This is a genomic window from Streptomyces sp. NPDC005181, from assembly GCF_040608395.1.
Classification (GTDB): Bacteria; Actinomycetota; Actinomycetes; order Streptomycetales; family Streptomycetaceae; genus Streptomyces.
In genome coordinates, this window is sequence record NZ_JBEXID010000026.1 from 1 (window position 1) to 55,683 (window position 55,683).

General features: G+C 69.9%; 53 protein-coding genes and 2 pseudogenes (1 of these 55 only partly in view). 31 read left to right on the forward strand and 24 right to left on the reverse strand.

The window, feature by feature from the left end:
- Window positions 1-636: 636 nt before the first annotated feature.
- Window positions 637-1,059 carry a secondary thiamine-phosphate synthase enzyme YjbQ gene (locus tag ABZV38_RS18525; protein ID WP_356328236.1) on the reverse strand — a complete coding sequence of 141 codons (423 nt, stop codon included), beginning with the start codon at window positions 1,057-1,059 and terminating at the stop codon, window positions 637-639.
- 92 nt (window positions 1,060-1,151) lie between these two features.
- Here ABZV38_RS18525 and ABZV38_RS18530 point away from each other — a divergent pair, with 92 nt between their 5' ends.
- From ABZV38_RS18530 to ABZV38_RS18555, 6 genes and pseudogenes are all read left to right on the forward strand, one after another.
- Window positions 1,152-1,235, forward strand: coding sequence for a putative leader peptide (locus tag ABZV38_RS18530; protein ID WP_311307964.1), 84 nt, complete (start codon window positions 1,152-1,154; stop codon window positions 1,233-1,235).
- Between the two features lie 375 nt (window positions 1,236-1,610).
- Complete coding sequence (locus tag ABZV38_RS18535; protein WP_356328237.1) at window positions 1,611-2,336, forward strand: ABC transporter permease subunit; 726 nt, start codon at window positions 1,611-1,613, stop codon at window positions 2,334-2,336.
- Complete coding sequence (locus ABZV38_RS18540; RefSeq protein WP_356328239.1) at window positions 2,333-3,064, forward strand: ABC transporter ATP-binding protein; 732 nt, start codon at window positions 2,333-2,335, stop codon at window positions 3,062-3,064. The genes ABZV38_RS18535 and ABZV38_RS18540 overlap by 4 nt, the downstream gene beginning before the upstream one ends.
- A gap of 83 nt (window positions 3,065-3,147) precedes the next feature.
- Window positions 3,148-4,179 (forward strand): ABC transporter substrate-binding protein, encoded by a 1,032-nt coding sequence (locus tag ABZV38_RS18545; protein WP_356328241.1) that lies wholly within the window; start codon window positions 3,148-3,150, stop codon window positions 4,177-4,179.
- Window positions 4,176-5,383, forward strand: a pseudogene (locus tag ABZV38_RS18550) (LLM class flavin-dependent oxidoreductase). Before ABZV38_RS18545 ends, ABZV38_RS18550 begins: the two are co-directional and overlap by 4 nt.
- Before the next feature lie 37 nt (window positions 5,384-5,420).
- Window positions 5,421-6,578 (forward strand): NAD(P)-binding domain-containing protein, encoded by a 1,158-nt coding sequence (locus tag ABZV38_RS18555; RefSeq protein WP_356328243.1) that lies wholly within the window; start codon window positions 5,421-5,423, stop codon window positions 6,576-6,578.
- 38 nt (window positions 6,579-6,616) lie between these two features.
- On the opposite strand, the gene mltG is transcribed toward ABZV38_RS18555, so the two are convergent.
- The 3 genes from mltG to ABZV38_RS18570 form a co-directional block, all read right to left on the reverse strand.
- The gene (gene mltG, locus ABZV38_RS18560) at window positions 6,617-7,462 is read right to left on the reverse strand and encodes an endolytic transglycosylase MltG (RefSeq protein ID WP_356328245.1); all 846 of its coding nucleotides are present in this window, start codon (window positions 7,460-7,462) and stop codon (window positions 6,617-6,619) included.
- A 369-nt stretch (window positions 7,463-7,831) separates the two neighbouring features.
- The gene (locus ABZV38_RS18565; RefSeq protein WP_356328247.1) at window positions 7,832-8,440 is read right to left on the reverse strand and encodes a hypothetical protein; all 609 of its coding nucleotides are present in this window, start codon (window positions 8,438-8,440) and stop codon (window positions 7,832-7,834) included.
- 66 nt (window positions 8,441-8,506) lie between these two features.
- A complete protein-coding gene (locus ABZV38_RS18570) occupies window positions 8,507-10,312 on the reverse strand; it encodes an ABC transporter ATP-binding protein (RefSeq protein ID WP_356328248.1) in 1,806 nt (601 codons plus the stop codon).
- Between the two features lie 115 nt (window positions 10,313-10,427).
- Between ABZV38_RS18570 and ABZV38_RS18575 the strand changes: the two genes are divergently transcribed.
- Together ABZV38_RS18575 and ABZV38_RS18580 are read left to right on the forward strand one after the other, a co-directional pair.
- Window positions 10,428-10,871: a MarR family transcriptional regulator gene (locus ABZV38_RS18575; protein ID WP_356328250.1), complete on the forward strand. Its 444-nt coding sequence runs from the start codon at window positions 10,428-10,430 to the stop codon at window positions 10,869-10,871.
- A 130-nt stretch (window positions 10,872-11,001) separates the two neighbouring features.
- On the forward strand, window positions 11,002-13,926 hold the full coding sequence (locus ABZV38_RS18580; RefSeq protein WP_356328251.1) for an FAD-binding and (Fe-S)-binding domain-containing protein: 2,925 nt from the start codon (window positions 11,002-11,004) through the stop codon (window positions 13,924-13,926).
- Between the two features lie 86 nt (window positions 13,927-14,012).
- On the opposite strand, the gene ABZV38_RS18585 is transcribed toward ABZV38_RS18580, so the two are convergent.
- Complete coding sequence (locus ABZV38_RS18585) at window positions 14,013-14,726, reverse strand: hypothetical protein (protein ID WP_356328375.1); 714 nt, start codon at window positions 14,724-14,726, stop codon at window positions 14,013-14,015.
- A gap of 223 nt (window positions 14,727-14,949) precedes the next feature.
- Between ABZV38_RS18585 and ABZV38_RS18590 the strand changes: the two genes are divergently transcribed.
- The 3 genes from ABZV38_RS18590 (at window position 14,950) to ABZV38_RS18600 (ending at window position 19,656) form a co-directional block, all read left to right on the forward strand.
- Window positions 14,950-16,809: an ABC transporter ATP-binding protein gene (locus tag ABZV38_RS18590; protein WP_356328253.1), complete on the forward strand. Its 1,860-nt coding sequence runs from the start codon at window positions 14,950-14,952 to the stop codon at window positions 16,807-16,809.
- The gene (locus tag ABZV38_RS18595) at window positions 16,806-18,587 is read left to right on the forward strand and encodes an ABC transporter ATP-binding protein (RefSeq protein WP_356328255.1); all 1,782 of its coding nucleotides are present in this window, start codon (window positions 16,806-16,808) and stop codon (window positions 18,585-18,587) included. The genes ABZV38_RS18590 and ABZV38_RS18595 overlap by 4 nt, the downstream gene beginning before the upstream one ends.
- Before the next feature lie 661 nt (window positions 18,588-19,248).
- A complete protein-coding gene (locus ABZV38_RS18600; protein WP_356328256.1) occupies window positions 19,249-19,656 on the forward strand; it encodes a peptidoglycan-binding domain-containing protein in 408 nt (135 codons plus the stop codon).
- A gap of 210 nt (window positions 19,657-19,866) precedes the next feature.
- Here the strand turns inward: ABZV38_RS18600 and ABZV38_RS18605 are convergent, their stop codons facing one another.
- Together ABZV38_RS18605 and ABZV38_RS18610 are read right to left on the reverse strand one after the other, a co-directional pair.
- Window positions 19,867-20,751 (reverse strand): nucleoside hydrolase, encoded by an 885-nt coding sequence (locus tag ABZV38_RS18605; RefSeq protein WP_356328258.1) that lies wholly within the window; start codon window positions 20,749-20,751, stop codon window positions 19,867-19,869.
- A gap of 35 nt (window positions 20,752-20,786) precedes the next feature.
- Window positions 20,787-21,263, reverse strand: a complete 477-nt coding sequence (locus tag ABZV38_RS18610; RefSeq protein ID WP_356328377.1) for a carbohydrate ABC transporter permease — start codon at window positions 21,261-21,263, stop codon at window positions 20,787-20,789.
- Here ABZV38_RS18610 and ABZV38_RS18615 point away from each other — a divergent pair.
- A complete protein-coding gene (locus ABZV38_RS18615) occupies window positions 21,226-21,669 on the forward strand; it encodes a substrate-binding domain-containing protein (protein ID WP_356328260.1) in 444 nt (147 codons plus the stop codon). The genes ABZV38_RS18610 and ABZV38_RS18615 overlap by 38 nt on opposite strands.
- Window positions 21,670-21,699: 30 nt before the next feature.
- On the opposite strand, the gene ABZV38_RS18620 is transcribed toward ABZV38_RS18615, so the two are convergent.
- Window positions 21,700-22,491 (reverse strand): metal-dependent hydrolase, encoded by a 792-nt coding sequence (locus ABZV38_RS18620; RefSeq protein WP_356328262.1) that lies wholly within the window; start codon window positions 22,489-22,491, stop codon window positions 21,700-21,702.
- Between the two features lie 138 nt (window positions 22,492-22,629).
- On the opposite strand from ABZV38_RS18620, the gene ABZV38_RS18625 reads away from it, so the two are divergent.
- Window positions 22,630-25,143, forward strand: coding sequence for a DUF3516 domain-containing protein (locus tag ABZV38_RS18625; RefSeq protein WP_356328264.1), 2,514 nt, complete (start codon window positions 22,630-22,632; stop codon window positions 25,141-25,143).
- Window positions 25,144-25,192: 49 nt separating this feature from the next.
- Window positions 25,193-26,065 carry an acyl-CoA thioesterase II gene (locus tag ABZV38_RS18630; protein WP_356328266.1) on the forward strand — a complete coding sequence of 291 codons (873 nt, stop codon included), beginning with the start codon at window positions 25,193-25,195 and terminating at the stop codon, window positions 26,063-26,065.
- A gap of 14 nt (window positions 26,066-26,079) precedes the next feature.
- Here ABZV38_RS18630 and ABZV38_RS18635 read toward each other — a convergent pair whose 3' ends face one another.
- A complete protein-coding gene (locus tag ABZV38_RS18635) occupies window positions 26,080-26,310 on the reverse strand; it encodes a DUF6011 domain-containing protein (RefSeq protein ID WP_356328268.1) in 231 nt (76 codons plus the stop codon).
- Window positions 26,311-26,389: 79 nt separating this feature from the next.
- Between ABZV38_RS18635 and ABZV38_RS18640 the strand changes: the two genes are divergently transcribed.
- The 3 genes from ABZV38_RS18640 (at window position 26,390) to ABZV38_RS18650 (ending at window position 29,847) form a co-directional block, all read left to right on the forward strand.
- Window positions 26,390-26,794, forward strand: coding sequence for a hypothetical protein (locus ABZV38_RS18640; RefSeq protein WP_356328270.1), 405 nt, complete (start codon window positions 26,390-26,392; stop codon window positions 26,792-26,794).
- 117 nt (window positions 26,795-26,911) lie between these two features.
- A complete protein-coding gene (locus ABZV38_RS18645) occupies window positions 26,912-28,348 on the forward strand; it encodes a DUF2252 domain-containing protein (protein WP_356328272.1) in 1,437 nt (478 codons plus the stop codon).
- 158 nt (window positions 28,349-28,506) lie between these two features.
- Window positions 28,507-29,847, forward strand: a complete 1,341-nt coding sequence (locus tag ABZV38_RS18650) for a chloride channel protein (RefSeq protein ID WP_356328274.1) — start codon at window positions 28,507-28,509, stop codon at window positions 29,845-29,847.
- A gap of 37 nt (window positions 29,848-29,884) precedes the next feature.
- Here the strand turns inward: ABZV38_RS18650 and ABZV38_RS18655 are convergent, their stop codons facing one another.
- From ABZV38_RS18655 to ABZV38_RS18665, 3 genes are all read right to left on the reverse strand, one after another.
- Entirely contained in the window at window positions 29,885-30,874 is a 990-nt protein-coding gene (locus tag ABZV38_RS18655; RefSeq protein ID WP_356328275.1) for a glutathione S-transferase C-terminal domain-containing protein, read from the reverse strand.
- A complete protein-coding gene (locus ABZV38_RS18660) occupies window positions 30,852-32,381 on the reverse strand; it encodes an MFS transporter (protein WP_356328277.1) in 1,530 nt (509 codons plus the stop codon). The genes ABZV38_RS18655 and ABZV38_RS18660 overlap by 23 nt, the downstream gene beginning before the upstream one ends.
- 102 nt (window positions 32,382-32,483) lie before the next feature.
- Window positions 32,484-32,834: a hypothetical protein gene (locus ABZV38_RS18665; RefSeq protein WP_356328378.1), complete on the reverse strand. Its 351-nt coding sequence runs from the start codon at window positions 32,832-32,834 to the stop codon at window positions 32,484-32,486.
- 242 nt (window positions 32,835-33,076) lie between these two features.
- On the opposite strand from ABZV38_RS18665, the gene ABZV38_RS18670 reads away from it, so the two are divergent.
- From ABZV38_RS18670 to ABZV38_RS18680, 3 genes are all read left to right on the forward strand, one after another.
- Window positions 33,077-33,658, forward strand: coding sequence for an XRE family transcriptional regulator (locus ABZV38_RS18670; RefSeq protein ID WP_356328279.1), 582 nt, complete (start codon window positions 33,077-33,079; stop codon window positions 33,656-33,658).
- 14 nt (window positions 33,659-33,672) lie between these two features.
- Window positions 33,673-34,254, forward strand: a complete 582-nt coding sequence (locus tag ABZV38_RS18675; protein WP_356328281.1) for a GNAT family N-acetyltransferase — start codon at window positions 33,673-33,675, stop codon at window positions 34,252-34,254.
- 67 nt (window positions 34,255-34,321) lie between these two features.
- Entirely contained in the window at window positions 34,322-34,810 is a 489-nt protein-coding gene (locus tag ABZV38_RS18680; RefSeq protein ID WP_356328282.1) for a glutathione peroxidase, read from the forward strand.
- 62 nt (window positions 34,811-34,872) lie between these two features.
- Here the strand turns inward: ABZV38_RS18680 and ABZV38_RS18685 are convergent, their stop codons facing one another.
- Window positions 34,873-36,099 (reverse strand): acyl-CoA dehydrogenase family protein, encoded by a 1,227-nt coding sequence (locus ABZV38_RS18685; protein WP_356328284.1) that lies wholly within the window; start codon window positions 36,097-36,099, stop codon window positions 34,873-34,875.
- A gap of 182 nt (window positions 36,100-36,281) precedes the next feature.
- On the opposite strand from ABZV38_RS18685, the gene ABZV38_RS18690 reads away from it, so the two are divergent.
- A complete protein-coding gene (locus ABZV38_RS18690) occupies window positions 36,282-36,932 on the forward strand; it encodes a TetR family transcriptional regulator (RefSeq protein ID WP_356328285.1) in 651 nt (216 codons plus the stop codon).
- A 38-nt stretch (window positions 36,933-36,970) separates the two neighbouring features.
- Here ABZV38_RS18690 and def read toward each other — a convergent pair whose 3' ends face one another.
- Window positions 36,971-37,516 carry a peptide deformylase gene (gene def, locus ABZV38_RS18695; RefSeq protein WP_356328287.1) on the reverse strand — a complete coding sequence of 182 codons (546 nt, stop codon included), beginning with the start codon at window positions 37,514-37,516 and terminating at the stop codon, window positions 36,971-36,973.
- A gap of 114 nt (window positions 37,517-37,630) precedes the next feature.
- Between def and ABZV38_RS18700 the strand changes: the two genes are divergently transcribed.
- From ABZV38_RS18700 to ABZV38_RS18720, 5 genes are all read left to right on the forward strand, one after another.
- Window positions 37,631-38,869 (forward strand): MurT ligase domain-containing protein, encoded by a 1,239-nt coding sequence (locus ABZV38_RS18700; protein WP_267006401.1) that lies wholly within the window; start codon window positions 37,631-37,633, stop codon window positions 38,867-38,869.
- A gap of 34 nt (window positions 38,870-38,903) precedes the next feature.
- Window positions 38,904-39,632, forward strand: coding sequence for a glutamine amidotransferase (locus ABZV38_RS18705; RefSeq protein WP_356328289.1), 729 nt, complete (start codon window positions 38,904-38,906; stop codon window positions 39,630-39,632).
- A gap of 140 nt (window positions 39,633-39,772) precedes the next feature.
- Window positions 39,773-40,798: a 6-phosphofructokinase gene (locus ABZV38_RS18710; protein ID WP_356328291.1), complete on the forward strand. Its 1,026-nt coding sequence runs from the start codon at window positions 39,773-39,775 to the stop codon at window positions 40,796-40,798.
- Between the two features lie 111 nt (window positions 40,799-40,909).
- Window positions 40,910-41,860: a cytochrome c oxidase assembly protein gene (locus tag ABZV38_RS18715; RefSeq protein ID WP_356328293.1), complete on the forward strand. Its 951-nt coding sequence runs from the start codon at window positions 40,910-40,912 to the stop codon at window positions 41,858-41,860.
- Window positions 41,861-41,926: 66 nt separating this feature from the next.
- The gene (locus ABZV38_RS18720) at window positions 41,927-42,085 is read left to right on the forward strand and encodes a hypothetical protein (protein ID WP_356328294.1); all 159 of its coding nucleotides are present in this window, start codon (window positions 41,927-41,929) and stop codon (window positions 42,083-42,085) included.
- Window positions 42,086-42,200: 115 nt separating this feature from the next.
- Here ABZV38_RS18720 and fusA read toward each other — a convergent pair whose 3' ends face one another.
- Window positions 42,201-44,300: an elongation factor G gene (gene fusA, locus ABZV38_RS18725; protein WP_356328295.1), complete on the reverse strand. Its 2,100-nt coding sequence runs from the start codon at window positions 44,298-44,300 to the stop codon at window positions 42,201-42,203.
- Between the two features lie 707 nt (window positions 44,301-45,007).
- Here fusA and ABZV38_RS18730 point away from each other — a divergent pair.
- A complete protein-coding gene (locus ABZV38_RS18730; protein ID WP_356328297.1) occupies window positions 45,008-45,718 on the forward strand; it encodes a lysophospholipid acyltransferase family protein in 711 nt (236 codons plus the stop codon).
- A 65-nt stretch (window positions 45,719-45,783) separates the two neighbouring features.
- Window positions 45,784-46,842 carry an NAD-dependent epimerase/dehydratase family protein gene (locus ABZV38_RS18735; RefSeq protein WP_356328298.1) on the forward strand — a complete coding sequence of 353 codons (1,059 nt, stop codon included), beginning with the start codon at window positions 45,784-45,786 and terminating at the stop codon, window positions 46,840-46,842.
- Window positions 46,843-46,912: 70 nt separating this feature from the next.
- Here ABZV38_RS18735 and ABZV38_RS18740 read toward each other — a convergent pair whose 3' ends face one another.
- The 8 genes from ABZV38_RS18740 to ABZV38_RS18775 all read right to left on the reverse strand — a co-directional run bounded on the left by ABZV38_RS18740 (window position 46,913) and on the right by ABZV38_RS18775 (window position 53,634).
- Window positions 46,913-48,490 (reverse strand): alpha/beta hydrolase, encoded by a 1,578-nt coding sequence (locus tag ABZV38_RS18740; RefSeq protein ID WP_356328300.1) that lies wholly within the window; start codon window positions 48,488-48,490, stop codon window positions 46,913-46,915.
- A 168-nt stretch (window positions 48,491-48,658) separates the two neighbouring features.
- The gene (locus ABZV38_RS18745; RefSeq protein WP_356328302.1) at window positions 48,659-49,423 is read right to left on the reverse strand and encodes an urease accessory protein UreD; all 765 of its coding nucleotides are present in this window, start codon (window positions 49,421-49,423) and stop codon (window positions 48,659-48,661) included.
- A complete protein-coding gene (ureG, locus tag ABZV38_RS18750; protein WP_356328304.1) occupies window positions 49,420-50,097 on the reverse strand; it encodes an urease accessory protein UreG in 678 nt (225 codons plus the stop codon). The genes ABZV38_RS18745 and ureG overlap by 4 nt, the downstream gene beginning before the upstream one ends.
- A gap of 36 nt (window positions 50,098-50,133) precedes the next feature.
- Window positions 50,134-50,796: an urease accessory UreF family protein gene (locus ABZV38_RS18755; RefSeq protein WP_356328306.1), complete on the reverse strand. Its 663-nt coding sequence runs from the start codon at window positions 50,794-50,796 to the stop codon at window positions 50,134-50,136.
- Window positions 50,797-50,809: 13 nt separating this feature from the next.
- Window positions 50,810-52,531 (reverse strand): urease subunit alpha, encoded by a 1,722-nt coding sequence (locus tag ABZV38_RS18760; protein ID WP_356328308.1) that lies wholly within the window; start codon window positions 52,529-52,531, stop codon window positions 50,810-50,812.
- On the reverse strand, window positions 52,524-52,835 hold the full coding sequence (locus ABZV38_RS18765) for an urease subunit beta (protein ID WP_356328309.1): 312 nt from the start codon (window positions 52,833-52,835) through the stop codon (window positions 52,524-52,526). The genes ABZV38_RS18760 and ABZV38_RS18765 overlap by 8 nt, the downstream gene beginning before the upstream one ends.
- 12 nt (window positions 52,836-52,847) lie before the next feature.
- Complete coding sequence (locus ABZV38_RS18770; RefSeq protein WP_176902329.1) at window positions 52,848-53,150, reverse strand: urease subunit gamma; 303 nt, start codon at window positions 53,148-53,150, stop codon at window positions 52,848-52,850.
- A 151-nt stretch (window positions 53,151-53,301) separates the two neighbouring features.
- Window positions 53,302-53,634 carry a hypothetical protein gene (locus ABZV38_RS18775; protein ID WP_356328381.1) on the reverse strand — a complete coding sequence of 111 codons (333 nt, stop codon included), beginning with the start codon at window positions 53,632-53,634 and terminating at the stop codon, window positions 53,302-53,304.
- 7 nt (window positions 53,635-53,641) lie between these two features.
- On the opposite strand from ABZV38_RS18775, the pseudogene ABZV38_RS18780 reads away from it, so the two are divergent.
- A pseudogene (locus tag ABZV38_RS18780) lies at window positions 53,642-54,297 on the forward strand (hypothetical protein).
- A 105-nt stretch (window positions 54,298-54,402) separates the two neighbouring features.
- On the opposite strand, the gene ABZV38_RS18785 reads toward ABZV38_RS18780, so the two are convergent.
- Window positions 54,403-54,687 (reverse strand): type II toxin-antitoxin system Phd/YefM family antitoxin, encoded by a 285-nt coding sequence (locus ABZV38_RS18785; RefSeq protein ID WP_356328311.1) that lies wholly within the window; start codon window positions 54,685-54,687, stop codon window positions 54,403-54,405.
- A 95-nt stretch (window positions 54,688-54,782) separates the two neighbouring features.
- On the opposite strand from ABZV38_RS18785, the gene ABZV38_RS18790 reads away from it, so the two are divergent.
- On the forward strand, window positions 54,783-55,418 hold the full coding sequence (locus tag ABZV38_RS18790; RefSeq protein WP_356328313.1) for an ATP-dependent Clp protease proteolytic subunit: 636 nt from the start codon (window positions 54,783-54,785) through the stop codon (window positions 55,416-55,418).
- 7 nt (window positions 55,419-55,425) lie between these two features.
- Window positions 55,426-55,683: the 5' portion of a hypothetical protein gene (locus tag ABZV38_RS18795; protein ID WP_356328314.1), read on the forward strand. Its footprint extends 51 nt past the window's final position; 258 of the gene's 309 nt are visible here — the first part of the coding sequence; its start codon is at window positions 55,426-55,428; its stop codon lies off the right edge, out of view.

Genomic DNA, 55,683 nt, shown 5'->3' on the forward strand with positions numbered 1-55,683 from the left:
GACGACCCGGGCGATCCGCGACGAGCCCCAACGAGCACTCCCCATCCTGGGCATCACCAACGATCCGGACACCTACGGAACTTGATCAAGCCCTGGGTGTGCGGGGAAGTCAATGTAGGCCGATTCCGGCTTGCTCCAGAACCCGGTGGCGAACACGAGACCCCAGGCAACGTGGGTGGAGACGCCCGCGGGGTGACCACCGGGTAGAGAAGTGCCGTACGCGACTCCGGCGTGTGCGTCGGAAGGGCAGAGCCTCAAAGCAAGCGTCATCTGAGCGTCAAGAAACTTCGAAGGAGGTCTGAAACCGAAGCGGATGCAAGCGTTGCCGCGATGAAACCGCAGGTCAATCGCCCTCAGGGTCAGTCGGTCCGCTCGACCCGTTACACGGAGTAAAACCGGTCGAGCGACCCACCCGAGCCACAAACCCGCAGGTCAGGCACCCTTCTCGGCGGGCTCCAAAATCGCCACGCACTCCACGTGCGAGGTCATCGGGAACAGGTGGACGACGCGGAAGGGAGCTTCCCCTGCGCACGAGGTGGAGCGAAGCTCAGTAACCTGCGGACCGACGGGCAACCGTGCGCACCACTCAGTTGGCGCGGCCGGACTTCCCCTCTACAGTGCCACCGAAGCGACTCGCTAGCCGAAGAAGCTCAACCGGACGTTACGGTTGGTGTTGCTCCTGTTTGTATCGACGAGGCACACCGACTGCCACGTACCCAGTTCCAGCCGTCCGCCGATCACCGGCAATGTGGCGTGCGGTGCGATGAGGGCCGGCAGTACGTGGTCGCGGCCGTGGCCAGGGCTGCCGTGGCGGTGTTGATAGCGGTCGTCCGCGGGGAGCAGTGCGTGGAGGGAGGCGAGTAGGTCGTCGTCACTGCCTGCGCCGGTTTCCAGAATGGCGATTCCGGCGGTTGCGTGGGGCACGAAAATGTTGAGCAGGCCGTCCCGGCCGACGGCGGCGCGGGTGAGGAACTGTGCGCAGTCGTCCGTCAGATCGGTGACCGTCTCGGTACCACCGGTCGTGATGTGAAGAACGCTGGTGCTGAAGGCATCGGGCATGCCCCCATCTTCTCGCTCGTGGCACGAGATGGCGCGTCCACGTGCCGAGACAGCATTGACCGGTTCCGGGGTGCGTCGCTACGTTCGGCGACATGTTCCGTTCAGCTCTGCTCACTTCGCGCGGTCACATCGACCTGCTGCGGGTGGCTTCTGCCGCGTGTTGTCGCGGCTGCTGACGTTCCTTCAGCACGAATTCCGCAGGTGAACAAGGGGTCTTTCGGCCCGCACCTGGCTCGCGGACCGCTCTGTTGCCGTAGGCGCCTCGTCGTACGCCACCCTGCCCTTCCCCTGTCGTAGCCCGCCGTGCCGTAACGGGTCCGCCGTCGGGGTGGCGGGCTGTCGAGCCGTGCCCATTCCCCGTCCGTGGACTGCTCGTGGAGCCTTCATGACCCTTGGCCATGCTCTCGCCCCGCCGGATATATCAGAGAAAAGCGATACACCCGATTCCTGTCGGACGGTCCAGCTCGAGCCCGTCGTGCCGACATCCGCCCGCGGCTCGCGGCTCGCGGCTGCGGTCCGTACCCCGCCCGCTGCGACGCGCCGTCGGCCCGGTGCTGCTTCTCGTGCTGTGGCAGGTGCTCAGTGCGACCGGTGTCCTGCATCCCGATGTGCTCGCGTCGCCCGGAACCATCGCCCGGGCCGGATCGGATCTGATCGCCGACGGGACGCTGCCCTCGGCGATGGCGATCTCGCTCCAGCGGGTTGCCGTGGGCCTGGTTCTCGGTGGTGTCGTCGGGACCGCGCTGGCGCTGGTGTCCGGGCTGTCCCGGCTCGGTGAGGATCTGGTGGACGCGACCGTGCAGATGCTGCGGACCGTCCCCTGGGTGGGGCTGATCCCGCTGTTCATCATCTGGCTGGGGATCGGTGAGGCCCCGAAGGTGGCGCTGATCGCGCTCGGCGTGGCCTTTCATCTGTATCTCAATGTGTACGCCGGTATCCGCGGCGTCGACGAGCAACTCATAGAAGCGGGGCAGTCGTTGGGGCTCGGGCGTTGGGGGCTCATCCGGCACGTTGTGCTGCCGGGTGCGCTGCCCGGGGCCATGACGGGGCTGCGCTATTCGCTCGCCACCGCCTGGCTGGCGCTGGTCTTCGGTGAGTCCGTCAACGCCGACGCCGGGATCGGCTTCCTGATGAACCAGGCCCGGGAGTTCTTCCGTACCGACGTCATCGTCGTCTGCCTCGTCGTCTACGCCTTCCTCGGTCTCACCGCCGATGTCATCGTCCGGGTACTCGAAAGGCTGCTGCTGCAATGGCGACCGACCTTCACGGGCCAGTGAGCGCCCGGTTTTCCGACACCGCCGTGCAGGTGGAGGGGCTGACCCGCTCCTTCGACGGACGGGCCGTCGTCAACGGGCTCGATCTCACCCTGCGCGCCGGGGAGTTCACCGCGCTCCTGGGGCGCAGCGGCTGCGGGAAGTCGACTCTGCTGCGGGTGCTGGCCGGACTCGACCGCGACATCACGGGCACGGTGCTGGTGCCCAGGCGGCGGGCTGTTGCCTTCCAGGCTCCTCGGCTGATGCCGTGGGCGGGTCTGGCGCAATGTGCTGCTCGGGTTGCCGGGCAAGCCCGAACGGGCGGTGGCCGAGCAGGCGTTGGAGGAGGTCGGGCTCGCGCGCGGTCCGGGGCGTGGCCCAAGACGCTCTCCGGTGGTGAGGCGCAGCGGGCTTCGCTGGCGCGGGCCCTGGTACGCGAACCCGATCTGCTGCTGCTCGACGAGCCGTTCGGCGCGCTCGACGCGCTGACCCGGATCAAGGCCCAGCAGCTGGTCGCCGAGCTCTGGCAGCGGCGCGGCTGCGCGGTACTGCTCGTCACGCATGACGTGGACGAGGCGATGCTGCTCGCCGACCGTGCGCTGGTGATGCGGGACGGCGCCATCGCGTACGAGACACCCGTTGATCTGGACCGGCCGCGCACCGTGGCCGGTCCGGGGTTCGCCGCGCTGCGCTCCCGGCTGCTGACCGAGCTGGGTGTCGCGGAGGACACCGCTCCGGCCAGGGCCGCCTGACAGCCGACCGGCCGGCCCTGACCAGTTACTCAGCTACCAGCACACATTCCCCATGCGTTCGATCTTGAGGAAAGAGGCATGTCATGAGACGACGCCGCACCCTGCCCGCTCTGCTTCTGCCGCTCGCCCTGCTGCTCACCGCCTGCGGTGGTGCCTCGTCCGCGTCCACCGCGGACAGCATCGACGGAAAGGGCGGCGTCACGCTCGACGTCGGTGACCAGAAGGGGGGTTACGAGGCCATCCTGCGGGCCTCGGGAGAGCTCGACGATCTCGACTACCGCATCAAGTGGTCGACCTTCACCTCCGGACCGCCGCTTCTGGAGGCGGTGAACGCCGAGGCCGTGGACATCGGCGGTGTCGGCAACACACCGCCGGTCTTCGCCGCGGGTTCCGATTCGAAGATCGTGGTGGTGGGCGCCTCCCACGGCTCGTCGGCGGGAGAGGCGATCGTGGTCCCGAAGGACTCCCCGTTGAAGTCGCCCGCGCAGCTCAAGGGCAAGTCCATTGCGGTGGCGCAGGGCAGCTCCGCCCACTTCCAGCTGATCGCCTCGCTGAAGGCGGCAGGGCTCGGCGTCTCCGACGTCCGGCTGAAGTACCTTCAGCCGGCCGATGCACTGGCTGCGTTCAGCCGGGGCAAGGTCGATGCCTGGGCGATCTGGGATCCGTACACCTCGCAGGTCCTGCGCAGTGCGCAGGCGCGGGTACTGACCACGGGTGAGGGGATCGTCAACGGCCTCAGCTTCCAGGTCGCCTCTCCCGCGGCCCTGAAGGACACCGCGAAGTCCAAGGCGATCGGTGATCTGCTGGTCCGTCTGCAGCGGGCGCAGAGCTGGGTGTTCAAGCACCCGGAGGCGTCGGCGAAGGTCTGGGCGAAGGAGACCGGACTGCCGTATGCCGTGGCCCTGGGCGCCGTGAAACGCAGCCATGGGACGCGGGTGCCCGTTGCCGTCGACCCGGCGGCGATTGCGTCCGAGCAGGTGATTGCCGACACCTTCGCCGATCTGAAGCTCATTCCGCGCCGGTTCGCCTTCAAGGACTACGTCGACACCCGGTTCAACCGCGATCTGCCCGCGTCCTCGGCAGCCCCCCGCTCGTACGGAAAGGCTTCGTCATGAATGTTCATCTGCACTGGTTCCTGCCCACGGGCGGTGACGGCCGCACGCTCGTCGACCGGCACGCGTACACCGACGGCGGGATCAAGCGGGACCGGATCACTCCGGTGAGCGGGGTCCGGGCGCCCGAGATCGAGTATCTGGCGCAGATCGCCAAGGCGGCCGAGCAGCTGGGCTTCGAGGCGGTGCTGACGCCGACCGGCACCTGGTGCGAGGACGCCTGGCTGACGACGGTGGCGCTGGCGCAGCACACCGAGCGGCTGAAGTTCCTGGTGGCATTCCGGCCGGGGGTGATCTCGCCGGTGCTGGCGGCGCAGATGGCCGCGACGTATCAGCGGATCACCCGGGGCCGGCTGCTGCTCAATGTGGTGACGGGCTGCGACTCGACCGAGCAGCGGCGGTTCGGCGACCATCTGGACCACGACCGGCGTTATGCGCGGACCGCGGAGTTCCTTTCGGTGGTACGGGGTGTGTGGAGCGGCCGGCCGTACGACTTCGACGGTGCGCACTATCAGGTGGAGGGCGGGCTGACGGCGCTGCCTCCGGACCCGCTGCCGGAGATCTTCTTCGGCGGCTCGTCGGCGGCGGCCGGGCCGGTGGCCGCAGCGCACGCCGATGTCTATCTGACCTGGGGCGAGCCGCCGGCGGCCGTGAAGCAGAAGATCGACTGGATCCGCGGGCTCGCGGCGGAGCAGGGTCGCCATGTCCGGTTCGGAATCCGGCTGCACACCATCTCACGCGATTCGGCGAAGGAGGCCTGGGCGACGGCGGACCGGCTGCTCGGCGATCTCCACCCGGAGACGATCGCCACCGCGCAGCAGGCGCTGGGGCGGAGCGAGTCGCTGGGACAGCAGCGGATGCTGGCGCTGCACGGCGGCTCGCGCGACAAGCTGGAGATATCGCCCAACCTGTGGGCGGGTGTCGGCCTGGTGCGGGGCGGTGCGGGCACCGTGCTGGTCGGCAGTCATGCGGAGGTCGCGGACCGGATCGAGGAGTATCACGCGCTGAGTGTGGAGCACTTCGTGCTCTCCGATACCCGCATCTGGAGGAGGCGTACTGGTTCGGTGAGGGCGTCACGCCGGAGCTGGCGGCGCGCGGACTGCTGTCCACCGTTCCGGCTTCGCCTCTGCTCGGGGTGCCTGCCGCGAACGGGCGCCCGGCTTCCGCGCCGGGCGGGACTCCGCTGCTGATCGCCGGGGGCCGCTGACCGGGAACATCCCGGACCCCCGCGCAGTTGTAGAAGCGTGAACAACTCAGGGGTCGGCGAAGCACGCGACGTGGACGTGGTCGTGATCGGCGCCGGACAGGCAGGTCTGTCCGGCGCCTATCATCTGCGGCGCGTCGGCCTGGAGCCGGACCGCGACTTCGTCGTGCTCGACCACGCATCCCGTCCGGGCGGCGCGTGGCAGTTCCGGTGGCCGTCACTGACATACGGCAAGGTCCACGGGATGCACGCGCTGCCCGGGATGGAACTGACCGGCGCCGATGACAGCCGGGCGTCGTCCGAGGTGATCGGCGAGTACTTCGACACCTACGAGCGCACCTTCGGCCTTCGGGTTCACCGGCCGGTCGAGGTGAGCGCCGTGCGTGAGGGCGATGGCGGGCGGCTGTCGGTCGAGACCTCCGAGGGCATGTACGCCACCCGCGCCCTGATCAATGCCACGGGCACCTGGGACCGGCCGTTCTGGCCGCGCTACCCGGGCCAGGAGACCTTCCGGGGCCGCCAGCTGCACACCGCGAACTATCCGGGCCCTCAGGAGTTCGCCGGGCAGCGGGTGATCGTGGTCGGCGGCGGGGCCTCCGGCACGCAGCATCTGATGGAAATCGCCGAGGTGGCGGCAGAGACCTTCTGGGTGACGCGCCGGCCGCCGGTCTTCCGGGAAGGGCCGTTCGGCGAGGAACTGGGGCGGGCCGCCGTGGCCATGGTGGAGGAGCGCGTACGGCGGGGGCTGCCGCCCCTGAGCGTGGTGAGCGTGACCGGACTGCCGCTGACCGACGCCATCCGGCAGGCCCGCGCGGAGGGGGTGCTCGACCGGCTGCCGATGTTCGACCGGATCACTCCGACCGGGGTCGCCTGGGACGACGGCCGGACGGTGGACGCCGATGTCATCCTCTGGGCGACCGGATTCCGGGCCGCCATCGACCATCTCGCGCCGTTGAGGTTGCGCGAGCCCGGCGGCGGTATCCGGGTCGAGGGCACGCAGGCCGTACGGGACGCGCGCATCCATCTCGTCGGGTACGGGCCCTCCGCAAGTACCATCGGGGCCAACCGGGCGGGGCGGACGGCGGTGCGGGCGATCACGCGCCTGCTCAAGTCCCCCGAGGACAGGACCACTGCAGACAGGGCAGGTGGAGACAGGACCGTAGAACGTGGAGGCGGGCCCACCGCCGCGCTGGTGTGACACCGGCCTGCGTGACACCGCGCGCATGTCCGTCGCCTTCAACTGCCGCTCGCGCTACGCCGGATACGGTTGAACTCCTGGACGTTCCGCTGCTGCTCGGCATAGCTGTCGGTGAACCGGGTGTCCCCGGGTGCAACCGTCACGAAGTACAGCCAGGGGCCCGGCATCGGCGCGATCGCCGCTTCCATCGCCTGCTCCCCCGGGTTGCCGATGGGGGTGGGCGGCAGGCCCTTGCGCTCGTAGCTGTTGTACGGGCTGTCGATCCTGGTGTCGCCGGTAGTGGTGTCCAGAGTGCTGCGGTTCAGCGCGTAGTTGAGCGTGGAGTCCATCTGGAGCGGCATGCCCTTGGCCAGCCGGTTGTAGATGACACGGGACACCTTGCCCATGTCGGCCGTGGTGTCCGCCTCGGCCTGCACGACGCTGGCGATCGTCACGGTCTGATGGACGGATACGTGGTTGCGCCTGGCCCCTGCGGCGATGTGGTCCGCGCCGAACCGTTGCCGCGCCGTGTCCACCATGTACGTCAGCAGGCTCGTCGGGGTGGCGCCGGCGGCGAGGGGGTACGTCGCCGGGAACAGGTAGCCCTCGGGGTTGCCCTTCGCCTCGGGCGGCAGCGCGAGGTCCGCCGTACCGGCGGCCTTCTCGGTGGTGCCGGGCGGCACGTCGAGGGACTTGTCCACGGCCGCGTACACCTGGGAGGCCCGCCGGCCCTCGGGGATGACCAGGGTGCGTGGCGGCCGGCCGACCTTGGCCTCCCTGGTCAGCAGCGGTACGAGGACGGCTGCCGCGATACCGAGGACGACGCCCGTGAGCAACGCCAGACGCCCGCGCCGGGTCGGCCGGATCCTGTGGCGGGGCCGGGTGTCCGGGGACTCGTTCACCATGCGGGCACGGTATCCCCGTGTCGCCCCGGCCCGTGTCGCCCTGGCCCGGGCGACACGGGCCCCGTACCGGACGAACAGAACACAGGAACAGGGGATCGGGTGTTCGCTTGAACGCGTGATCGTATGGCTATTCGTTGCTCAACTCCTCTACGCCATCGGATGATTACAGGGCGCAGCCGACGGGCTGCAGACCGCAACTGCGCAGTCCCACATATGCACCATGTACGAGGAGAAACACCGAATGAACCTCATCACCAACCTGCTCGCCGGCATCGTCCACTTCGTGGGTTGGCTCGTCTGACCATTGCTCCACCCGGCCGCCGCCGCTCCCCGTCCCACGGGAGCGGCGGCGCCGTCGCGTGTGCGGTCTCAGCCTCGGCTCCCCGGCCCGGTGAACTCGGGCAGGGCGGCGAACTCGGGTACCACGGTGACCGCCCCCGCGAGCGCGCCAAGGGTGCGGCGGACTCGGGTGAGGGGGTGGTCGGGAAACTCGGCATCCCACCGCTCGTGATCCGCCGCGTGGAACGGCAGCCCGCCCTGGACGTCAGGAGCGTAGGGGTGGGACCGGAAGTACTGTTCCGGCCCCACCTTCGCCAGCACCACCGCTTCCCGCATCCCTGTCATACCGTGCTCGGCCGCCTGGACCTTCACCACCGTGCTGCACCCGGCGCGCGGCACCGTGAAGCTTCCGATGAACGCCTGTCCGTGCTGCTGTCCCGGCAGAGGCAGCTTGAGTATCTGACGCAGTGCGGGCAGCTCCCCCAGGCGCTTCACCGACGCTTCGATCAGGCCGCCGCCCGCCTGTGCCGTGTAGCGGGTCAGCGACTCCCGCAGCGTCGGGCCGTCGTCGAGCCCGGCCGGCAGGTCCGGCGGCAGTCCGAAAAAATGCACCGACAGCACGTCGCCCTCGTCGTTCGCCCATATGTCGTGGTCCACGGGCCGGTATCCGGGGAGTTCCACCCCGAGCAGAGCTCTCATGGACGGCGATCATGCCGCACGGAGAACCGGCCCCGCCCCCCTCGCGCCCCCTTCTCAGCCTCCCGATCAGCTTGCCACGGGGTCGAGTTGGGTGTCCCGGCGGACAAGGGCGGCATAGCGGCCGTCCTGCTGGAGCAACTCCTCATGGGTGCCGCGCTCGGCGGTCCGGCCGCCGTCCAGGACGACGATCTGGTCCGCGTCGCGAACGGTGGAGAGGCGGTGCGCGATCGTGATCGTGGTGCGTCCGGCGGACAGTGCGTCGATCGCTTCCTGCACGGCGAACTCGGTGCGGGTATCGAGGGCGCTGGTCGCCTCGTCGAGGATGAGGACGGGCGGGTCCCGCAGAATCGTGCGGGCGATGGCCAGACGCTGTTTCTCACCGCCCGAGAAGCGGTAGCCGCGCTCGCCGACAAGGGTGTCGTAGCCGTCGGGCAGCGAGGCGATGTGGTCATGGATCTGCGCCGCGCGGGCGGCTGCCTCGATCTCGGTGTCGGTGGCGTCAGGTTTGGCGAAGCGCAGGTTCTCGGCAACCGAGGCGTGGAACAGGTACGTCTCCTGGGAGACCACGCCGACGGCCCGGGCGAGCGTGTCGAAGTCCAGATCGCGCACATCGACGCCGTCGAGCGTGACCCGGCCGCCGGTGACGTCGTACAGCCGTGGCACCAGGTAGCTGAGCGTGGACTTGCCGGAGCCGGTGGGTCCGACGACGGCGAGGCTGCCGCCGGCCGGCACGGTGACATCGACACCAGTGAGGGTCGGGCCGCTCATCTCGTCGTAGCTGAAGTCGACGTCCTCGAAGCGGACCTCGCCGCGGATCTTCTCCAGCCGGACGGGATTCCCGGGCTCGGTGATGTCCACCCTGAGGTCGAGGTACTCGAAGATCCGCTGGAAGAGCGCGAGGGATGTCTGCATCTGCACTCCGGTGGAGAGCAGGCTCACGGCGGGCCGGAAGAGGCCCTGCTGGAGCGAGACAAAGGCGACGAGTGTGCCGATGGAGACCGCGGGTCCGCCGGACTGCAGGGTGAGGCCCGCGGCCCAGTAGATGACAGCGGGCATGGCGGCCATGACGATCCCGATCGTCGACATCCGCCACCGGCCGGCCATGCTGGAGCGCACTTCGAGGTCGACCAGGCGCTCGGACTCCTCGGCGAAGCCCTTGGTGAGGGAGTCCGCCCGGCCCATGGTCCGGCCGAGCAGGATGCCGCTGACGGAGAGGGACTCGGTGACCGTCGCCGCCATGGCAGCCATCTGCTTCTGGCGCTGGGTGGTGATCTTCTTTCGCTCCCGGCCGACGCGGCGACTGATCCAGACGAAGACCGGCAGCAGTGCGAGCGAGACCAGGGTGAGCCGCCAGTCGAGCGCCAGCATCGCGACGACGGTGGCGATGACCGCCGTGAGGTTGGAGACCAGCGAGGTGGCGGTGGAGGTGACGGTCGCCTGCATCCCGCCGATGTCGTTGGCGATCCGGGACTGCACCTCGCCCGTGCGGGTCCTGGTGAAGAAGGCGAGGGGCATCCGCTGCAGCTGGGCGTAGACCGCCGTGCGCAGGTCGTGCATGACGCGCTGGCCGACCGTGGTCGAGATCAGCGTCTGCAGGACGCCGAAGACGCTGTTCATCACAGCGGTGAGGATCATGCCGAGGGCGAGCAGCGACAGCAGTCCCGTACGCCCCTGGGGGATGGCGGTGTCGAGGATTTCGCGCAGCAGGAACGGCGAAGCCACCGAGACCAGTGACGAGGCGCCGACAAGCAGTCCGACCAGCGTGAGCCGGCCGCGGTACGGGTGGAAGAGGCGGAAGATCCGGCGCAGCTCGGCGGGCGGCTGCGTGCCGTCCCTGGGCGGGGGCGTCCACGTGGGTTCGTCGGGTTTCATGGGCTCCTTCGGCAGGCGTGACAGAGAGACGGCCGCGGGCAGCAGTCAAACTTTTGAGAGCATAGCTCATTGTTACCTATACTCACAATGAGCGGTCTCCTGATATTGTTCCCGTATGGACTCCCCCGACTCCGACGGCCTGCTGGCCGAGCAGTTGCTGCGGCTGACCCGCCGACTGCACCGCATCCAGAGCCGCCAGCTGGAGCCGATAGGCATCACCCCGGCCCAGTTCCGGCTGTTGCGCACGGTCGCCCACTACGACGGACCGCCCCGGATGGCGGATCTCGCGCAGCGCCTGGATGTCGTCCCGCGCGCCGTGACGAGCCTGGTCGACGCACTGGAGGCGAGCGGCCGGGTGCGCCGCGCCCCTGATCCGGACAGCCGCCGGGTGGTCCGGATCGAGCTCACTGACGAGGGCCGTGTCACGCTCCGGTCGCTGCGCGACGCGCGCCGGGCGGCCGCGGAGGAGATCCTGGCTCCACTGACCGCCGATCAGCGCGACGTACTGGGCGGGCTGCTCTCCGCTCTGGTCGCCGGAATGCCGGAGCGCCGCTGTTAGCCGTACCGGTAGCTGCGGACCTACCGTTGTCTGCGAACCGTCCCGATCGTCGCACCGGTCATGAACGGTGCGGATCCTCGCTGGTAGAAAGGTGGGCGTACCGCACCGATCCGCCGAGGGGACCATCGTCATGCCGCTGCTGGAGCCGAAGCCGGAAGTCCTTCGTCCTGGTGCGGCGCGTTCCGCATCCCCCGACCGGGTCCTCGACGGCCGGGCGGCGGGCACGCCCGAACCGCTTCGCGGCGAGCTGACCGCCCTGCTGGGGCCGGAGAAGGTGCTGTCGAAGGTCTCGGACCTGGTGAAGTACGCCTCCGATGCCAGCCCCTACCGGTTCGTCCCGCAGGTCGTCGTGGTCCCCGAGGACATCGACGACATCTCGGCGATCCTGTCGTACGCGCACGGCAAGGGCCGCGAAGTCGTCTTCCGAGCCGCCGGCACCAGTCTGAACGGCCAGGCGCAGGGCGAGGACATCCTCGTCGACGTCCGCCACCACTGGACAGGCATCGAGGTTCTGCACGACGGCGCGCAGGCCCGTATCCGTCCCGGGACCACGGTCATGCGCGCCAATGCCACCCTCGCCCGGTACGGCAGGCTGCTGGGCCCCGACCCGGCCAGCGCCATCGCCTGCACGATCGGCGGGGTCGTCGCCAACAACGCCTCCGGAATGACTGCGGGCACCACCCGTAATTCGTACCGCACCGTCTCCTCACTCACCTTCGTGCTGCCGAGCGGCACGGTTGTCGACACGGCCGATCCGGCGGCGGACGAACTGCTGGCGCATGCCGAGCCGCGGCTGTGCGAGGGACTGCTGGCCCTCAAGGCGGAGATCGAGGCGGATGCGGAGCTCATCGCCCGGATCCGCGCCAAGTACGAGATCAAGAACACCAACGGGTACCGGCTCGACGCCTTCCTGGACGGCTCGACGCCCGTACAGATCCTGCGCGGGCTGATGGTCGGCTCGGAAGGCACCTTCGGGTTCATCTCCGAGGTCGTCTTCGACACCCTGCCGCTGGACCGGAAGGTCTCCAGCGCGCTGCTTTTCTTCCCCTCGCTGACCGCCGCGGCGGCTGCCGTGCCCCGCTTCAACGAGGCGGGGGCGATCGCCGTCGAGCTGATGGACGGCAATACGCTGCGCGCTTCGGTGAGCGTCCAGGGCGTGCCTGCGGACTGGGCCGAGCTGCCCAAGGAGACCGCGGCCCTGCTGGTGGAGTTCCGGGCTCCGGACGAACCGGGGCAGGAGGCGTACGAGCGGGCGGCCGCCGCGGCCGTCAAGGGGCTGGATCTTGTCGCTCCGGTCGCCTCGGTGACCAATGAGTTCACCCGTGAGGCCAAGGTCATCTCCGGTTACTGGAAGGCCCGCAAAGCCTTCGTCACCGCGGTCGGCGGCTCCCGCCCGTCGGGTACGACGCTGATCACGGAGGACTTCGCGGTCCCGCCGTCGTTGCTCGCCGACGCCTGCGAAGCCCTCCTCCGGCTTCAGGCGGAGCACGGCTTCGACGCCGCCGTCGCGGGCCACGCCGCACACGGCAATCTGCACTTCCTGCTCGCCTTCGACGCGGCGAAGCCGTCCGACGTCGACCGGTACGCCGCGTTCATGGACGACTTCTGCCGGCTGACCGTGGAACGCTTCGACGGCTCACTCAAGGCGGAGCACGCCACCGGCCGCAACATCGCTCCGTTCCTGGAACTGGAGTGGGGCCCCAAGGCGACCGAGCTGATGTGGCGCACGAAGCAGGTCATCGACCCCGACGGGGTGCTGGCACCCCGGATCGTCCTGGACCGCGACCCGAAGGCTCATCTGCGCGGGCTGAAGACCATCCCCAAGGTCGAGCTGATCGCCGACCCGTGCATCGAGTGCGGCTTCTGCGAACCGACCTGTCCCAGCGAGGACCTGACCACCACCCCGCGCCAGCGGATCGTGCTGCGACGGGAGATGATGCGGCAGCCGAACGGCTCGCCGGTGGAGACCGGACTGCTCGACGCGTACGGCTACGACGCCGTCGACACCTGTGCGGGCGACTCCACCTGCAAGCTCGCCTGCCCGGTCGGCATCGACACCGGCGCCATGATGAAGGACTTCCGCCACCAGCGGCACTCGCCGCGCGAGGAGCGGATCGCGGCGCTCACGGCGAAGAACTTCAAGGCGGTGGAGGTCTCGGCGCGACTGGCGGTCGCCGCGGCGGAAAGGATCGGCGACGGGCTGCTGGAGACCGTCACCGGGCTCGCCCGCAAGGCCGTACGCCCCGATCTGGTGCCCGAGTGGCTCCCGGAGATCCCCGGCGCCGCCGCTCGCAGACTGCCCCGCACCTCGCGGGTCGGAGCGAGCGCCGTCTACTACCCGGCCTGCGTGAACCGGATCTTCGCCGGCCCCGGAGGCCATCGCGGCCATTCGCTGCCGCAGGCCGTCGTCGCCGTCTCGGCCCGCGCCGGAAAGCCGGTGTGGATCCCGGAGGATGTCGCGGGAACCTGCTGCGCGACGATCTGGCACTCCAAGGGGTACGACGAGGGCAATGCGGTGATGGCCAACCGCATCGTCGAAGCCGCCTGGGGCTGGACGGCGGGCGGCAGGCTTCCGCTGGTCGTCGACGCCTCGTCGTGCACGCTGGGTATCGCCCATGAGGTGGTGCCGTATCTCACCGGGGACAACCGGGAGTTGCACCGGGAGCTGACCGTCGTCGACTCTCTCGTCTGGGCGGCCGACGAGCTGCTGCCGGAGCTGACGATCCTGCGGAAGACCGGTTCGGCGGTCCTGCACCCGACGTGTTCGATGCAGCATCTGGGTGACGTGGAGCAGTTGCGTACGGTCGCCGAGGCGTGTGCGGAGGAGGTCGTCGTCCCGGACGACGCCGGGTGCTGCGCGTTCGCGGGCGACCGCGGGATGCTGCACAAGGAGCTGACGGCGTCGGCGACGGCCAAGGAGGCCGCCGAGGTGAACTCGCGCGAGTACGACGCGTATCTCTCCGCCAACCGGATGTGCGAGATCGGCATGGACCGGGCCACAGGGCGCGAGTACTACTCGGTCCTGATGGAGCTGGAGCGGGCGACGCGGCCCTGACGCCTCCCCGGAACGACCGCATCCCTTCCCACGCCCGCAGCGATCCGCTCCCCCTCGCAGGAGTGGGCGCGACGAGAGGGGAGCGGTCAGGCCGCGCGGAGCGTGGTCTTGTCGCCCATCACCACGACCGGGTGCTGCTTCGGGTCGAGGGTGCGCAGCAGCAGCTGCATGGCGGATTTGGGCAGGCTCACACAGGCCGACGTACCGCTGCCGTGGTCCATGTGCAGCCAGATGCTGCCGCCCTTCGACTGTCCCAGCGGGCGCGTGGGGTCGTTGGGCGCAGTGCCCTTGACGCGGTTGTAGTCGATGGCGATGACGTAATCGAAGTCGTGCCAGTACGGCTTCGACCAGTAGCGCGGGGCCTGGATCGACGCCGACTGTGTGTACGGGAGGAGGGCGCCCGGGTCGGCCAGGGCACCGCCCGCATCGGTGAGCGTGAATACACCGACCGGACTGCGCTTGTCGTCCTCGTGATGGTCGGTGGTCCAGCCCTTCCTTCCGTTGTGGGCTTTCCATCTGCCGGTGGTGTCCCAGGTGGCGCCGTGCTTCGTGTACAGCACGACGGTGGAGTCGGCCGAGTTCTTGCCCACGCCGTAGACCGCGACGACCTGACGCGAGTTCTCGGGTATCTGCGCGTACAGCCGGTCGCCCACGTCGGGAATGCGCTTGAGGTCGGCGGTCGGCGCCTTCCGGTTCGTGGCGCTGCCGGATTTCGTGTCGTCCTTCTGCCCCTCGTGCGCGCTGCCGCACGCTGTCAGGGGAGTGAGCATGAGCCCACAGGTCGCCGCCGCGACAGCCATTCGTACCGGACCGGTTATTCGCATCCGCCCATATTCGCACCATGGGCCGGGCGGCCGGGCTCACCGCCTGTGACCTGCCGCGAATACGAGCCGAAACTTTACCGTCGAGCAAAAAACCGTTTGCCTCGGACCCTGGCAGGACGCGAACCTTGCACGGTTTGGTCCCCCCACCCGCTCCTCGAGGTCTTCCGCAGATCTCTGCCCTTCCGAACCATGGGACGTCATGCAGATTCGCGATCTTCCGTACTCAGATCCTGGCGATCCTGATGTCCGGTCAGGCCCACGCTTCCTGCTCTGGCTCGGCCGCAACCAGATCCGTGGGCAGCTCAAGTCCATGTCCTGGGGCCTGCTGCACCAGTGCTCCATCGCCGGGCTGCCGCTGGCCGTCGGCTTTGCCGTGCAGGCGGTGGTCGACCGTTCAGGCGGCCGGCTTGCGCTGGCGGGCGGGCTCATCGCGGTCCTCGGTGTGCTGATCGCGGTCGGCGACACCATGCTCCACCGCACCGCCGTCACCAACTGGATCACCGCTGCCGCCCGCGTCCAGCAGCTGCTGGCCCGCAAGACGGCGGAACTCGGCGCCGCACTGACCCGCCGGGTCGCCGCGGGCGAGGTCGTCGCAGTGTCCACCGGCGACGTCGAGAAGATCGGCTGGTTCGTCGAGGCACTCTCCCGCTTCGCCGCTGCCGCCGCCGCTCTCGTACTGATCTGCGTCGGACTCGTCCTCTATCTGCCGTCGCTGGGCGTCCTGGTGGCGCTCGCCATGCCACTCCTGGCGCTGGCGGTACTGCCGCTGCTCCCCCGCGCCACCCGGCGCGCCGATGTCCAGCGCGAGAAGGCCGGCAAGGCCACCGAGCTGGCGTCGGACACCGTGGCCGGGCTACGGGTGCTGCGCGGCATCGGCGGCGAGGAGCTGTTCCTCGGCCGCTACCGGCGTGCCTCGCAGGAGGTCCGCAAGGCCGCGGTGCGCAGCGCGCAGATGTGGTCGCTGATCTCGGCGATCCAGGTACTGCTGCCGGGTGTGCTGCTGATCTCGCTGGTCGTGTACGGGGCGACGCTGGCCCGCGACGGCCGGATCGAGGTCGGTCAGCTGGTCACGGTGTACAGCGCGGCGACCCTGATGCTGTTCCCGCTGCGGCACTTCGAGGAGATCGCGATGGCGTACTCCTTCTCGCGGCCGTCCGCGCAGCGGGCCGTCCGGGTGCTTTCGCTGCACCGCACCGCCGAGCCTTCGACCGTCGACGCGGTGCCGGCCGGCGACCTGTACGACCCGGTGACCGGGTTGATGGCACCGTCGGGTCTGTTCACCGCGGTGGTCTGCGGCGATCCGGACGAGGCCGGGCGGCTGGCCGAACGGCTCGGCGGTCACGCCGAGGTGGGCGCGGAACCGGACACGGCGGACGACGCCGCCGAGGGCCCGCCGGAGAAGGCCCCGTCCGTCCTGCTCGGTGGCGTACCCCTGGACGAGCTTCCGCTGGCGGCCGCCCGGACCGCGGTGCTGGTCCAGGACAAGGACCCGGTGCTACTCTCCGGGACACTGCGGGAGCTGCTCGACGTGCCGTCGTCCGGTGTGGTGACCGCCGAGGACGCGCTGTCCGCCGCCCAGTGCGGTGATGTGCTGGACGCGCTGGCGCAGGCCTCGGTCGCCACGGACGGCGACCCGATGACCACCAGGATCACCGAGCGCGGCCGGTCGCTCTCCGGCGGCCAGCGTCAGCGGCTCGCGCTGGCCCGTTCACTGGTCACCGACCCCGAGGCCCTGGTTCTGGACGAGCCGACGTCCGCCGTCGACTCGCACACCGAGGCCCGGGTCGCCGCCGGGATCAAGGCGCTGCGCACCGGTCGTACGACGGTGGCGTTCGCTTCGTCGCCGCTGCTGCTCGACCTCGCGGACCGGGTGGTGCTGGTGCACGACGGCACGGTCGTCGCGGTCGGTGCGCACCGCGAACTGCTGCACACCGAACCGCGGTACCGGGCGGTCGTCACCCGCGAGACCGATGACGAAGTCGCGGCCCTGACCGCACTGAACAAGATCGACAAGGTCAACGAGATCAAAGCGATCGAGGAAATCGAGGAGAGGGCATGATCGGCGTCGCACAACCGGCGTACGACCCGGCCGCCCCGGAGTCGGCGACGACCCTGCCGGTCGGCACCCCCACCACCGTACGGGCCTATGTACGGGAGCTGATGCGGCGCCACCGCAAGCCGTTCGCCGTGCTCATCTCGGTCAACGCGGTCGCGGTGATCGCCTCGATCGTCGGGCCGTATCTGCTGGGCGGGCTGGTCGAGGACCTGTCGACCGGGGTCGCCGATCTCCATCTGGAGCGCACCGCCGCGGTGTTCGCACTCGCGCTGGTGGTGCAGACCGTGTTCACGCGGATGATGCGGCTGCGCAGCGCGATGCTCGGCGAGGAGATGCTGGCCGATCTGCGCGAGGACTTCCTCGTACGCTCGGTCGGGCTGCCGCCGGGGGTGCTGGAGCGGGCCGGGACCGGTGATCTGCTGTCCCGGATCACCACGGACATCGACCGGCTGGCCAACGCGATGCGTGAGGCCGTGCCGCAACTGTCGATCGGTGTGGTGTGGGCGGGGCTGCTGCTCGGTGCGCTCACCGTGACGGCTCCGCCGCTGGCGCTCTCCGTGCTGCTGGCGCTGCCGGTGCTGGTCCTCGGCTGCCGCTGGTACTTCCGCCGGGCGCCGTCCGCGTACCGCTCGGAGGCCGCCGGATACGCGGCGGTCGCGGCGATGCTCGCGGAGACCGTGGACGCCGGGCGGACGGTGGAGGCGCACCGGCTCGGCGCGCGCCGGGTGGCACTGTCGGACCGGCGGATCAAGGAGTGGACGGCCTGGGAGCGGTACACGCTGTACCTGCGTTCGGTGCTGTTCCCCGTCATCAACGTCACGTACGTGACGATCCTCGGCGCAGTCCTGATGCTCGGCGGCTGGTTCGTCATCGAGGGGTGGCTCACCGTCGGACAGCTGACGACCGGTGCGCTGCTCGCGCAGATGATGGTCGACCCGATCGGTCTGATCCTGCGCTGGTACGACGAGCTGCAGGTCGCGCAGGTGTCGCTGGCCCGGCTGGTCGGCGTCCGGGACATCGAGCCGGACGCGGGCGAGACGGAGGTGGCCCCGGACGGCCGGGACGTCCGGGCGGGCGATGTGCACTTCGGCTATCGCGACGGGGTCGACGTCCTGCACAAGGTGTCGCTGGATGTCGCCCCGGGCACGCGCCTTGCGCTGGTCGGCCCGTCCGGTGCGGGCAAGTCCACGCTCGGCCGGCTGCTGGCCGGGATCTACGCCCCGCGCAGCGGTGAAGTCACGCTGGGCGGTGCGGAGTTGTCCCGGATGACGGCGGAGCGGGTACGCACGCATGTGGCGCTGGTCAACCAGGAGCACCATGTGTTCGTCGGTTCGCTGCGCGACAATCTGCTGCTGGCCCGTACGGGTGCCGAGGACGCCGAGCTGTGGGCGTCGCTCGCCGCGGTCGACGCGGACGGCTGGGCGAAGGCGCTGGACGAGGGACTGGACACCGAGGTCGGTTCGGGCGGTCTGGCACTGACCCCGGCGCAGACGCAGCAGATCGCGCTGGCCCGGCTGGTGCTGGCCGATCCGCACACGCTGGTGCTGGACGAGGCGACCTCGCTGCTGGACCCGCGGGCGGCCCGGCATCTGGAACGCTCGCTGGCGCGGGTGCTGGACGGCCGTACGGTCGTGGCGATCGCGCACCGGCTGCACACCGCGCACGACGCGGATGTGATCGCGGTGGTCGAGCGCGGCCGGATCAGCGAACTGGGCAGCCATGACGAGCTGGTGGCGGCGGACGGCGCCTATGCGGCGCTGTGGCGGTCCTGGCACGGCTGAGCCGACCGGAGCAACGTTCAGGGGCGCCCGCCGGCATCTCGCTGGCGGGCGCCGGCGGTTCTCCTCGTCCGCCCTGCCGCCCTGGTGCTGCTCAGGCAGGCCCTTCCCGAGCAGGGCGGCACAGAGGGGAGTGCGGACGCCCGGTGCGCCGCGCGGCTTCGACATGGGGTGCGATGACGGCTTGGCGGTAGGCGCTCAGCGCCTCGACCAGCTCGTCGCGGATCTCGCTCTCGGCGAGTCGTAGAACCCGGGCCGGGGCGCGGGTGATCCTGCCTAGTTGCGCAACTTCTTGGGCTATGTGGTGGCGTGGGGTGTGCCGGATGGCATCCAGGCCGGCGCCGAGCCCTGCGATGCCCTGCCCACCCGGGGTCCGGCCAGCTCCTCGGCTGAGAAATGGAAGCGGAGCATCCTCGTCCTCTCTGCCCGCTCACCTGCGGTATTTCATCTGAGTCGAATGAGCATGACGAAGACGCTGGGTGAGTGGAACATGAGTTCACGCCAAGCGCACGGCTCTGAACCATCCGAACGGGCACCACCCGAAACACATTTGGCTGCACATCCCACTCCGAGCCCGGTCAATTTCGAACGGCTGAGGACCTCGAAGGCCGGAGCCTCACCGCGGATCCGACCCGACAAGCGGTTTCACAGACGGAGGACAGACATGTCACTGCGCAAGAGCGTCACATCAGCTCTCATGACGGCACTGCTGATCGGAGGGGGAGTCGCGATAGCCCCGGCTGCCCACGCCGGCAGCGTCTCCACCCAGGCAGCTACGTGCAGCTTCAGCAATTCCAACGGCTACTGGTACGCCGGTCACTACAGCGGGATGACGGCCAGTCCGTCGTCCACCCAGGTCACCTCAGCAGGTGTCGAGGCTCAGTGCCTGCTCAAGTACTTGGGTATCCCGGGGCTGAACACGGATCCAGGAACCATCGATGGCGTCTTCGGGTCGAACTCGAAGGCGGCGACCAAGAGATTCCAGGTGTGGGTGAATGACACCTACAACGCGGGCATCGCTGAGGACGGTGGCGTCGGCCCGCAGACATGGCCCTGGCTGCGGTCCTTCTGAGGCTCTCGGGCAAGGGACGCGCGGTCCCCTCCGTCTGAGCGCTGAGGGACCGAGCAGCAGGGTGCACGGCAGCGCCGGCGCTACCCGGCCAACGACGGTGCCCCGGGTGGTTCACCTCCGCCCGGGGCACTGTTGCGCTTGCAGCGCCGCTGGGGCGTGTCCGCGAAGTCTCGCCTGGCCCGCGGTGGGTCCCCTGCGCATGACAGCCCCTCAGTCACCTCGTGAGGCCCGGACGATCCGGGCGACGATCTCCTCGGCGACCGCCTCCACATCGGCGTCGACGACGAGGTCCACAGGACCCTCCGGGTCGGCCGTGAATACGGTCAGTCCTTCGTCCGTGACCTCGACCGTGCCGCGTTCGGTGGTGTAGAGGTCGCGGCGCAACAGGGAGAGCGCGGTGATCGGGTCGTGCGGGACGCTCCACGGTTCGCCGGTGAAGCCGGTCCAGGCGTCGATCTCGCGGGCGAGCGCCTCACCGTACGCACCTGCTGCCCGGATCGCTTCGATGCCGGTCCGTTCGACGCGAAGCCGCGTGGTGATGTCCAGGCCGGTGACGACGGCACGGATGCCGGAGCCGAAGACGATGCGGGCGGCCGCGATGTCGCTGGCGATGTTGTGTTCCGCCTTGGCGCCGGGCCCGAAGCTGCCTCCCATCATGTACAGGGTGCGTACGCCCGTGGCGAAACGGTCGTCGCGACGGATCGCGCGGGCGATGTTGGCGAGCGGGGCGATGGCGATGATGTCGGTGGCGCCGGGCCTGGCGAGAACGGTGTCGACCAGGTAGCGGTCGGCGGCGATGTCGTCGCGTACCCGCTCGGTCTCCAGGTCGGTGAAGGCCTTGCCCTCGTGCCCGGCCCACCAGACGCCCTTGCCGGAGAGAGTCTCACCGGCGCCGGGGACGACGGTGAGGTCGTGGCCGGCGAGGGCCCCGAGCCGGTGGGCAAGGCGGGCTCTCAGCAGGGTGTCGCCGTAGACGGTGGTGATGCCGGTGATCCGGGCCTCGGGCGAGCCGAGCAGCACGCCGAGGGCGAGAGCGTCGTCGACGTCGCTGCCGATATCGGTGTCCAGGAGGACGTCGGCGGGGTGTTGAATCATTGTGTTCCTCGGGTCGTTCGCGGCTTTCTTGGTAGTCACTTCAGGCCGCTGCCCGCGATGGACTGCGTGAAGTACCGCTGCAGTCGCAGCAGTACGACGAGCGGGATGACGGTCAGGACGACAGCGGCGGCGAGCACCTGGCCGTAGTCGACGACCATCTGCCCCTGGAGGGTGCCCAGCGCGATCGGGCCGAGCTGCTTGTCCGGTTCCGTCCCGACCAGCAGCGGCCGCATGTAGGACTGCCACTGGAACGTGAACAGGGTCAGTCCGGCGCCGATCAGCGTGGGCCGCGACAGGGGGACGTAGATCTTCGAGAAGACGCCCCACCAGCTGAGCCCGTCCATCCGGGCCGCCTCGACGAGTTCGCGCGGAATGGCCAGGAATAACTGGCGCAGCAGGAAGATCGCCAAACCGTTGCCTATGCCGGGCAGGATCAGTCCAGCGTACGTGTTCTGCAGACCCCAGTCCCGGAAGATGTCGGACAGCGGGATCGCAAGGGCGTCGAACGGAATGGGCTACCGGAAGGCCCTGGAGGCTGCGGGGCTGCCGGTGCCCGGTGAACTCGTCGTCTGGACCGGCTTCACCCGCGAGGGCGGGCGGGCCGGGGCGACGACTGTGCTGACCGCCGGAGAACCGCCGGACGCCGTGGTGTGCGCCAACGACCTGATCGCGATCGGCGCCCTGGACACCGCGAGGGCGGCGGGACTGCGGGTGCCGGACGACGTGGCGATCACCGGGTACGACGACATCGAGGCGGCGTCACTGATCTCCCCCGCGCTGACCACGGTGCTCAACCCGGCGCGGGAGATCGGCCGTTCGGCCGCGCAGCTGCTGCTCGACCGGCTGGACGGGGACGGTCCGGGGACGGCTCGGGAGATCGTCCTGGCGCACCGGCTGGTGCCGCGCGAATCGGCCTGATCTCCTGGAGGGTCCCGGGGCGGTCAGTGGTCAGATGAAGTTGAGGGCGGCCGCCCCGCCCACTCCTCCGAGCACCATGAACGCCGGCATCAGCACCTTCAGCTCCACCCAGCTGCCGGCCCGGAACCGCATGCCCTTCGGCGGCCCCAGCGGGTACCAGCGCTTGCGGCCCAGCGGGATCGGCCAGAGGATCGGGCAGCCGGAGACGGTCAGCGCGTCCCCGATGTCATGGACGAGAGCGCCGAGGACGATCGGCAGCCCGAGCCAGAGATACTCCTGGCCGGGGGCGCTGAAGAGCCAGTCCGAGCCGTTGCCCGGCTTGTCCAGGACGCCCGCCAGTATCCAGGCGCTGGTCGCGCCGAGCAGCCATACCAGGACATCGCTGGACATCCGGGCGGCCCGCCACAGGAGTCCTTCGACGGCGAGCACCAGATGAACGAAGAGGATCGCGAGGACCGCCCACCGGCCGCCGGCTATCGCCAGGGCGGAGGCCCCGGCACCGATCAGGACCGCCCAGAGCCAGGTGTGCGTCAGGGTCCGGTGGCCACCGTTCCTGCGCGGGTCACCGGGGCCCCGGGTCGCCTTGTAGACGGCGTGCGAGAGCTTGTCGACGATCTCGCAGATTCCGCGGGAGACCGGTCCGAAGGCGCGCGAGATCGTCGCGGACTTGTGATCCAGGTCCGGGGCGAGTGCGGCGCCCGCGGTGATCAGTGCACCGACGACCAGGACGGGCCACGGCATCGTATGGCCGGCGGCAGCCGCCGCCGCGCCCACCCCCAGCCAGGCCGCCGCCCCGGACAGTGAGTGTGCCGGTCCCATCATGGTTCTTCCCGCCCCCGAAGTTGTCCGGCCGCCATCGCCGTTGCGATGCGGCCGAGTTGAGTGGGAAGCGTATCGTCCGTGATCTTCATACGGTCGTCCGGTTCCCTCATCCGGGCAGAAGGCAGGCAAGATGGGGGCGTGACCCTTATCGATCAGCTGCCCCCGACCGACGACCCGGACGCCCTCTTCGAGGCCTTCTCGTCATGGACCGAGACCCAGGGCATCACCCTCTACCCTGCTCAGGAGGAGGCGCTGATCGAGGTGGTCTCCGGGGCGAACGTGATCCTGTCCACCCCCACCGGTTCCGGAAAGAGCCTGGTCGCGGCGGGTGCGCACTTCACGGCGCTGGCCCAGGACAAGGTCACCTTCTACACGGCGCCGATCAAGGCGCTGGTCTCGGAGAAGTTCTTCGACCTGTGCAAACTGTTCGGTACGGAGAACGTCGGAATGCTCACCGGCGACGCCTCCGTCAACGCGGACGCCCCGGTGATCTGCTGCACGGCCGAGGTGCTGGCCTCCATCGCGCTGCGTGACGGCAAGCACGCCGACATCGGCCAGGTCGTGATGGACGAGTTCCACTTCTATGCGGAGCAGGACCGGGGCTGGGCCTGGCAGATCCCGCTCCTGGAGCTGCCGCAGGCCCAGTTCATCCTGATGTCGGCCACCCTCGGTGACGTCAAGATGTTCGAGCAGGACCTGACCCGCCGCACCGGCCGCCCCACCACCGTCGTGCGCTCCGCGACCCGGCCGGTCCCGCTCAGTTACGAGTACCGGCTGACCCCGATCACCGAGACCCTCACCGAACTCCTGGAGACCAGGCAGTCGCCCGTCTACATCGTGCACTTCACGCAGGCCGCAGCCGTCGAGCGGGCGCAGTCGCTGATGAGCATCAACATGTGCACCAAGGAGGAGAAGGAGAAGATCGCCGATCTGATCGGCAACTTCCGCTTCACCACGAAGTTCGGCCAGAACCTCTCCCGCTATGTGCGGCACGGCATCGGGGTGCATCACGCGGGCATGCTCCCGAAGTACCGGCGACTGGTGGAGAAGCTCGCCCAGGCGGGTCTGCTGAAGGTCATCTGCGGTACGGACACCCTCGGCGTCGGGGTCAATGTCCCGATCCGCACGGTGCTCTTCACGGCGCTCACCAAGTACGACGGCACCCGGGTCCGTACGCTGCGCGCCCGTGAGTTCCACCAGATCGCCGGCCGTGCGGGCCGGGCCGGCTTCGACACGGCGGGCTTCGTCGTCGCGCAGGCGCCCGAGCACGTCATCGAGAACGAGAAGGCCGTCAAGAAGGCGGGCGACGACCCGAAGAAGAAGCGCAAGGTGGTCCGCAAGAAGGCCCCCGAGGGCTTCGTCGCCTGGTCGGAGACCACGTTCGACAAGCTGATCCAGTCCGATCCGGAGCCGCTGAACTCCCGCTTCCGGGTCACGCACACGATGTTGCTGTCCGTGATCGCACGTCCCGGCAACGCCTTCGAGGCGATGCGGCATCTGCTGGAGGACAACCACGAGCCGCGCAAGGCGCAGCTGCGCCACATCCGCCGGGCCATCGCGATCTACCGCTCGCTGCTGGACGGCGGAGTCGTGGAACAGCTCGACAAGCCGGACGCCGAGGGCCGCATCGTGCGGCTCACCGTCGATCTCCAGCAGGACTTCGCGCTGAACCAGCCGCTGTCCACATTCGCGCTGGCCGCGTTCGACCTGCTGGACGGCGAGTCGCCGTCGTACGCGCTGGACATGGTCTCCGTCGTCGAGTCGACGCTCGACGACCCGCGGCAGATCCTGGCCGCCCAGCAGAACAAGGCGCGCGGCGAAGCGGTCGGCCAGATGAAGGCGGACGGTGTCGAGTACGAGGAGCGGATGGAACGGCTCCAGGACGTCACGTACCCGAAGCCGCTGAGCGAGCTGCTGTGGCACGCGTACGACGTGTACCGCAAGAGCCACCCGTGGGTGGGCGACCACCCGGTCTCACCGAAGTCCGTGATCCGTGACATGTACGAACGCGCCATGACATTCACGGAGTTCACCTCGAACTACGAGCTGGCCCGCACCGAGGGCATCGTGCTGCGGTACCTGGCGAGCGCGTACAAGGCTCTTGAGCACACCATCCCGGACGACCTGAAGTCCGAGGACCTGGAGGACCTGATCGCCTGGCTCGGCGAGATGGTGCGGCAGGTGGACTCCAGTCTCCTCGACGAGTGGGAGCAGCTCGCCAACCCGGAGGTGGAGACCGCGGAGGAGGCGCAGGAGCGCGCCGACGAGGTCAAGCCGGTCACCGCCAACGCGCGCGCCTTCCGGGTGCTGGTCCGCAACGCGATGTTCCGCCGCGTGGAGCTGGCCGCGCTGGACAAGGTCGCCCAGCTCGGCGAGCTGGACGGCGACACGGGCTGGGACGAGGACGCGTGGGGCGAGGCGATGGACGCGTACTGGGACGAGTACGAGGATCTGGGCACCGGTCCGGACGCCCGCGGGCCGAAGCTGCTGAAGATCGACGACGACGCCGCGCACGGCCTGTGGCGGGTGCGCCAGACATTTGCCGATCCGAATGGCGACCACGACTGGGGCATCAGCGCGGAGATCGATCTGGCGGCCTCCGACGAAGAGGGCCGGGCAGTCGTCAGGGTCACCTCGGTCGGCCAGCTGTGACCGCACCCGCCCTGCATACGGCGCCCCTGCGAGAGTGGAGAAGAACCGCATGATGAACCCCGCCGAGAGCTTGGTCGACCTGCTCGACCTGGAGCGGATCGAGGTCAACATCTTCCGCGGGCGCAGCCCCGAGGAGTCTCTGCAGCGGGTCTTCGGCGGCCAGGTCGCCGGGCAGGCGCTGGTGGCGGCCGGCCGTACCACCGACGGGGACCGGCCGGTCCATTCGCTGCACGCGTACTTCCTCCGGGCGGGCCGGCCCGGCGTGCCGATCGTCTACCAGGTCGAGCGGGTGCGTGACGGGCGGTCGTTCACCACCCGCCGGGTCACCGCCGTTCAGGAGGGCCGGACGATCTTCAATCTGACGGCGTCCTTCCACCGGCCGGAGGAGGCAGGCTTCGAGCACCAGCTGCCGCCCGCTCGGAGCGTCCCGGGCCCCGAGGAGCTGCCGACGGTTGCCGAGGAGGTCCGCGAGCACCTCGGGGCGCTGCCGGACGCGCTGGAGCGGATGGCTCGGCGCCAGCCGTTCGACATCCGGTACGTCGACCGGCTGCGCTGGACGCACGAGGAGATCAAGGACGCGGACCCGCGCAGCGCGGTCTGGATGCGCGCGGTCGGCCCACTGGGCGACGACCCGCTCGTGCACACCTGCGCGCTGACGTACGCGAGCGACATGACCCTCCTCGACGCGGTCCGCATCCCGGTGGAGCCGCTGTGGGGACCGCGCGGCTTCGACATGGCGTCGCTGGACCACGCGATGTGGTTCCACCGGCCGTTCCGGGCCGACGAGTGGTTCCTGTACGACCAGGAGTCGCCGATCGCGACCGGCGGACGGGGACTGGCGCGCGGCCGGATCCATGACCGCGACGGCAATCTGCTGGTGTCCGTGGTGCAGGAAGGGTTGTTCCGCCGCCTGGGCACGTAGCTGCCATCGCCGCCTCAGGTACCGGGCAGCGGGTCCTGTTCGACCTCGTGGCGGCGGGTGCGGATGTCCGGCGCGGCGGGGTGCAGTTTGGCGTCGCAGGCGGGGCCCAGACCGGTGCGGCGCGAGTCCGTACCGGTGAGCGGGCGGCCGCAGAGGCGGCAACGGACCAGTCGACGGCCCGCGGCTCGTCCGGTCCCGGGCAGCGGCTCGATGTCGGACCCGGGCAACGGTTCAGAAGACTCCACGAATCGATCTTCTCAAGTCCCGGGTCTACTCTGCGACTTCCGAACTGCGGACAGCGGAAGACAGCGGAGGAGTTCGCGGGTGAGCAGCGCGCTGACAATGGCGCCGGTCCCCCAGGACAAGAAGAAGGACATCGCACCGGACGGCATCGATCCGGTCGGGCACGTCATCACGTACGCCGACTCACCCGGAGGTACGTCCCGGGACGTCGCGTATCCGGAGCGCGAACTGCCGCCGGGCGGCATACCCGCGTACCTGGAGGCGCGAAGGGGCGGGGTGCGCTCTTTCGTCCTGTGGGCCGACCCGCAGCGTCGGACACGGCTGGCCACACTGGTCACCACGTCCGCGGCCGACGGCGTGGCGACGTATCAGGTGCTCGGCGCGCACGCCGAGTGGTGCGACTGGCGGCTGGGCGCGGCGCTGGTCGCGCTTCTGCGCAGCTTCGACAGCTGGCTGGGGACTCCCTGGGACGACAGGCGGAAGTGATCGGCGGGTCTCGGGCCTTACGTCCTCCGCAGCTGCCCTGGGCCGGGCCCGCCAGATGATGCCGAAACCGGGACGACCCGCGATGATCGGGGAAGGAAGCAGTCAGGAGGGTCTTCGATGAGCCAGGACAGCGCGTCGACGCTCCGTTCCGCACCTCCCCTGACGCCCTCGGAGCGGGCCGCCCGGGGGAAGGCCGCCCGCCGCCGCACACCCCGTTCCAGCCACGCCGGGTTCGCACCGTCGTCGGACCGGCCGGACCCGTTGGGCATCCTCGAAGCCCAGTCCGCGGCCAGGATTCCCGAGCTCGTCCCGATCCGCTACAGCCGGATGGCCGAGTCGCCGTTCCGCTTCTACCGGGGCGCCGCCGCGATCATGGCCGCCGACCTGGCCACCGCCCGGGACTCCGGGATCAGGGCCCAACTGTGCGGGGATGCACATCTGTTGAACTTCGGGCTGCTCGCCTCCCCGGAACGGCAGCTGATGTTCGACATCAACGACTTCGACGAATCGCTGCCCGGCCCCTGGGAATGGGACGTGAAGCGGCTGGCGGCCAGTCTCGCCGTCGCGGGACGGGCGAACGGCTTCACGGACCGGGAGCGCGCCCGCGTCGTGCCGGCGACGGTGCGGTCGTACCGCGAGGCGATGATCCGGTTCGCGGGCATGACCAACCTCGGTGTCTGGTACGCGAGGATCGACGCGGACCGCCTTGCGGCCATGGCGTCCCGGAAGCTGGCCAAGCACGGCCGAAGGAGCCTGGACCGGGCCATGGACAAGGCCCGTACCCGGGACAGCCTGCAGGCTTTCGACAAGCTCACCGAAACGGTCGACGGGCAGGTCCGGATCGCCGCGGACCCGCCATTGCTCGTACCGCTCACGAATCTGCTTCCCGAGGTCGAGCGCGACGCACTGGAAGAGCGGCTGCGCGGACTGATCAGGGGCTACGCCCGGAGTCTCCAGCCGGACCGGCGTTCCCTCCTCGGGAATTTCCGGTTCGTGGATGCCGCCCGCAAGGTGGTCGGGGTGGGTAGCGTCGGCACCCGATGCTGGATCATCCTGCTGACCGGCAGGGACGGCCGGGACCCGCTCTTCCTGCAGGCCAAGGAGGCCGGCACATCGGTGCTCGGCCCGCACGTCGGTGCCGGCGAGTACCGCAGCGAGGGCGAGCGGGTGGTTGCGGGGCAGCGGCTGATGCAGGCCACGAGCGACATCTTCCTCGGCTGGACGCGGGCGGACGGGATCGACGGGCGGCGCCGCGACTTCTACGTACGCCAGTTGCGCGACTGGAAGGGCGGGCTCGAGCCCGAGTCGATGACGCCGGTCGGCCTGAGGACGTTCGGCGAGGTCTGCGGCACCACGCTGGCCCGTGCCCACGCGAGATCCGGCGACCGCATCGCCATCGCCGCGTACCTGGGCCGCGGCGATGCGTTCGACCGAGCGCTCCATACGTTCGCCGAGGCGTACGCCGATCTGACCGAGCGGGACCATCGGACTCTGGTCGAGGCGGTTCGCGCGGGCAGGCTCTCCGCGTCCGAGCCGGACAGCGACCGGCGGTGATCCGTACGCCGGACCGGGTCCATGGGGGTGGAAGTGCGGGACCCACCGCACGGGGCCGGTCCGGCGTCCCGGGCGTATCACCATCGCGTGGTATCACGTTTTGAACGCTCGCGGGCCGGCGCCTGCCTGAGGGCTCCGACGCTGAGGAGACAATGAGTATGTCGGCCAAGCCCGTCGGGGCGTCCGCCGCGGCATCCCCGGACCCCTTTGCGCTCGTCCGCACCCGTGGTTACACGGGCCTGCTGGTCATGGCGGCGCTTCTCGGGGTTCCGATCTCGGCGGTGGCCTTCGGTTTCCTCGCGCTCACCCACGAACTCCAGTTGCTGACCTACTCCGACCTGCCGAAGGCGCTGGGTTTCCACGCCACGCCGCCGTGGTGGCCGGTGCCGCTGATGGTCGTCGCCGGCCTGCTGGTCGGGCTGACCATCCGTTACCTCCCAGGCACAGGCGGGCACAAGCCGGCCGAAGGCATGAAGACGACGGGGGCTCCAACGGCGGTAGAGCTGCCCGGTATCGCGATCGCTGCCCTGGCTTCGCTGGGCATCGGTGCCGTACTCGGGCCCGAGGCGCCGCTCATCGCCCTCGGCGGCGGGCTTGCCGTGTGGACCGTGCGCCTGGTGAAGCGGGACATCGAGCCGAACGCGCGTGCCGTCGTGGGAGCCGCCGGCAGCTTCGCCGCCGTCAGCGCCCTGCTGGGGTCTCCGCTTCTCGGGGCGTTCCTGCTGATGGAGGCGTCGGGCCTCGGCGGGGCCGTGCTCGGGATGGTCCTGGTGCCGGGCCTGCTCGCCTCAGGTGTGGGTTCGCTCATCTTCGTCGGACTGGGTTCGTGGACCGGTCTGGGAACGTACTCCTTGGCACTTCACCACGTGCCGCGGGCCGATGAGCCGGACCTGGCCCAGTTCGGCTGGGCGGTCGTCGTCGGGCTGGCGGCGGCCGTCGTCGGCGAAGGGATCCGGCGGCTCGCCCTGTTCTTGCAGGCGCGGGTCGAGCGCCGGATGGTGGTGGGCACCGTGCTGATGGGGCTCGTGGTCGGGGTCCTCGCGCTGGCGTATGCGGAAGTCACGGGGAACGCCGCCTCCGGGGTGCTGTACTCGGGGCAGAACGCGCTGGACCCCCTGCTTGCCGGGAGCGCCGGTTACACGGTGGGCACGCTCCTGGTGCTCATCGTCTGCAAGGGGCTGGCGTACTGCGCGTCCTTGAGCTGTTTCCGGGGAGGTCCCGTCTTCCCCGCGATGTTCGTGGGAGCGGCGGGCGGCATCGCGCTCTCCCATCTGCCCGGGCTGAACGTGACGTCCGGGTTCGCGATGGGCATCGGTGCCATGTGCGTGGCGATGCTCAGACTTCCGATGACCTCGGTGCTGCTGGCCACTCTGCTGTTGGGATCTCCGGGGCTCACCGTCATGCCGCTGGTGATCGTCTCGGTCGTGGTCGCGTACGTCGTCTCGCTCCGGCTCGCCCCGGAGCCCGCCGCCCTCCTGGACGGACGGGGCGCCGGTTAGGGACACGGCCGGGCGAGAGCCGCCGCCCGGACGCGGCTTATCCGGGTGGGGTGCCGTCGCCGAAGGGGCGGCCGCCGAGCTGCTCGCGGTGGTGCGGTGTCCGCCAGCCGGAGAGGTCGGGGCCCAGGGGCACGATTCCGGTGGGATTGATGCCCGTGTGCACCCGGTAGTAATGCTGCTTGATGTGGTCGAAGTCGACGGTGTCGCCGAATCCGGGGGTCTGGAACAGGTCCCTGGCGTAGGCCCAGAGCACCGGGTCCTCGGTCAGTTTCGAGCGGTTGCACTTGAAGTGCCCGTGGTAGACGGCGTCGAAGCGCACGAGTGTGGTGAACAGCCGGATGTCGGCCTCCGTGAGCGTCTCCCCCACCAGATAGCGCCGGCCCCTGAGGCGTTCGGAGACCAGGTCGAGTCTGCGGAACACATCGTGGTACGCGGCTTCGTACTCGTCCTGGCCGCTGGCGAATCCGGCCCGGTACACGCCGTTGTTGACGTCGCGGTAGATGCCGCCCATGACCTCGTCGATCTCCTCCCGCAGCCGTTCGGGGTAGAGATCGGGCGCTCCGGGCCGGTGCAGCGCGGTCCACTCGGTCGCGAAGTCCAGGGTGATCTGCTGGAAGTCGTTGGTGACGAGCTTCCCGCTGGGTACGTCCACGATCGCGGGCACGCTGACACCGCCGGAGTAGTCGCTTTCGCGCGCCTCGTACGCCTCGCTGAGGTACGCGATGCCGAGCACCGGGTCCCGGCCGCCCGCGTCCAGGGTGAAGCGCCAGCTGCGGTCGTCCTGGATGGGGTCGGCCACGGCGAGCGACAGGGCGTCCTCCAGGCCGAGGAGGCGCCGGGAGACGAGGGCGCGGCTCGCCCAGGGGCAGGCGCGGCTCACGACCAGCCGGTAGCGGCCTGCCTCGACCGGCCAGCCGTCCCGGCCGTCGGCCGCGATCCGGTCCGCGAAGTGGCTCTTGGACCTCTTGAACGGCTTGTGTCCGTACGCGGCGTTGCCGTCCGGCTCACTGCCGGCGGGGTTGCTCATCATGGTCTCCCTTCCAGTCGGACGGGCCGGGGTCGGACGGGCTGCCGGTACGTTTCGCGTTCCGCCGGGAGACCGCCACATCGGTCATCGCCAGGACGAGTGCCCCCAGCACGAAGGCGGCCGAGACGATGAGCCCGCTGTCGAACGCGGACCTCCAGCCCTCGGAGGGCAGTCGCGCGAAGAAGACCGAGCCGACCGCGGCGATCCCGATCGCGGAGCCGACACGCTGGCCGGTCTGGAGCGTGCCCGCCGCGCTCCCGCCGCCGACCACCGGTACCTGGGACAGGGTCAGGGTCAGGTTCGGGGCGATGACGAGGCCGCTGCCCACACCTGCCAGGAGCAGCGGGGCCGCCATCGCCCAGGCGACGGCGCGGCCCGGGACGATGTGCACGGCGAGCACGGTGGCGGCGAGTCCGACGACCACCGTGGACAGCCCCACAACGACCAGCGGTCGCCCGTAACGGCCGACCATCCGGCCACCCGGTCCCGCCGCGGCCGCTGCCCCCAGAGCGAACGGTGTGATGGCCAGTCCGGCCTCGAGGGCGGTGCAGTGGAGGCCGGCCTGCAGGTAGAGAGTGCTGATGAAGAAGATCGAGGTGAATCCGGCGAAGTACAGCAGGCTCACCATGCAGCCCAGCCAGTAGGAGTGCAGCCGGAACAGCGACAGGTCCAGGACGGGCACGGTGCCATGCCTGCCGCACCGGGCCTCCCAGCAGGCGAAGACGGCGAGCAGCATCGCGGCCACAGCGACCAGCAGCCACTTCCCGTCCCCGGACCACTGCTGCGCCTGGATGAAGGGCAGCAGCAGGGCCAGCACGCCCGAACCGAGGAGGAGTACGCCGACGGGGTCGAGGTCCCTCGGGCGTACGCGGCCCGCCGCCGGTGTGTCCGGGAGGAGGCGCCGGGCGAGCAGGAAGCAGACGATGCCGAGCGGCAGATTGACGTAGAACACCCAGCGCCAGCCCTCCTCCGATCCGGCCGCCTGGATCAGCAGCCCGCCCAGCAGGGGGCCGACGGCGGTCGAGATGGCGACCACCGTGCTGAACATGCCGAAGGCGCGGCCCCGCTCCTGGCCGGAGAACATCTGCTGGATCAACGCGGAGATCTGCGGCGAGATCAGGGCTCCGCCGAGGCCCTGAATCACTCGGGCGACCACCAGCCAGAAACTGGACGGTGCGGCTCCGCATGCCACCGACGCCAGCGTGAAGACGGCGAGTCCTGCCAGGAACACCACACGGCGCCCCCGGGCGTCGCCCAGCCGCCCGGCGGGGATGAGGAGGAGCCCGAAGGCCAGGGAGTAGCCGGAGAGGACCCATTGCAGATCCGATTCCGGGCTCCGCAGGTCGTTACGGATCGACGGCAGGGCGACGTTGACGATGGACACGTCCAACAGCGTCATGAAGCCCGCCACCAGGCACACGGCAAGTGCCTGCCAGCGGCGGGGGTCGGGCGCCGGGGCCATCTCGCGCCCCGCCGCGCCTCCCATGGACGTTGCGCTCTCCGGCATGACTCGCACCCTAGGCGGCGAGCCGCAATTCCTCACCCGTGACAGGGCCGACTGCCGTAATCACCGCCGTCGGGGAGGAAGTCCCGGCCGGACACGTCCGGGTCAGGCCGCCGAGCCTTCGTGCGCTTCTCTGTGCATGCCCGTGCACAGCGCCCAGACGATGAAGATGTTGACGGCCACCAGCGCCATGGCCCACAAGGGGTAGTACGGCACCCACAGGAAGTTGGCGATCGCGCCCAGTCCGGCGACGGCCACTCCGAAGTAGCGCGCCCACAGAGCACCGGTGAGTACGGCACAGCCGGCGAGGACGATGACGATGCCCAGAATGAGGTGGACCCAGCCCCAGCCCGCCAGGCTGAACTGGAAGACGTAATGACGCGTCGCGACGAACAGGTCGTCCTTGGCGATGGCCGCGATCCCCTCGAGGATCGCCATCGCTCCACCGAAGATCATCAGGGCTGCTGCGAGGACGGTGGTGCCGGACGTGGGCCCATGCCATGGGCTGGGGCCGGGGCTGCCCACTTTGGGTCTGGTGGCGTCACTGGCCATGTCGGTCTCCTTGGGTGGCGGGGCCATCCGGCCGAGCAGGCCGGACCGGCGCGATCCCCCGTCTCAGCGTGGCATGACGCCACTCCGCCGGCATTCCGGCCGGTCACACCCACGAGCTCTCTCACATCAGGGATATCATCTCCGATGTGAGAGAGTCCGAAGAGGTGGAGCCGACGTCCGTCGATGCCCGGCTGGCCGCCCGGCTGGGTGAGCTCCGCACCGAGCGCGGCTGGTCCCTGGACGAGCTGTCCCGGCGCAGCGACGTCAGCCGCTCGACGCTGTCGCGCCTGGAGCGCGGCGAGCTGAGCCCGACTGCGGCCCAGCTCGGGCGGTTGTGCACGGTGTTCGAGCGGACGATGTCACGACTGCTGACGGAGGTGGAGGCGGAGCCTCCGCAGCTGGTGCGCGCCGAACGGCAGCCGGTGTGGCGGGACGAGGCGTCCGGTTTTGTGCGCCGCTCGGTCTCGCCGCCGCACGCCGGTCTGCGTGCCGAGATCATCGAGGGGAGGCTCGATGCGGGCGCCGACATCGCGTACGAGCAGGCGCCGGTGGCCGGTCTGGAACAGCACATCTGGGTGCTGGAGGGAACGGTGGAGATCACCGTCGAGAACACCGTGCACACCGTGCGCACGGGCGACTGTCTGCGGTTCCGGCTGCGCGGCCCTTCGCACTTCCACTGCCCGGGCCCGGACCCGGTCCGCTATGCCGTGATGATCGTTCTGCCGTGAAAAGGACCCGAGTCATGACCGATCCCACTCCCCTCACCGCATCCACCCCGCACACCGAGATCGTCTCCGTCTCCGGGCCCGAGCTGATCACGTATGCCGACGAGCTCGCCGCTCTCCTGGTGGAGACCGTGGAAAGCGGCGCCTCGGTGGGGTTCCTGGCGCCGCTCGACCGCGGTGCGGCCGCAGCCTGGTGGCGGGGGCGTGCCGCCGCGGTCGACGCCGGCGACCAGCGCGTCTGGATCGCGCGGGACGGCGAGCGGGTGGCCGGCACCATCGGCCTGAACCTGGCCCTGTTGCCGAACGCCCGTCATCGCGCCGAGATCACCAAGGTGATGGTGCGCCCGTCGATGCGCGGCCGGGGGCTCGGACGGTCGCTGCTCGCCACCGTCGAGTGCGCTGCGGCCGAGGCCGGTCTGACGCTGCTGGTCCTGGACACCGAGACCGGCAGCCCCGCCGAACGGCTCTACCGCTCGGCGGGCTGGACGGAGTGCGGGTCCACTCCGGACTACGCGGGCGACCCGGCCGGGACCCTGAAGCCGACCACGTTCTACTACAAGGCGATTCGGACAGCCGCGCAGTCGACTTCGTGCCGATGAAGCTGCGGGCATAACAATGACCGGGCAAGCCGCTTGTACCGAGTACGACATTTACAAGGAGACCCTCATGACGCTGTACGACATTCCCCTCCACACGCTGACCGGCGAGCCGACCACCCTGGGCGCCTACCGCGGCCAGGCGGTCCTGCTGGTGAACGTCGCCTCCCGGTGCGGGCTCACCCCGCAGTACGCAGGCCTGGAGCGGCTTCAGAAGACGTACGGGGACCGCGGCTTCACCGTGCTCGGTGTGCCGTGCAACCAGTTCGCGGGCCAGGAGCCGGGGAGCGCGGAGGAGATCCAGACGTTCTGCTCGACGACATACGGGATCAGCTTCCCGCTGCTGTCGAAGGTCGATGTCAACGGCGACGGACGGCACCCGCTGTACGCGGAGCTGACGCAGCTTGCGGACGCGGACGGCGAGGCGGGCGACGTCCAGTGGAACTTCGAGAAGTTCCTGATCTCCCCGGCCGGCGAGCCGGTGGCCCGCATCCGCCCCCGCACGGAGCCGGAGGCCCCGGAGCTCGTGACGGCGATCGAGGCCCTGCTCCCCGCCTGACGGGCAGCGTTGTGCCGGGTGGGCCGTTTTTTTCAGCCCACCCGGCACCCCGCGGTACAGCGCTAGCGAATCGGCATGCCCGACAGCGTGCGGGCGATCACCAGGCGCTGGATCTCGCTCGTGCCCTCGAAGATGGTGTAGATCGCCGCGTCCCGGTGCATCCGCTCCACCGGGTACTCGCGGGTGAACCCGTTGCCGCCGAGGATCTGGATCGCCTGCGCGGTGACCTTCTTCGCCGTCTCGCTCGCGTACAGCTTGGACATGGAGCCCTCGGCGGACTCGAACGGCTTGCCCGTGGTCGCCATCCAGGAGGCGCGCCAGACCAGCAGCCGGGCCGCGTCGATCTGCGTACGCATGTCCGCGAGCTGGAACGCGATGCCCTGGTTGTCGATGATCGGCCGGCCGAACTGGGTACGGGTCTTGGCGTAGTCGAGCGCGACCTCGTACGCCGCCCGGGCCGTGCCGACCGCCATCGCGCCGACCGCCGGCCGGGACGCCTCGAACGTGGCCATCGCCGCGTTCTTCACGCGCTCGCCGCCCGACCGGGCGCGCTCGCGGGCCCGTGCCAGGCGCTGGTCCAGCTTCTCCTTGCCGCCGAGCAGGCAGTGACCGGGGACCCGGACGTCCTCCAGGACGACCTCCGCCGTGTGCGAGGCGCGGATGCCGTGCTTCTTGAACTTCTGGCCCTGAGAGAGGCCGGGGGTGTTCGGCGGCACGATGAAGGTGGCGTGTCCCTTGGAGCCGAGCTCCGCGTCGACCACGGCGACGACGACATGGACATTGGCGATGCCGCCGTTGGTCGCCCAGGTCTTGGTGCCGTTCAGCACCCACTCGTCCTTGGCCTGGTCGTACACCGCGCGCGTACGCATGGAGGCTACGTCCGAGCCCGCGTCCGGCTCGGACGAGCAGAAGGCGGCGACCTTCACATCGCTCGCGTCGCCGTACATCTGCGGGATCCAGGTGCCGATCTGCTCCTCGGTGCCGTTGGCGAGGACGCCGACGGCCGCCAGGCCGGTACCGACGATCGACAGGGCGATGCCCGCGTCGCCCCAGAACAGCTCCTCCATCGCCATCGGAATGCCGAGCCCCGTCGGGTCGAAGAACTGCTGGGCGTAGAAGTCGAGGGAGTAGATGCCGACCTTGGCCGCCTCCTGGATGACGGGCCAGGGCGTCTCCTCACGCTCGTCCCACTCCGCAGCGGCCGGGCGGATCACATCCGCGGCAAAGCCGTGAAGCCAGTCACGGACCTGCTTCTGGTCGTCGTTGAGCTCGAGCGTGAACTCGGCCATGTTCCCCTCCATGCACTGCCGTAAAAACAAGTCGTTACTTGCGGTAACGGCAGTGTGTTACCGACTAGTAGCCTCTGTCAACCGGTCGGGCTCCATCGGCACCACCGCTGGGCAGGGTGTTACGTTGCGCAGGCGTAACGGACTCGCATGGCCCTATGCGGCCAGGGGTGGGGAGAGGCGACATGGAGACCACACGACAGGCCGAGCGACAGCGGACCGCGGCCGAGCAGCGCCGCAGGGAGCTGCTGGAGGCCGCCGACCGCGTGGTGCTCAGGGACGGCCCCCAGGCTTCGATGAACGCCATCGCAGCGGAAGCCGGGATCACCAAACCCATCCTGTACCGGCACTTCGGCGACAAGGGCGGCCTCTACCGCGCACTCGCCAAGCGCCACACCGATGCCCTGCTGAACGCACTGCGGGCGGCGCTCGACGCCCCCGCCGAGCGCCGCCAGCGGGTCGAGGCGACGCTCGACACGTATCTCGCGGCGATCGAGGCCCGCCCGCAGGTCTACCGCTTCCTGATGCACCCGTCCGACGACTCTGCACCCTCCACCGAGCAGGGCTTCGACGTCGGGCGGCACTCCGCCCCGCTGCTGCGCAGGCTCGGCGAGGAACTCGCTCTGGTGATCGCCGAGCGGGTGGACCTGGGGCCGGACAGTCAGGAGATGGCCCGCATCTGGGGCCATGGCATCGTCGGCATGATGCATGCCGCGGGCGACTGGTGGCTGGGCGAACGCCCCTGCTCGCGCGCCCAGTTGGTGCGGAGCATGGCCGATCTGCTGTGGGGCAGGCTGGCCGCCGCGGGCGACCGGCCGGGCGGCCCCGGCTTCTGACGTCCGCCTGCTGACACTCCGGCGGCGCGCGGTCGCGGTCAGCTGGTACGCCCCCACGGCGCCCGGCGGGCCGCGCGCAGCGCCCTCGTCCGGCGCAGCCCGGTCAGCCGGTCAATGTAGACGGTTCCTTCGAGGTGGTCGCACTCGTGCTGCAGACAGCGCGCGAACCAGCCGGTGCCGTCGACCCGTACCGGCTCCCCGTCGACGTTCATGCCCTCCACTACCGCATGGTCGAAACGCGGGGTGGCGGCTTCCAGGCCCGGCAGCGAAAGACAGCCCTCCGGTCCGCGTACGGTGATGCCGTCCACCTCGACGGGTTTCGGGTTGACGAGATGCCCGAGGTGACGGACGTCTTCGTCGTCCGGGCAGTCGTAGACGAACACTCTCAGCGGAACGCCTATCTGGTTGGCTGCGAGCCCGACCCCCTGTGCCGCGTACATCGTGGCGAACATGTCCTCGACCAGCCGGGCGAGCGAGGGTCCGAAGTCGGTGACGTCCTCACAGGCACCGTGGAGCACCGGGTCGCCGAGCAGAGTCATGGCACGGACGAGTCCGGAACTGCCGGGGATCGGGCGGTTTCGCATGGCCGTAAGAGTACGTTCCACGTGACCTCCACGTTCCCGGTGGTGCCGCGGTGCGGTCGCCGTCCCGGACATCGATAGGCTGGGCGCGGACCGATGCAAGGAGGATCTAGGACGATGGCAGGCAACACGGAGCCGTTGTCGCCGCGGGCCAAGCTGGCGGTGACGGCGGGCAAGGCCGCTGCGGCGGTGTCGCGCGCTGCGGGGCGCGGCAGCGGATCGGTGATCGGCGGCCGGGTGGCGCTCAAGCTCGACCCCGACCTGCTGGGGCGACTGGCGCAGCACCTGGACGTGATCCTCGTGTCGGCGACGAACGGCAAGACGACGACGACCCGGCTGATCGCCGAGGCGCTGCGCGCCGCGGGCCCGGTCGTGTCGAACGCGCTCGGCGCCAACATGCCCGCGGGCATCACCTCCGCCCTGGCCGGTGGCTCGGACGCCAAGTACGGCGTGATCGAGGTCGACGAGAAGTACCTCGCCGGTGTCGCCCGGGACACGACACCCAAGGTGATCGCGCTGCTCAACCTCTCGCGCGACCAGCTGGACCGGGCCGCTGAGACCCGGATGCTGGCCGAGAAGTGGCGTGAGGGGCTGTCCGGCTCGAAGGCCGTGATCGTCGCCAACGCCGACGACCCGCTGATCGTCTGGGCGGCGTCCTCCTCCCCCAACGTGGTGTGGGTCGCGGCCGGCCAGGCGTGGAAGGACGACGCCTGGTCCTGCCCGTCCTGCGGCGGTGTGATGCAGCGCCCCGGCGACGACTGGTTCTGCGGCGAGTGCGGTTTCCGCCGCCCCGCGCCGAGCTGGGTGCTGCACGGCGACTACGTCCTGGACCCGCACGGATCGGCATGGCCGATCCACCTGCAGCTGCCCGGCCGCGCGAACAAGGCGAACGCCACCAGCTCGGCCGCTGTCGCCGCGGTCTTCGGAGTGCCGCCGCAGGTCGCGCTGGAGCGCATGTATCAGGTGCAGGCCGTCGCAGGCCGCTACGACGTGGTCACCTTCCTCGGCCGTGAGCTGCGGCTCCTGCTGGCGAAGAACCCGGCGGGCTGGCTCGAAACGTTTTCCCTGATCGACCCGCCGCCCACCCCGGTGATCCTCTCCGTCAACGCCCGTGGCGCGGACGGCACGGACACCTCATGGCTGTGGGACGTCGACTACACCCAGCTCGCCGGCCACCCGATCTTCGTGCTCGGCGACCGCAAGCTGGACCTCGCGGTCCGCCTCGAAGTGGCCGGTCTCGACTTCCGGGTCTGCGAGAACCTCGACGAGGCCGTGCAGCAGGCCCCTCCCGGCCGTATCGAGGTCATCGCCAACTACACCGCCTTCCAGGATCTGCGCCGTCGTGTCGGCAACTGACCCCGGCCCCGGCCACCTCCGGAGAGGACGAAGCATGAGCAACAACGGTCTGCGTCTGGTCTGGGTCTACCCCGACCTGCTCAGCACCTACGGCGACCAGGGCAACGCGCTGGTGGTGGAGCGCCGGGCCCGGCAGCGCGGTCTCGACGTGCAGCGCGTCGACGTGCGCAGCGACCAGCCGATCCCGACGTCCGGCGACATCTATCTGATCGGCGGCGGTGAGGACCGGCCGCAGCGGCTCGCCGCGGAGCGGCTGCGCCGCGACGGCGGTCTCAGCCGGGCCGCGTCCAACGGTGCGATCATCTTCTCGGTCTGCGCCGGCTACCAGATCCTCGGCCATGAGTTCATCAACGACCTCGGTGAGCGCGAGCCCGGTCTCGGGCTGCTCGACGTGGTCTCCACCCGCGGCGAGGGAGCCCGGTGCGTCGGTGACGTACTGGCCGACATCGACCCGCAGCTGGGCCTGCCGCAGCTGACCGGTTTCGAGAACCACCAGGGCGTCACCCATCTGGGTCCGACGGCTCGGCCGTTCGCCCGGGTGCAGATCGGCGGGGGCAACGGCACGGGTGACGGCACCGAGGGCGCGTACAACGACACGGTCTTCGGTACGTACATGCACGGGCCCGTGATGGCCCGTAACCCGATGATCGCGGACCTGCTGCTGAAGCTGGCCCTCGACGTCAACGCACTGCCGCCGACGGACGACCGTTGGTACGAGGCGCTGCGTGCCGAGCGCATCGCCTCGGCGACCCAGCCCGCATGACGGACTATTCGCTCAACTGAGCGGAGTCCAGCAGGCGGACGCCCGGTTCGGTCCCGCCACTCTGCGCCGGTAGGGTGGCGGGGATCCAACCGGACGACGTGGTCCGGTCGTCGGCCCACGTTGCAAAGGTTTCCCGGGCAATGCGAATTGGTGTGCTCACCTCCGGCGGCGATTGCCCCGGCCTCAATGCCGTCATCCGTTCCGTCGTGCACCGCGCGGTGGTCGACCACGGCGACGAGGTCATCGGCTTCCACGACGGGTGGAAGGGCCTCCTCGAGTGCGACTACCGCAAGCTCGACCTCGACGCGGTCGGTGGCATTCTCGCCCGCGGCGGCACGATCCTCGGTTCCTCCCGGGTACAGCCCGCCCATCTGCGGGGCGGCGTGGAACAGGCCAAGGGCCATGTCGCCGATCTCGGTCTCGACGCGATCATTCCGATCGGCGGCGAGGGCACGCTGAAGGCGGCCAATCTGCTCTCCGAGGCGGGTCTGCCGATCGTCGGCGTACCGAAGACCATCGACAACGACATCGCATCGACCGATGTGACGTTCGGCTTCGACACCGCGGTCGGTGTCGCCACCGACGCCCTCGACCGGCTGAAGACCACCGCCGAATCGCACCAGCGGGTGCTGATCGTGGAGGTCATGGGCCGCCACACCGGCTGGATCGCCCTGCACTCGGGCATGGCGGCCGGTGCGCACGCCATCGTCGTGCCGGAGCGCCCCTTCGACATGGACGAGCTGACCGAGCTGGTCGGCAAGCGTTTCTCGGCAGGCAAGAAGTTCGCGATCGTCGTGGTCGCCGAGGGCGCCAAGCCGCGCGTCGGCTCCATGGAGTTCGAGCAGGGCACCAAGGACATCTACGGCCACGAGCGGTTCGCCGGGGTGGCCACGCAGCTCTCCATCGAGCTGGAGCAGCGTCTCGGCAAGGAGGCCCGCCCTGTGATACTCGGCCATGTGCAGCGCGGCGGCACCCCGACCGCGTACGACAGGGTCCTGGCGACCCGCTTCGGCTGGCACGCGGTCGAGGCGGCACACCGCGGCGAGTTCGGCATGATGACGGCCCTGCGCGGCACGGACATCACGATGGTGCCGCTGGCCCAGGCCGTGGAGACGCTGAAGACGGTCCCGGCCGAGCGGTACGCCGAGGCCGAGTGCGTGCTCTGAGCGGCACCGGATCCTGACGACTGCCCCCGGCCGCAACTGCGGCCGGGGGCAGTTCTACTCTGGTCGGGACAACCGGCACGAAACGGGGACGTCCCCAGCGGGAGTGAACAGATGGATCACAGCGGGCACGGCATGAACATGGATCTGCCGCCGTTCACGCTGGGACGTGGGCTCGCCTTCTCCGCGGACCCGTTCTTCCTGATCGGCTGTGTCCTGGCGCTCGGCCTGTACGGGTACGGCGTGCTGCGGCTGCGCAGACGCGGCGACAGCTGGCCCGTCGGCCGGACGATCTTCTTCGTCATCGGCGTGCTGACCGTCGCCCTGGTCATGTGCACCAGGCTCAACGACTACGGCATGGTCATGTTCAGCGTGCACATGGTGCAGCACATGGTGATCAGCATGCTGTCGCCGATCCTGCTGCTGCTGGGCGCCCCGGTGACATTGGCGCTGCGCGCCCTGCCCGTCGCCGGCCGGGGCCGGACGGGCCCGCGCGAGCTGCTGCTCATGCTGCTGCACAGCCGGTACATGAAGATCATCACGCATCCGGTGTTCACCATCCCGCTCTTCATCGCCAGCCTGTACGCGCTCTACTTCACCCCGCTGTTCGACTTCCTGATGGGCTCGAAGACCGGGCACCTCGCGATGATGGTGCACTTCCTCGCGGTCGGCCTGGTCTTCTTCTGGCCGATCATGGGCGTCGACCCGGGCCCGCACCGGCCCGGCTATGTGATGCGGATGCTGGAGCTGTTCGCGGGCATGCCGTTCCACGCCTTCTTCGGCATCGCGCTGATGATGGCGACCTCACCGATGGTGGAGACGTACAACCATCCGCCGGCTTCGCTCGGCATCGACGCGCTGAGCGACCAGAACTGGGCGGGCGGCATCGCCTGGGCGTTCAGTGAGATCCCTTCGGTGCTGGTGCTGATCGCGCTGGTCTTCCAGTGGTACCGGTCGGAGCAGCGGACGGCGAGGCGCACGGACCGCGCCGCCGACCGGGACGGCGACCAGGAGCTGAAGGCGTACAACGCCTACCTCGCCTCGTTGCAGGCGCGCGGACAGTAGCGGTGGACACACCTTCCGGGTGACGATGGGGTCCACGGCCGCGCGGCCGACGAGGAGGGTGCGCGCATGTCCGGATCCACGAAGACGATGGGGATGCTCACCGTCGGAACCCTGGTGGCGGTCACCGCCTACACAGTGGCGCTGGGGAGCAACGGCTGGCTCTGGTTCGGCTGGGTGGTGCTCGGGCTGATCACCCTGGGGATGGCCGCTACGCGCGACACCTGAGCGGATACCCCTCCCGGGTCCCTGTACGGGCCCGGCCGGAGCAGCTTCGGCCGGGCCCGTACGCCGGACGGCGGCGATGGCCCCGCCCGCGTACGGGCGGGGCCATCCTTGTGGGCTACCGGGGCGGTGTCGCGCGGAGCACCGCACTCGGCGCCGGGGCGTAGCCGGTGGCGCGGGTGGTGAACGTTCCCCGGCCCTGGGTCCGGCTGCGCAGCCGGGTCGCATAGCCGAACAGCTCGGCCAGCGGCACGGTCGCGGTGATCACTGCCGTGCCTGCGCGCGTGGTCGAGCCCGAGACCCGGCCGCGCCGTGCCGCCAGGTCACCGAGCACCCCGCCCACGGCGTCGTCGGGCACGGTGACCGTGACCTCCACCACCGGTTCCAGCAGCACCATCACGCTGCCGCGCAGTGCCTCCCGGAGCGCGAGCCGTCCGGCCGTCCGGAACGCCATCTCCGAGGAGTCCTTGGAATGGGTGGCCCCGTCGGTCAGCGTGACCCGCAGTCCGGTCACCGGGTGACCGCCGAGGGGGCCCTCGGCCAGAGCGTCCCGGCACCCGGCTTCCACCGCCCGCACGTACTCCTGCGGTACGCGTCCACCGACGACGGTCGATCGGAAGACGAAGTCCACCGCACGGCCCGTGTCGTTGTCACCGGCGGCTTCCAGCGGCTCCGTGTCGAGTACGACGTGAGCGAACTGGCCGGCGCCTCCGTCCTGCTTGACGTGCCGGTACACCAGTCCGGACACCCCTCGGGCGACCGTCTCCCGGTAGGCCACCTGCGGCCGGCCGACGCCGACGTCCAGCCCGTGAGCACGACGGATCTTCTCCACCGCGACCTCCAGATGCAGTTCCCCCATTCCTGACAGCACCGTCTGGCCGGTCTCGGGGTCGGTCCGGACCGACAGTGAAGGGTCCTCCTCGACCAGTCGCACCAGCGCCGACACCAAGCGGTCGGTATCCATGCTCCTGCGGGCCTCGACCGCTACGGAGACGACCGGAGCGGCCACGGAAGGCGGTTCGAGAACCAGCGGTGCCGCGGGTGTGCACAGGGTGGCACCGGCGCGGGCGGCTTTCAGCCCGACCACCGCGACGATGTCCCCGGCCACCGCCCGGTCCACGTCCGCGTGCCGCCCGGCCTGCATCCGCAGGATCCGGCCGACTCGCTCGGTGCGCCGGGCGCCCACGTCCAGCACCATGTCCCCCTTCCGGATCGTTCCCGAATACACCCGCAGGTAGGTCAGCCGCCCCGTGGCGGTCGAGCTCACCTTGAAGGCCAGCGCGGCAAAGGGCGCCGCCGGGTCGGCGACCCTCTCCTGCACCGCGCCGTCCAGGGTGCCGCGTACTGCCGGCACGTCCAGCGGCGAGGGCAGGTAGCCCACGACGGCCTCCAGCAGCGGCTCGACCCCGCGGTTGCGGTAGGCCGACCCGCACAACACCACCACGCCCTCACCGGTACGGGTGAGGTCGCGCAGCGCGGCGGCCAGGGTCTGTGCAGAGACCTTCGACTCCGCACAGAACTCCTCCAACGCGACCGGATGAAGTTCCGCCACCGTCTCCTCCAGCAGCCGTCGGCGCCGGTGCGCTTCTTCCAGCAGGGCGTCCGGCACCCGACTCTCGTCGGGCGTACCGCGGCCATCGGCCCAGACCAGTGCCCGCATACGCAGCAGATCCACCACTCCGGTGAACCCGTCCTCCTTACCGATCGGCAGCTGGACCACCAGCGGGACCGTGTGCAGCCGCTCCCGTATCGACGCAACCGCCGTGTCGAGGTCGGCACCGGCACGGTCCAGCTTGTTGACGAAGGCGATCCGCGGCACCTCGTGCCGATCGGCCTGCCGCCATACCGACTCGCTCTGCGGTTCGACTCCCGCGACAGCGTCGAACACCGCGATCGCGCCGTCGAGCACCCGTAGCGAGCGCTCCACCTCGTCGGAGAAGTCGACGTGGCCCGGGGTGTCGATCAGATTGATCCGGTGGCCGTCCCAGGCACAGCTCACCGCAGCGGCAAAGATGGTGATCCCGCGATCGCGTTCCTGGGGATCGAAGTCGGTGACGGTCGTCCCGTCGTGGACCTCGCCGCGCTTGTGGGTGGCACCGGTGAGGTAGAGGATCCGCTCGGTGAGGGTGGTCTTGCCGGCATCGACGTGGGCGAGGATGCCCAGATTGCGAACGCCGGTCAGCGGACTGGTGAGATGACGGTGCAGGTCGGTACGCACGGCCCATGGCCTTTCGGGGTGATCCGGAACGGGGGCGGCGCGATCTCCGGACGAACTGGCCTGCGGTCAGGCCATGCAGAAACCCCTGATGCGGCGCACCGCATCGGAAGTTGGCCGCCCGGGCGGCTCAACACCGTTCAATCAGGGGTCAGTTGTCCGTCACGGACATCCGGTACCGGCCGCGCAGCCGGAACCGGGCACATGAAGACACCAGGATCACCTCGTACCGTGACGGGGGAACAACAACAGCGATGCGGTAACGCACGGCCGGTCTCCCCTCACTCGTCACGGCGCGCGCCGGGATGTTGTTGTGGCGCGCGGTTCGACGTGAGTGTAGTGAACCCGACGTGAGCGGGGCACCGGATTTTCCGCCGCTTCCATTGCGGCGAGTCCTGTCTCGGTCTCGCGCTCCGGGAGAGTTCTCCGCTCGCTCCTGTTCCGTCCGGGCAGGGCTCAACCGCCTGGGTACCGGGCGAGGTCCTGCGCGGCTGATCGGGCTACGATCGATCGCCGCAACAGGCTGCATGCGCCAGGCCCCGGAGCCAGGATCTGAAACGCCATCGCGCAAGCCGGCCCGGAGCCGGCACGAGTCCGGTCGGCCCGGCGGCAGTCGAACAGGCATGGAAATCGCTTGACTCGGTAGATTCATACCGTGACCTGGCAGAACGCTGCCCCAGAGCCGATCCGGTAGGGATGGGAGAGCCACCGTGTTCTACTACGTGCTCAAATACGTCATTCTGGGGCCGTTGCTGCGGTTGCTGTTCCGGCCCAGGATCGAGGGCCTGGAGCACATTCCGGAGGAGGGCGCGGCAATCGTCGCCGGCAACCATCTGTCGTTCTCCGACCATTTCCTGATGCCCGCGATCATCAAACGGCGCATCACGTTCCTCGCCAAGGCGGAGTACTTCACCGGCCCGGGGCTGAAGGGAAGACTGACCGCCGCGTTCTTCCACAGCGCCGGGCAGATCCCGGTGGACCGGTCCGGCAAGGATGCGGGGCAGGCCGCAATCCGTGAGGGGCTCGGGGTGCTGAGCAAGGGCGAACTGCTCGGGATCTATCCGGAGGGCACCCGTTCGCACGACGGCCGGCTCTACAAGGGCAAGGTCGGTGTCGCGGTGATGGCGATCAAGGCGCAGGTGCCGGTGGTGCCGTGCGCGATGGTCGGTACGTTCGAGATCCAGCCTCCCGGCAAGGTCGTCCCGCGGATCAAGCAGGTCACCATCCGCTTCGGTGAGCCGTTGGAATTCTCCCGCTATGCCGGGATGGAGAATCAGAAGGCGGCGATCCGGGCGGTCACCGACGAGATCATGTACGCAATCCTCGGGCTCTCCGGTCAGGAGTACGTCGACGAGTACGCGGCCAAGGTGAAGGCCGGGCAGGCCGAACAGACGAAGAAGTTCCCGAAGCTGCGACGCTGACCGCGAATCCGCGATCGGCGAACTCGCCTGGCCCAACGGGTCCGCCTCCGCCTAGCGTTCCTCGCATGAGCAAGGGACACGCATGGGTTCTCGGAGCGATGGGACAGATCGGGCGCGCCGCGGTGCGGGCGCTCGTCGAGGACGGCTGGGAGGTGACGGCGGCCTCGCGCGGCGGCGGGCGGGACGAGCGATGGGCCGACGGCGTACGGACGACGGCCCTCGACCGGGACGAGGAGGGGGCGCTCGCTGCGGCGCTGGGAGACGGTTGTGACGTACTGGTCGACATGGTGGCGTACGGCGAGCAGCACGCCCGGCAGCTGACCGGGCTCGCCGACCGGATAGGTTCGGCCGTGGTCATCTCCAGCGGTGCGGTGTACGAGGACGATCGCGGCCGCAGCTTCGACACCCAGGGCGAGCCCGACAAGGCACCGCGGTACCCGGTGCCGATCCCGGAGACACAACGCACGGTGGCGCCCGGGGACGCCACGTACGGGACCAGGAAGATCCGGCTGGAGCGGGATCTGCTGGCGGCGGGTGACGTCCTGCCGGTGACGCTGCTGCGGGCCGGTGCGGTCCATGGCCCGTACTGCCGCTCGCCGCGCGAGCTGTACTTCGTGAAGCGGCTGCTGGACGGGCGCGGACGACGGGTGCTCGCGTACAACGGCACGAGCCGTTTCCATCCGGTCCACGTGTCCAACGTGGCCGAGCTGATCCGGCTCGCCGCCGGGCAGCCCGGGACAAGGGTGCTCAACGCGGCTGATCCGCAGGCGCCGACGACCGCGGAGATCGCATCGGCGATCGACGGGGTGCTCGGCCGGGAGACGGAGACGGTGCTGGTGGACGGAGCACCGCCGGTGGGCGAGGTCGGCGAGACGCCGTGGAGCAGTGCCCACCCCATCGTGTACGACATGACAGCTGCCGCGAAGGAGCTCGGCTACCGGCCGGTGACGGGCTATGCGGAGTCGCTGCCGGAGACCGTCGAGTGGCTCGTCGGGCAGCTGGACGGCCGGGACTGGCGGGACGCCTTCCCGGCGATGCTGCGGGCTTACGGCGAGGGTCTGTTCGCCTATGAGGCGGAGGACGCCTGGCTGGAGCGGTACGACCGGGGACTGACCTCGCGGTAGGGCCGGGCCGTACGGCGAGACGGGCGGCCGGTGGTGCTCGTCCGGCCGCCCGTCCCCATCACTCAGCCGATTACGGCTTCGGGGTGGCGTGCGGGGTGCACGTCACGTCCTGCCGGTCGGTCTGCCCGGTGAGCAGGTAGGTGTCCACCCGGTCGTTGATGCAGGGGTTGACCAGGCCCGTGACACCGTGCGAGCCGGCGTCCTTCTCGGTGATCAGACGCGAGCCCTTGAAGCGCTTGTGCAGCTCGACGGCGCCCTCGTACGGAGTGGCGGCGTCACGCGTGGACTGCACGATCAGCACCGGCGGCAGGCCCCTGCCGGTCTTGACCTCCAGCGGGGTCTGCTGCTTGGCCGACCAGGTCGCACAGGGCAGGTTCATCCAGGCGTTGGCCCAGGTCATGAACGGGTAGTCCTTGTGCAGCCGGGTGTTGTCGCGGTCCCACTTCTGCCAGCTGGTGGGCCACTTGGCGTCCGCGCACTCGACAGCCGTGTACACGGCGTTGCCGTTCTCCGAGGAGGCGTTCCCTGCGAGATCCGACATGTCGGGGCCCGCGGCGTCGACGAGCGCCTGGGTGTCGCCCGCCCGGTAGTCGCTCCAGGTCCGGGCGACGAGCACCCAGGTGGAGTCGTAGTACGGCGCGTTCTGGAAGAAGCCGATGAGTTCGGCGGGTCCGACGACGCCGCCGATCGGGCTCTTCTTGGCCGAAGCGCGCAGCTTCAGCCACTCATCCTCGACCTGGGCCGGCGTGGTGCCGATGTGGAAGGCCGCGTCGTTCTTGGCGACCCACGCCGTCCAGTCGTCCCAGCGCTGCTGGAAGGCGATGTCCTGGTTGAGGTTGGCCTCGTACCAGATGTTGTCCTTCGCCGGGTTGACGACGCTGTCGACGACCATGCGCCGGACGTGGTCCGGGAACAGCGTGCCGTAGACCGCCCCCAGGTAGGTGCCGTAGGAGACGCCCAGGAAGTTGAGCTTCTTCTCACCGAGCGCGGCGCGGATGACATCCAGGTCGCGCGCGGTGTTCGGCGTGGTCATGTGCGGCAGCATGTCGCCGCTGCGCTCGGCGCAGCCGTCCGCGTACTCGGCGGCGAGCTTGCGCTGGGCGCGCTTGTCGGCCTCGCTGTCGGGTACCGGGTCGGCCTTCGGGGCCTTCACGAACTCCTGCGGGTCGACGCAGGAGATCGGCGCCGAGTGGCCGACACCGCGGGGATCGAAGCCGACGAAGTCGTACGCCTTCGCGGCCTTCGTCCACAGCGGGTTCTTGTTGGTGATCCGGGTGGGGAACCGCAGCCCGGAGCCGCCGGGACCGCCCGGGTTGTAGAGCAGCGCGCCCTGCCGCTCCTCCTTCGTACCGGTGCTGACGTGCCGGTCGACGGCGAGCTTGATCTGCTTGCCGTGGGGCTTGGCGTAGTCGAGCGGTACGGTCACCCAGCCGCACTGGATCGGAGTGGCCAGGGCCCAGTCGGCCGGGCAGTCCTTCCAGTCGATACCGGTGTGGGCCGCCCGTGCGGCCGCGATCTGGACGCCGCGCGCCTCCGAACCGCTGTGGTGGCGGCCGTCGGCTGTGGCCGTCGGTGCGGCTATCGCGCCCGCTATGAGCGTGCCCGCGATCAGAGTGCCGGCCGAGCCGAGCACTGCTGTGCGTCTCAAGTGGAACCTCCCCCATTGTCTGCAGCGCCGCGATTGGCAGCGCTGTTCACATCGAGACCTCCCGCGGATCCTGTCGCCTGTGGGGTTCCTGAGAACAGGCCGTACACGCACTTCTTTACCGAATCGATAACCGGACACCCGTGTCCCGCTGAGCGGTGCGCATCCGCGTCAGCCGCCCAGTACCTCGTCCAGCGCACCGTCCAGAACGATGCGCAACAGTCGCGCGTCGGGGGCCACGGCGGTCACCAGCACCGCGGGGCCGACAAGCCGGGTGAGCACGGCGGTCGGCCCCAGCAGCCTCGTAGCGGGGCACTTGTCCTCGAATGCCGGTTCCACGACGAGGAGTTGGCCGACCGCATGATGTCCGCCGAGCACGGCGCCACCGTCCCAGCCACCGGGTGCCCCCGGCCCGTACGCCACTTGCTGATCGAGCAGCGGGCGACCGGCCCGGTGGACGGTGAGGCGGCTGGTGAGCGTGCCGGGGGCCTCGCCGTGGCGGCCTAGGATCAGTTCCTCGCGCAGCACCAGCCGTGCGGTCGCTGCGAGTTCGACCCTGGTGGTCATGCGCAGCTCGCTGCCGTTCGCGGAAATGAGCTGCTCCGGAAGCCAGTTGAGCTCAGCCCCGTCCCCCACCTGCAGCTCGATGTCGTATGTGGCTGGTTGGACCTCCGGTCCGGGGCCGGGCAGCGCCACTGTCGCCGCCGCGGAGTCCACGGTGAGCCGGGCGCCGTCCTCGATCCGTGCTTCGATGGCGAGGCGGTCGCCGCCCAGCGGTGCGCTCATCGCGCCGACTACGGTGACCCGGGCGCACGGTGCGACGGTGGCCCTGGTCCGGCGCAGGGCGAGCGGCCCGTCGCTCTCGAGGACGGGGAGAGCCGTGGCGCCGCGGCCATCGGGGACGGCGGCGATCCGGGCGGTCGCGCGGACGCTCATGCGGTCCAGGCGGCGAGCTGCGCCCGCACCCACTCCGCGACGGGCGTGACGCCCTCACCAGAGGTGAGGGAGGTGAAGACGACGGGGAGTGTGCCGCGCTGCTCCGCGGCGTCCAGGGCCATCCGGTCCAGATCGGAGCCGACGTACGGGGCGAGGTCGGTCTTGTTGATCACGAGGAGGTCGGAGGTGGTGACACCGGGTCCGCCCTTGCGTGGGATGTCGTCGCCGCCCGCCACGTCGATGACGAAGATCTGAGCGTCGACCAGGCCTTTGGAGAAGGTCGCGGTGAGGTTGTCGCCGCCGGACTCGACGAGGATCAGATCGAGGGGGCCGACGGTGTCCTCCAGGTCCTCGACGGCTTCGAGGTTGGCGGAGATGTCGTCGCGGATGGCGGTGTGCGGGCAGGCGCCGGTCTCGACGGCCTGGATGCGCTCGGGCGGCAGCACGGCGTTGCGCAGCAGGAACGCGGCGTCCTCGCGGGTGTAGATGTCATTGGTGACGACGGCGATGGACAGCTCGTCGCGCAGCGTGCGGCAGAGCGCTGCGACGGTCGCCGTCTTGCCGGAGCCGACCGGTCCGCCGAGCCCAATGCGCAGGGCGCGGCGGGTGCCGTCGGGGCGTGCGGCGTCGGCGCTGATGGCGGCCGGGCCGCCGTGGGAGTGGCCGAGGTGCATGGGGTGCGGCTCCTGAGGGGTGCGGTGCGAGTGGTCCTATGAGGCGAACAGGCGGACCGGCCAGGCGGCGTGCGCCTCGGCGGTGATGTCGAGCAGCGGTGCGGAGGCTGCGGGCAGCGCGTCGATGCCCTGGTGCACGGCGGCGGCGGCCTGTTCCGCGACCCGGTCGAGTTCGGGTGCGAGGCGGGCGAGGACGGCGGTGGCCTCGAAGGGGTTCAGGGAGAGCAGCCGGACCACCGCGGTGGCCGGTCCGCTGACCGTTTCGTACGCGACGCAGTGCGCCGCGTCCTCGGGTCCGAGACCCGCCGCGCGTGCGGTGAGGCCGAGCACCACGGGCTGGTGGGCGCCGCGCGGCCGGGCCTCCGCGAGCGCGGCGAGTTCGGGGCTGGGCCAGGTGGCACGGGCGGCCCGCATCAGCTGACGGCCGAGCCTGCGCGCGACCGCGCGCAGCGCGGGTGACGGGGTGCGGGCATCGGCGGCCTCGTCGAGCGCGAGCGGGTCGAGGCCGTGGGCGGCCGCCGCGGCGAGTGCCGCGGAGGTGAGTCCGGTGGTGTGCAGGCGGCCTCGGCAGAAAGCGGCGAGGTCCTCGGCGTTACGGATGCGTCCTGCCGCGACGGCCGGTTCGGCGCCACCGGAGTGGGCGTGACCCCCGGCGGGGAACCGGCCGTCGGCGAGGACGAGCAGTGCTGCGCGGCTCATCACATGGCCTGTTTCAGAAGAGGAAGTAGCGCTGGGCCATGGGGAGTTCGGCGGCGGGTGCGGGTTCGACCGGTTCGCCGTCGATAGTCACGGCGAAGCTGTCGGAATCGACCTGGACCCGCGGCAGCGCGTCGTTCTCGCGCATGTCCGCCTTGGTGACCCCCCGGGTGCTGGTGATGGGCACGAACCGTTTGCCGAGTCCGAGGCGTTCCGGCAGCCCGTCCTCGATGGCCGCGCTCGCCACGAAGTTGAACGAGTTGGCGGCGGGCGCCCGGCCGAGTGCGCCGAACATCGGCCGGGGCATCACCGGCTGCGGGGTGGGGATGGACGCGTTGGCGTCACCCATCTGCGCGTATGCGATCTGTCCGCCCTTGATGACGGTCTGTGGCTTGACCCCGAAGAAGGCCGGGTCCCACAGCACCAGGTCCGCGAGTTTGCCGGTCTCGACGGAACCGATCTCCTGGTCGAGGCCCTGGGCGACGGCCGGGTTGATGGTGTATTTGGCGACATAGCGACGCACCCGGTGATTGTCGGCCCGCCCGTCGCCGGGCAGGGGGCCGCGGCGCTTCTTCATCACATGGGCGGTCTGCCAGGTGCGCAGAACGACCTCGCCGACGCGGCCCATCGCCTGGGAGTCGGAGGAGATGATCGAGATCGCTCCGAGGTCGTGGAGGATGTCCTCGGCGGCGATGGTGGACGGCCGGATCCGCGACTCGGCGAACGCCAGGTCCTCCGGGACGGCCGGGTTGAGGTGGTGACAGACCATCAGCATGTCGAGGTGTTCCTCGATGGTGTTGACGGTGTGCGGCCGGGTGGGGTTGGTGGAGCTGGGCAGGATGTACGGCTCCGAGACCACGGCGATGATGTCCGGTGCGTGCCCGCCGCCGGCGCCTTCGGTGTGGTACGCGTGGATGGAGCGGCCGGCGATCGCGGCGAGCGTGTCGGCGACGAAACCGGCCTCGTTGAGAGTGTCCGTGTGGATGGCGAGCTGAGCGCCGCTCTCCTCGCACACGTTCAGACAGGCATCGATGACGGCCGGGGTGGCCCCCCAGTCCTCATGGATCTTGAATCCGAGCGCGCCGCCGCGCAGTTGGGCCCGCAGAGCATCGCCGGACATCGTGTTGCCCTTGCCGAGCAGTCCGATGTTGACGGGGTAGGCCTCCAGGGAATCGAACATCCGGGCGAGGTGCCAGGCGCCCGGGGTGACCGTGGTGGCCTTCGTACCCTCGGCCGGTCCGGTGCCGCCGCCGACGAGCGTGGTGACACCGGCGGAGAGCGCCTGGTCGACGATGGTCGGCGAGATGAAGTGGACGTGAGCGTCCACGGCGCCGGCCGTCACGAACTTGCCGTTACCCGCGATGATTTCGGTCTCCGGGCCGATGACGAGATCGGGGTGGACGCCGTCCATCGTGTCCGGGTTGCCGGCCTTGCCGATGCCCGTGATCCGGCCGTCGCGGATGCCGATGTCCGCCTTGACGATGCCCCAGTGGTCGATGATGACGGCGCCGGTGATGACGGTGTCGGGAGCCCCTTCGGCCCGGGTGGTGCGTGCCTGGCCCATCGACTCGCGGATCACCTTCCCACCGCCGAACACCGCCTCGTCGCCGGCGAGTCCGGGGCCGCCGGAGCGGTCCTCCTCGATCTCGACGAGCAGATCGGTGTCGGCGAGCCGGATGCGGTCGCCGGTGGTGGGCCCGAACAGATCGGCGTACACGGCGCGGTTGAGTTCAGCCATCGAGGGCACCTCCGGTTTCGCCGCGCAGGCCCGGGACGATGCGCCGTCCGGCGAGGGGCACGAGTTCGATGTCGACGGGGATGCCGGGCTCGAAGCGGACCGCGGTCCCGGCGGCGATGTTCAGCCGCAGGCCGTGGGCGGCCGGACGGTCGAATTCGAGGCCGGGGTTGGCCTCGGCGAAGTGGTAGTGCGAGCCGACCTGGACGGGCCGGTCCGCGGCGTTGAGGACGGTGAGGCGAGTGACCGGGCGGCCCGCGTTGAGCGGCACGGGCCCGTCCGAGTGAAGGATCTCTCCGGGGATCATCGGCGGCGCCCGTCAGACGATCGGATCATGGACGGTGACGAGCTTGGTGCCGTCCGGGAAGGTGGCCTCGACCTGGACGTCGTGGATCATCTCGGGGATCCCGTCCATGACGTCGTCGCGGGTGAGTACCTTCCGCCCGGACGCCATCAGTTCGGAGACCGTACGGCCGTCGCGGGCGCCCTCCAGCAGATGCGCGGTGATCAGCGCCACCGCCTCGGGGTGGTTGAGTCGCAGTCCACGTGCCCGACGCTTCTCCGCCACGTCGGCGGCCACATGGATGAGCAGGCGTTCTTGCTCGTGCGGGGTCAGTTGCAACGCTTCCACCTCACAGTCGTCCGCCCAGTACCGGTCCTGGGCGCAGCGAGACATTAACTGCGCTCAACAGACTGTTGAACTCAGAGCCGGTGTCTCACGGCGAGGTATTGCACGTTAGGGCGGAAGTTTTTCCGGCGCGTTAACTGACCTTTTACAGGTCCATGGACATCAGGCCGCGCAGGCCGTTCTCCAGCACCTCGGGCGCGGTGTCCCCGAACATCGCCAGCTGGGCGATGAACCCCTGGGCGGTGGCGATCAGAGTGCGGGCCACATGGTCGGCCGGCACGTCGACGGCCGGCATGCCGGCCTCACGGTAGACCTCGACCAGCTCGGCCCGGGCCAGCCGCAGCCCTCCGTACGCCTCGCCGAGGGTGGCGGCCGGCCGCTCACTGCGCAGGGTCTCGGACCACACCTGCACGATCAGTCCGGCATGGACCCGTCGGTCCATTCCGCGGCCCTCGGCACCGAACAGCGTCCGCGTCACACGGCCGATCAGCGCATCAGGGGCGGGCGGCGAGCTGACCCGGACCGCTTTCCCGGGCTCCGCACCGGCCGCCGACAGGCTCCAGCAGCAGTTCGAGCAGCACGGGGATGCCTACGAGATCCACCGCTTCGGCGACGAGGCCGCGGCCCGTACCGCGACCGGGGACCGGGTCGTATACGGCGCGGTCGTGATCACACCGAAGGGCCCGCAGCTGCTGACCGCCTCCGCGGCCCTCACGGACAGCTGGCTCGGGGCGATCACGGGCGACTTGTGGACCGAGGCCGGGTGCTCGGGCTCACCGTGCCGGCCATCGGCGCCACCGTGGCCGGGCTTGCCGCGCTGATCGGACCGGCCGGAGTGGGGCTCGGCGCCCTGCTGATGGTGCTGCTGGGCAACCCGTTCTCCGGCGTCACCAGCGCACCCGAACTGCTGCCCCGGCCGGTCGGCGCCATCGGGCAGTTGCTGCCTCCGGGCGCGGGCGGGTCACTGCTGCGGTCGGTCGCCTTCTTCGACGGCAGTGCGGCAGGCGGCGCGGGGTTGACGCTCGGCCTGTGGGCAGCGGCCGGACTGACCGCGGTCCTCGTGGGCGGCCGACGCCGGACGCCCGCGGCAACGGCTCCCGCACCCGGCACCCCGGAGCCGTCGCCTGCGCCGGCGGGCTGAGCGCCCCTCCGAAGCCGCGCCGTTACGGGGCGCGGCGCCGCCGGGGTCTGCGCGGTGGCGTCGCGGCAGGGGTACCCGGCGACCGCACCGCGGGTGTACCGGCCGTCAGTTGCCCGGCTCGCGCTGTCCCCGGTGTTCGGCCGCAATGCCGAAGCGTCGCCGTTCGCCCGGAGCGGACGCGGCGGAGCCGATCGAGGAGACCGAACTGATCACCTGCTCCTCGGCAGCCGCCTCTTCCTTCTCGAGTCGCTCCAGGTCAGCGGCCGAAACGAGCGCCACCAGCGGCTTGCCGTGCCGCGTCACCACGACTCGCTCGCCGCCGTAGACGACGCGGTTGATCAGTTCGGCTAGCTCAGCTCGGGCTTGCGTCACCGGAATCTCGTAGGCCATAGTCCCCATCATAACCTTCTGTACGTCCTGTACATTTTTTACAGACACTTGCGCAGGCCACACGCAGACGCAGACACCGGAGGAGAGCCTTCACCATGTTCCGCCCTGCCGCCCGTTACGTACTGCCCGAGTTCACCGAGCGCACGACCGACGGGACCCGCACCCTCGACCCGTACTCCAAGCTGCTCGCCGAGCGGATCGTCTTCCTCGGCACCCCGGTCGACGACACCGCCGCCACCGACCTGATCGCGCAGTTCATGTACCTGGAACACGCCGCACCCGACCGCCCCATCTCCCTCTACATCAACTCCCCCGGCGGCTCGTTCGACGCCATGGCAGCGATCTACGACACGATGGAGTACCTCACCTGCGAGATGGAGACCTTCTGCCTCGGACAGGCCGGTTCCAGCGCGGTCCTGCTGCTCGCCGCGGGCGCCCCCGGCCGGCGGCACGCCCTCCCCGGGGCCAGGGTCGTCGTGCAGCAGCCCGCGCTTCCCGAGCCGCTGCAGGGCCAGCCGTCCGATCTGGAGATCGAGGCGCGGGAACTGGTCCGCATGCGTGAGCAGCTCACCCACCTGCTGGCCCGTCACACCGGGCGCACTGCCGAACGGATCGCCGCGGACATCGAGCGCGATCTCATCCTCGATGCCCCGGGCGCCAAGGCGTACGGCCTGGTGGACCACGTTCTGGAGAACCGCAAGACGTCGCTCCCGCCGAACGGCGCGAGGTGAACACCCGATGCAGCCACCGGAGTTCCCGCCGCTGCCCGCACTGACGCGCGCCGAGGGCGAGTTCATCGACTGTTATCTGGAAGTGCTCGACCAGGTGGGCCGGATCAACCCCGCCCACGGCAGCGACACCTACGGCGCGTTGTGCGCGGCACAAGCACTCGCCTCGCGGGCGCGCGCCCTGCGGGACGCACTCGCCTTGATGCACGAGCGCGGTGAGGCACAGATCCACGCCGCCACCTTGGCGCGGGCGCTTCGCGTGTTGGAC

Excerpts from the sequence above, each read along its gene's own strand:
- ABZV38_RS18735 (WP_356328298.1), top strand. The coding sequence starts at position 45,784 with ATGAGCAAGGGACACGCATGGGTTCTCGGAGCGATGGGACAGATCGGG.
- ABZV38_RS18595 (WP_356328255.1), top strand. The coding sequence starts at position 16,806 with ATGATCGGCGTCGCACAACCGGCGTACGACCCGGCCGCCCCGGAGTCG.
- ABZV38_RS18615 (WP_356328260.1), top strand. The coding sequence starts at position 21,226 with ATGTCGGACAGCGGGATCGCAAGGGCGTCGAACGGAATGGGCTACCGG.
- ABZV38_RS18715 (WP_356328293.1), top strand. The coding sequence starts at position 40,910 with ATGGATCACAGCGGGCACGGCATGAACATGGATCTGCCGCCGTTCACG.
- ABZV38_RS18585 (WP_356328375.1), bottom strand. The coding sequence starts at position 14,726 with ATGGCTGTCGCGGCGGCGACCTGTGGGCTCATGCTCACTCCCCTGACA.
- ABZV38_RS18590 (WP_356328253.1), top strand. The coding sequence starts at position 14,950 with ATGCAGATTCGCGATCTTCCGTACTCAGATCCTGGCGATCCTGATGTC.
- mltG (WP_356328245.1), bottom strand. The coding sequence starts at position 7,462 with ATGGTGAACGAGTCCCCGGACACCCGGCCCCGCCACAGGATCCGGCCG.
- ABZV38_RS18690 (WP_356328285.1), top strand. The coding sequence starts at position 36,282 with ATGGAGACCACACGACAGGCCGAGCGACAGCGGACCGCGGCCGAGCAG.
- ABZV38_RS18680 (WP_356328282.1), top strand. The coding sequence starts at position 34,322 with ATGACGCTGTACGACATTCCCCTCCACACGCTGACCGGCGAGCCGACC.
- ABZV38_RS18790 (WP_356328313.1), top strand. The coding sequence starts at position 54,783 with ATGTTCCGCCCTGCCGCCCGTTACGTACTGCCCGAGTTCACCGAGCGC.
- ABZV38_RS18620 (WP_356328262.1), bottom strand. The coding sequence starts at position 22,491 with ATGATGGGACCGGCACACTCACTGTCCGGGGCGGCGGCCTGGCTGGGG.
- ABZV38_RS18700 (WP_267006401.1), top strand. The coding sequence starts at position 37,631 with ATGGCAGGCAACACGGAGCCGTTGTCGCCGCGGGCCAAGCTGGCGGTG.
- ABZV38_RS18600 (WP_356328256.1), top strand. The coding sequence starts at position 19,249 with ATGTCACTGCGCAAGAGCGTCACATCAGCTCTCATGACGGCACTGCTG.
- ABZV38_RS18565 (WP_356328247.1), bottom strand. The coding sequence starts at position 8,440 with ATGAGAGCTCTGCTCGGGGTGGAACTCCCCGGATACCGGCCCGTGGAC.
- ABZV38_RS18765 (WP_356328309.1), bottom strand. The coding sequence starts at position 52,835 with ATGATCCCCGGAGAGATCCTTCACTCGGACGGGCCCGTGCCGCTCAAC.
- def (WP_356328287.1), bottom strand. The coding sequence starts at position 37,516 with ATGCGAAACCGCCCGATCCCCGGCAGTTCCGGACTCGTCCGTGCCATG.
- ABZV38_RS18685 (WP_356328284.1), bottom strand. The coding sequence starts at position 36,099 with ATGGCCGAGTTCACGCTCGAGCTCAACGACGACCAGAAGCAGGTCCGT.
- ABZV38_RS18785 (WP_356328311.1), bottom strand. The coding sequence starts at position 54,687 with ATGGCCTACGAGATTCCGGTGACGCAAGCCCGAGCTGAGCTAGCCGAA.
- ABZV38_RS18665 (WP_356328378.1), bottom strand. The coding sequence starts at position 32,834 with ATGATCTTCGGTGGAGCGATGGCGATCCTCGAGGGGATCGCGGCCATC.
- ABZV38_RS18675 (WP_356328281.1), top strand. The coding sequence starts at position 33,673 with ATGACCGATCCCACTCCCCTCACCGCATCCACCCCGCACACCGAGATC.
- ABZV38_RS18760 (WP_356328308.1), bottom strand. The coding sequence starts at position 52,531 with ATGGCTGAACTCAACCGCGCCGTGTACGCCGATCTGTTCGGGCCCACC.
- ABZV38_RS18580 (WP_356328251.1), top strand. The coding sequence starts at position 11,002 with ATGCCGCTGCTGGAGCCGAAGCCGGAAGTCCTTCGTCCTGGTGCGGCG.
- ABZV38_RS18660 (WP_356328277.1), bottom strand. The coding sequence starts at position 32,381 with ATGCCGGAGAGCGCAACGTCCATGGGAGGCGCGGCGGGGCGCGAGATG.
- ABZV38_RS18650 (WP_356328274.1), top strand. The coding sequence starts at position 28,507 with ATGTCGGCCAAGCCCGTCGGGGCGTCCGCCGCGGCATCCCCGGACCCC.
- ABZV38_RS18575 (WP_356328250.1), top strand. The coding sequence starts at position 10,428 with ATGGACTCCCCCGACTCCGACGGCCTGCTGGCCGAGCAGTTGCTGCGG.
- ABZV38_RS18755 (WP_356328306.1), bottom strand. The coding sequence starts at position 50,796 with ATGAGCCGCGCAGCACTGCTCGTCCTCGCCGACGGCCGGTTCCCCGCC.
- ABZV38_RS18630 (WP_356328266.1), top strand. The coding sequence starts at position 25,193 with ATGATGAACCCCGCCGAGAGCTTGGTCGACCTGCTCGACCTGGAGCGG.
- ABZV38_RS18720 (WP_356328294.1), top strand. The coding sequence starts at position 41,927 with ATGTCCGGATCCACGAAGACGATGGGGATGCTCACCGTCGGAACCCTG.
- ABZV38_RS18705 (WP_356328289.1), top strand. The coding sequence starts at position 38,904 with ATGAGCAACAACGGTCTGCGTCTGGTCTGGGTCTACCCCGACCTGCTC.
- ABZV38_RS18605 (WP_356328258.1), bottom strand. The coding sequence starts at position 20,751 with ATGATTCAACACCCCGCCGACGTCCTCCTGGACACCGATATCGGCAGC.
- ABZV38_RS18745 (WP_356328302.1), bottom strand. The coding sequence starts at position 49,423 with ATGAGCGTCCGCGCGACCGCCCGGATCGCCGCCGTCCCCGATGGCCGC.
- ABZV38_RS18545 (WP_356328241.1), top strand. The coding sequence starts at position 3,148 with ATGAGACGACGCCGCACCCTGCCCGCTCTGCTTCTGCCGCTCGCCCTG.
- ABZV38_RS18570 (WP_356328248.1), bottom strand. The coding sequence starts at position 10,312 with ATGAAACCCGACGAACCCACGTGGACGCCCCCGCCCAGGGACGGCACG.
- ABZV38_RS18645 (WP_356328272.1), top strand. The coding sequence starts at position 26,912 with ATGAGCCAGGACAGCGCGTCGACGCTCCGTTCCGCACCTCCCCTGACG.
- ureG (WP_356328304.1), bottom strand. The coding sequence starts at position 50,097 with ATGCACCTCGGCCACTCCCACGGCGGCCCGGCCGCCATCAGCGCCGAC.
- ABZV38_RS18530 (WP_311307964.1), top strand. The coding sequence starts at position 1,152 with ATGTTCCGTTCAGCTCTGCTCACTTCGCGCGGTCACATCGACCTGCTG.
- ABZV38_RS18655 (WP_356328275.1), bottom strand. The coding sequence starts at position 30,874 with ATGAGCAACCCCGCCGGCAGTGAGCCGGACGGCAACGCCGCGTACGGA.
- ABZV38_RS18525 (WP_356328236.1), bottom strand. The coding sequence starts at position 1,059 with ATGCCCGATGCCTTCAGCACCAGCGTTCTTCACATCACGACCGGTGGT.
- ABZV38_RS18710 (WP_356328291.1), top strand. The coding sequence starts at position 39,773 with ATGCGAATTGGTGTGCTCACCTCCGGCGGCGATTGCCCCGGCCTCAAT.